Source organism: Tepidibacter sp. Z1-5, from assembly GCF_037844525.1.
Classification (GTDB): Bacteria; Bacillota; Clostridia; order Peptostreptococcales; family Peptostreptococcaceae; genus Tepidibacter_A.
The window spans coordinates 1-48,366 of the sequence record NZ_JBBMMD010000026.1 but is presented as its reverse complement, the minus strand read 5'-3'; the positions used below and the strand labels follow the sequence as shown (position 1 = coordinate 48,366).

The 48,366-nt window shown below is 28.8% G+C and carries 43 protein-coding genes, 1 pseudogene and 1 riboswitch; of the genes and pseudogenes, 7 read left to right on the top strand and 37 right to left on the bottom strand.

What is annotated here, in order from left to right:
• Positions 1-176, top strand: a pseudogene (locus tag WJW32_RS06760) (IS982 family transposase); the annotation flags it as partial.
• 76 nt (positions 177-252) lie between these two features.
• Here WJW32_RS06760 and WJW32_RS06755 read toward each other — a convergent pair.
• The 12 genes from WJW32_RS06755 to WJW32_RS06700 form a co-directional block, all read right to left on the bottom strand.
• Positions 253-1,266 carry a hypothetical protein gene (locus WJW32_RS06755; RefSeq protein WP_340256724.1) on the bottom strand — a complete coding sequence of 338 codons (1,014 nt, stop codon included), beginning with the start codon at positions 1,264-1,266 and terminating at the stop codon, positions 253-255.
• A gap of 106 nt (positions 1,267-1,372) precedes the next feature.
• Complete coding sequence (locus WJW32_RS06750) at positions 1,373-1,594, bottom strand: YdbC family protein (RefSeq protein WP_340256723.1); 222 nt, start codon at positions 1,592-1,594, stop codon at positions 1,373-1,375.
• Between the two features lie 27 nt (positions 1,595-1,621).
• A complete protein-coding gene (locus WJW32_RS06745) occupies positions 1,622-4,882 on the bottom strand; it encodes a type I restriction endonuclease subunit R (protein WP_340256721.1) in 3,261 nt (1,086 codons plus the stop codon).
• Positions 4,883-4,986: 104 nt separating this feature from the next.
• Positions 4,987-6,372: a restriction endonuclease subunit S gene (locus tag WJW32_RS06740; protein ID WP_340256720.1), complete on the bottom strand. Its 1,386-nt coding sequence runs from the start codon at positions 6,370-6,372 to the stop codon at positions 4,987-4,989.
• Positions 6,362-7,879 (bottom strand): type I restriction-modification system subunit M, encoded by a 1,518-nt coding sequence (locus WJW32_RS06735; RefSeq protein WP_340256718.1) that lies wholly within the window; start codon positions 7,877-7,879, stop codon positions 6,362-6,364. Before WJW32_RS06735 ends, WJW32_RS06740 begins: the two co-directional genes overlap by 11 nt.
• A 19-nt stretch (positions 7,880-7,898) precedes the next feature.
• Positions 7,899-8,492: a hypothetical protein gene (locus tag WJW32_RS06730; protein WP_340256716.1), complete on the bottom strand. Its 594-nt coding sequence runs from the start codon at positions 8,490-8,492 to the stop codon at positions 7,899-7,901.
• 289 nt (positions 8,493-8,781) lie between these two features.
• Positions 8,782-9,516, bottom strand: a complete 735-nt coding sequence (locus WJW32_RS06725) for a Fic family protein (RefSeq protein WP_340256714.1) — start codon at positions 9,514-9,516, stop codon at positions 8,782-8,784.
• Between the two features lie 1,021 nt (positions 9,517-10,537).
• The gene (gene rlmD / locus WJW32_RS06720; RefSeq protein ID WP_340256713.1) at positions 10,538-11,896 is read right to left on the bottom strand and encodes a 23S rRNA (uracil(1939)-C(5))-methyltransferase RlmD; all 1,359 of its coding nucleotides are present in this window, start codon (positions 11,894-11,896) and stop codon (positions 10,538-10,540) included.
• A 385-nt stretch (positions 11,897-12,281) separates the two neighbouring features.
• Positions 12,282-13,028, bottom strand: coding sequence for a phosphatase (locus tag WJW32_RS06715; RefSeq protein WP_340256711.1), 747 nt, complete (start codon positions 13,026-13,028; stop codon positions 12,282-12,284).
• A gap of 12 nt (positions 13,029-13,040) precedes the next feature.
• Positions 13,041-13,763, bottom strand: coding sequence for a pseudouridine synthase (locus tag WJW32_RS06710; RefSeq protein ID WP_340256710.1), 723 nt, complete (start codon positions 13,761-13,763; stop codon positions 13,041-13,043).
• A 9-nt stretch (positions 13,764-13,772) separates the two neighbouring features.
• The gene (locus WJW32_RS06705; protein WP_340256708.1) at positions 13,773-15,098 is read right to left on the bottom strand and encodes an RsmF rRNA methyltransferase first C-terminal domain-containing protein; all 1,326 of its coding nucleotides are present in this window, start codon (positions 15,096-15,098) and stop codon (positions 13,773-13,775) included.
• Between the two features lie 14 nt (positions 15,099-15,112).
• Positions 15,113-15,442, bottom strand: coding sequence for a DUF1904 domain-containing protein (locus WJW32_RS06700; protein ID WP_340256706.1), 330 nt, complete (start codon positions 15,440-15,442; stop codon positions 15,113-15,115).
• Between the two features lie 268 nt (positions 15,443-15,710).
• On the opposite strand from WJW32_RS06700, the gene fba (WJW32_RS06695) reads away from it, so the two are divergent.
• On the top strand, positions 15,711-16,574 hold the full coding sequence (gene fba, locus WJW32_RS06695) for a class II fructose-1,6-bisphosphate aldolase (RefSeq protein ID WP_340256704.1): 864 nt from the start codon (positions 15,711-15,713) through the stop codon (positions 16,572-16,574).
• Positions 16,575-16,931: 357 nt separating this feature from the next.
• On the top strand, positions 16,932-17,873 hold the full coding sequence (fba, locus tag WJW32_RS06690) for a class II fructose-1,6-bisphosphate aldolase (protein ID WP_340256703.1): 942 nt from the start codon (positions 16,932-16,934) through the stop codon (positions 17,871-17,873).
• Between the two features lie 44 nt (positions 17,874-17,917).
• Here the strand turns inward: fba (WJW32_RS06690) and WJW32_RS06685 are convergent, their stop codons facing one another.
• From WJW32_RS06685 to WJW32_RS06660, 6 genes are all read right to left on the bottom strand, one after another.
• Positions 17,918-18,895, bottom strand: coding sequence for an ABC transporter substrate-binding protein (locus tag WJW32_RS06685; protein WP_340256701.1), 978 nt, complete (start codon positions 18,893-18,895; stop codon positions 17,918-17,920).
• Positions 18,896-18,927: 32 nt separating this feature from the next.
• Positions 18,928-19,683, bottom strand: a complete 756-nt coding sequence (locus WJW32_RS06680; protein WP_340256700.1) for an ABC transporter ATP-binding protein — start codon at positions 19,681-19,683, stop codon at positions 18,928-18,930.
• Positions 19,670-20,551, bottom strand: coding sequence for an ABC transporter permease (locus WJW32_RS06675; protein ID WP_340256699.1), 882 nt, complete (start codon positions 20,549-20,551; stop codon positions 19,670-19,672). Before WJW32_RS06675 ends, WJW32_RS06680 begins: the two co-directional genes overlap by 14 nt.
• Positions 20,552-20,982: 431 nt before the next feature.
• Complete coding sequence (locus tag WJW32_RS06670; RefSeq protein ID WP_340256697.1) at positions 20,983-21,468, bottom strand: hypothetical protein; 486 nt, start codon at positions 21,466-21,468, stop codon at positions 20,983-20,985.
• Between the two features lie 43 nt (positions 21,469-21,511).
• Positions 21,512-22,075 (bottom strand): 5' nucleotidase, NT5C type, encoded by a 564-nt coding sequence (locus tag WJW32_RS06665; protein ID WP_340256696.1) that lies wholly within the window; start codon positions 22,073-22,075, stop codon positions 21,512-21,514.
• An 89-nt stretch (positions 22,076-22,164) separates the two neighbouring features.
• On the bottom strand, positions 22,165-23,037 hold the full coding sequence (locus tag WJW32_RS06660; RefSeq protein WP_340256694.1) for a hypothetical protein: 873 nt from the start codon (positions 23,035-23,037) through the stop codon (positions 22,165-22,167).
• An 85-nt stretch (positions 23,038-23,122) separates the two neighbouring features.
• Between WJW32_RS06660 and WJW32_RS06655 the strand changes: the two genes are divergently transcribed.
• Positions 23,123-23,284: a hypothetical protein gene (locus WJW32_RS06655; protein ID WP_340256693.1), complete on the top strand. Its 162-nt coding sequence runs from the start codon at positions 23,123-23,125 to the stop codon at positions 23,282-23,284.
• Between the two features lie 95 nt (positions 23,285-23,379).
• Positions 23,380-24,306, top strand: coding sequence for a DMT family transporter (locus WJW32_RS06650; protein ID WP_340256691.1), 927 nt, complete (start codon positions 23,380-23,382; stop codon positions 24,304-24,306).
• A gap of 695 nt (positions 24,307-25,001) precedes the next feature.
• Here WJW32_RS06650 and WJW32_RS06645 read toward each other — a convergent pair.
• From WJW32_RS06645 to WJW32_RS06590, 12 genes are all read right to left on the bottom strand, one after another.
• Positions 25,002-25,148: a hypothetical protein gene (locus WJW32_RS06645; RefSeq protein ID WP_340256689.1), complete on the bottom strand. Its 147-nt coding sequence runs from the start codon at positions 25,146-25,148 to the stop codon at positions 25,002-25,004.
• A 190-nt stretch (positions 25,149-25,338) separates the two neighbouring features.
• On the bottom strand, positions 25,339-25,560 hold the full coding sequence (locus tag WJW32_RS06640; RefSeq protein ID WP_340256687.1) for a hypothetical protein: 222 nt from the start codon (positions 25,558-25,560) through the stop codon (positions 25,339-25,341).
• Between the two features lie 689 nt (positions 25,561-26,249).
• A complete protein-coding gene (locus tag WJW32_RS06635) occupies positions 26,250-26,690 on the bottom strand; it encodes an S-ribosylhomocysteine lyase (protein ID WP_340256685.1) in 441 nt (146 codons plus the stop codon).
• A 13-nt stretch (positions 26,691-26,703) separates the two neighbouring features.
• Positions 26,704-27,375, bottom strand: a complete 672-nt coding sequence (locus tag WJW32_RS06630) for a hypothetical protein (RefSeq protein ID WP_340256684.1) — start codon at positions 27,373-27,375, stop codon at positions 26,704-26,706.
• Between the two features lie 16 nt (positions 27,376-27,391).
• Positions 27,392-29,764: a homocysteine S-methyltransferase family protein gene (locus WJW32_RS06625; protein ID WP_340256683.1), complete on the bottom strand. Its 2,373-nt coding sequence runs from the start codon at positions 29,762-29,764 to the stop codon at positions 27,392-27,394.
• 5 nt (positions 29,765-29,769) lie between these two features.
• Positions 29,770-30,627 (bottom strand): methylenetetrahydrofolate reductase, encoded by an 858-nt coding sequence (locus tag WJW32_RS06620; RefSeq protein ID WP_340256681.1) that lies wholly within the window; start codon positions 30,625-30,627, stop codon positions 29,770-29,772.
• 90 nt (positions 30,628-30,717) lie between these two features.
• A riboswitch (SAM riboswitch) is annotated at positions 30,718-30,822 on the bottom strand.
• Between the two features lie 73 nt (positions 30,823-30,895).
• Positions 30,896-32,623 carry an ABC transporter ATP-binding protein gene (locus WJW32_RS06615; protein WP_340256679.1) on the bottom strand — a complete coding sequence of 576 codons (1,728 nt, stop codon included), beginning with the start codon at positions 32,621-32,623 and terminating at the stop codon, positions 30,896-30,898.
• Positions 32,624-33,029: 406 nt separating this feature from the next.
• Complete coding sequence (locus WJW32_RS06610) at positions 33,030-33,881, bottom strand: ABC transporter permease subunit (protein ID WP_340256678.1); 852 nt, start codon at positions 33,879-33,881, stop codon at positions 33,030-33,032.
• Complete coding sequence (locus WJW32_RS06605) at positions 33,878-34,777, bottom strand: ABC transporter ATP-binding protein (RefSeq protein ID WP_340256676.1); 900 nt, start codon at positions 34,775-34,777, stop codon at positions 33,878-33,880. Before WJW32_RS06605 ends, WJW32_RS06610 begins: the two co-directional genes overlap by 4 nt.
• A 2-nt stretch (positions 34,778-34,779) precedes the next feature.
• Positions 34,780-35,883 carry a hypothetical protein gene (locus tag WJW32_RS06600; protein ID WP_340256674.1) on the bottom strand — a complete coding sequence of 368 codons (1,104 nt, stop codon included), beginning with the start codon at positions 35,881-35,883 and terminating at the stop codon, positions 34,780-34,782.
• On the bottom strand, positions 35,873-36,409 hold the full coding sequence (locus WJW32_RS06595) for a sigma-70 family RNA polymerase sigma factor (protein WP_340256672.1): 537 nt from the start codon (positions 36,407-36,409) through the stop codon (positions 35,873-35,875). Before WJW32_RS06595 ends, WJW32_RS06600 begins: the two co-directional genes overlap by 11 nt.
• A 118-nt stretch (positions 36,410-36,527) precedes the next feature.
• Positions 36,528-36,899 (bottom strand): hypothetical protein, encoded by a 372-nt coding sequence (locus WJW32_RS06590; protein WP_340256670.1) that lies wholly within the window; start codon positions 36,897-36,899, stop codon positions 36,528-36,530.
• 402 nt (positions 36,900-37,301) lie between these two features.
• Here WJW32_RS06590 and add point away from each other — a divergent pair, with 402 nt between their 5' ends.
• The gene (add, locus tag WJW32_RS06585) at positions 37,302-38,297 is read left to right on the top strand and encodes an adenosine deaminase (protein WP_340256669.1); all 996 of its coding nucleotides are present in this window, start codon (positions 37,302-37,304) and stop codon (positions 38,295-38,297) included.
• Between the two features lie 122 nt (positions 38,298-38,419).
• The gene (locus WJW32_RS06580; RefSeq protein ID WP_340256667.1) at positions 38,420-38,635 is read left to right on the top strand and encodes a hypothetical protein; all 216 of its coding nucleotides are present in this window, start codon (positions 38,420-38,422) and stop codon (positions 38,633-38,635) included.
• 394 nt (positions 38,636-39,029) lie between these two features.
• On the opposite strand, the gene WJW32_RS06575 is transcribed toward WJW32_RS06580, so the two are convergent.
• The 7 genes from WJW32_RS06575 to WJW32_RS06545 form a co-directional block, all read right to left on the bottom strand.
• Positions 39,030-40,688: a glycoside hydrolase family 13 protein gene (locus WJW32_RS06575; RefSeq protein ID WP_340256665.1), complete on the bottom strand. Its 1,659-nt coding sequence runs from the start codon at positions 40,686-40,688 to the stop codon at positions 39,030-39,032.
• An 11-nt stretch (positions 40,689-40,699) separates the two neighbouring features.
• Positions 40,700-41,512: a carbohydrate ABC transporter permease gene (locus WJW32_RS06570; protein ID WP_340256664.1), complete on the bottom strand. Its 813-nt coding sequence runs from the start codon at positions 41,510-41,512 to the stop codon at positions 40,700-40,702.
• Positions 41,512-42,375 (bottom strand): carbohydrate ABC transporter permease, encoded by an 864-nt coding sequence (locus WJW32_RS06565; protein WP_340256662.1) that lies wholly within the window; start codon positions 42,373-42,375, stop codon positions 41,512-41,514. The genes WJW32_RS06570 and WJW32_RS06565 overlap by 1 nt, the downstream gene beginning before the upstream one ends.
• Positions 42,376-42,469: 94 nt before the next feature.
• Positions 42,470-43,768 (bottom strand): ABC transporter substrate-binding protein, encoded by a 1,299-nt coding sequence (locus WJW32_RS06560; protein WP_340256726.1) that lies wholly within the window; start codon positions 43,766-43,768, stop codon positions 42,470-42,472.
• A gap of 232 nt (positions 43,769-44,000) precedes the next feature.
• Positions 44,001-45,020 carry a LacI family DNA-binding transcriptional regulator gene (locus tag WJW32_RS06555; RefSeq protein ID WP_340256660.1) on the bottom strand — a complete coding sequence of 340 codons (1,020 nt, stop codon included), beginning with the start codon at positions 45,018-45,020 and terminating at the stop codon, positions 44,001-44,003.
• 130 nt (positions 45,021-45,150) lie between these two features.
• A complete protein-coding gene (locus WJW32_RS06550) occupies positions 45,151-46,263 on the bottom strand; it encodes an ABC transporter ATP-binding protein (protein ID WP_340256658.1) in 1,113 nt (370 codons plus the stop codon).
• Between the two features lie 19 nt (positions 46,264-46,282).
• Complete coding sequence (locus WJW32_RS06545) at positions 46,283-47,950, bottom strand: glycoside hydrolase family 13 protein (RefSeq protein ID WP_340256657.1); 1,668 nt, start codon at positions 47,948-47,950, stop codon at positions 46,283-46,285.
• Positions 47,951-48,366 lie beyond the last annotated feature (416 nt).

Below are 48,366 nucleotides of genomic sequence, written 5' to 3'. Positions count from 1 at the left end.
GCTTTTCCCAATTGTCAGAGCAATTAAATATGAATAGGGTGAAAACTAAGTCATATTGGGGTTTTATTACTAGAACTAAGATAAAAATTCTTTCTCATAATATATTATTTTTTATAAATAAACTTCTTGGGAATGATAAGGATATGGCAAAAATCAAGTCTTTAATATTTGGATAAAATATCCATGATTTTAAATTTGAGAGGATGATTTTTTGTTGAAATCAATTTACCATATTAAGTAAATTGATTTCAACTAGCACAATAGATTAATTATTCTTTTTTCTAATTTTTTATTTAAATTTATTTCTTTGGTTACTGCTACTTCTTCTAATATTTCTTTTTTATTATTTATATTTTTTTTCGATTCATCATTATTAGCAAAACTTGATGCATAGGATATAATCAAACCTAAAAGAACAACATGAATTATATTCCCTAGAATAAACTGAATAAAATATGATAGTCTATAAGAAAATTCAGGAGGAGATGTAATATACATGTATCCAAAATGAATAGTTCTTATAATAAACTTCCAGCTCGAATTAGGATCTATATAATTTTGTAATTTAGGATCTGCGCTTAAATTATATATACCAAATAATAAAGCTATATAAAGTTCAAATACATAAAAAGATATAACCCCTACAATAATATCAATTAAATTTTTATTCGAGTACTCTAGGAAATGTTTTACAAAAGAAATGGCACATGGTAGCATCATTCCTATAAAAACTAAAATCACTATAAAATTTATTTCTGATTCAACAATATCTTGTAGCAGATTTCCTACTATAGTCATTCCTAAAATAAGAAATAACACGATTACTACAAATAAGTTATATATTCTTTCAAAGCCTTTTACTCCTACAAGTAGACTTTTAATAACTGTCAACAGAAAATAAACAATTGAAAACAATACTAAACTTAAATATACTATATGAATACTTTCAGGAAATATTTTCAATAAATATTCTCCTTTTAAAGTAGTCATAAGAATTGATATAAATATTATTTGTAATAGTTTTTTATTTGTGTTTTCTGAAAAATAATCTTTGCATTTTATTAATAAACCTCTACAAGTAATTTTTTGTTTTTTTAATTGTTTATTATTTTCCTGATTTTCTTTAATTCTTTGAATTAAAATTTTAAACTTCTTTATTATTTCTTTACATTTTTTTAATGTATTTATAGAGTTATATACAATTAAAGCAATTACACTTACTATTATGAGCATTATTGATATTGGCCATAATATATCCTTTAACATCTATTCTGTTCTCCCTTTTAATATTCAAATTAATTGTTGTTTATATATTAATGTTTTAGGCTGTTAAAATATATCAACAGCCTAAATAATGATTCATTATTTTTGATTATAAATCCATTTCATTAAGCATATCTCTTAATACTTTTAATTCTTCTTTACTTAAAGTAATTCCTTTTCCCATTTTTTCTTTTTCACAATCCCAGTCTCTTAAATCATATTTTGGATCTCTATTATTCCAGCTAATTAAATTTAGCTCTTTTGTCCAACCTTTTGATGATTCTGATAGAGTTCCTATATTTTCTTTAATCTCATATTTTATATTTGCCATTTTTTTCTCCTTTAGTCATTGTGTAAATTATTTATAAGGTACATTTTCTTCAGCAGCTATTTCACTATAACTATTTTCTTCTTCAATACAATACTCAACTTCATTTGAGCACATTAGCTCTGCTTGTCTCATAACAACATCTAAAGCAATTTTTGCTTGTTTTGGTGGGTAATCATATTTCTTTAAAAGTCTCTTAACAATTCTTCTCATTCCCGCTTGAGCACTTTTTCTTATACTCCAATCAATTGTAGTATTTTTTTTAATAGCTATAGTTAGTTCATGTGCGATTTTCTTTAATGTCTCATCATCAATAAACTCTTTTACTGCATCATCTGATGTTAGTGCATCATAAAAAGCTATTTCATCTTCATTTAATCCTAAATCTTTTTCTTTATCTTTCATGTCTTTTATATCTTTAGCCATTTTTATTAATTCTTCAATTACTTCTGCATTAGTAATTGCTTGATTTCTATATTTATTAAGAGCTTTTTTTAGTTTTTCTGAGAATTTTTCAGACTTAACTAAATTTCTCTTCTCTATTGATTTTATATTTCCTTCTAACAGCTTTCTTAACATTTCAACAGCTAGGTTTTTATGTTTTAGTTCCCTAACTTCTTCTAAAAACTCCTCTGATAAAATAGAAATATCCGGTCTTTTCATACCCATAACATCAAATACATCTATAACTTCTTCTGATATTATTGATCTCTCTAACATCTGATTTAATCTTGCTTCTATTTCTTTTTTAGATTTCTTTTGTACTCCTTTAGCTTCAAGTTTTGCTAAACTTGCTTTAACTGCTTTAAAGTAACTTACTTCAAAAGCTAAATTTTTACCTTCATTTGTAGCTGCACATAGTGAATGAGCTTTAGCAAGTTCTGTTGCTATTTGTTTGAAATCCTTTTGTTCTTTTTCTTTTTTCCCTAATATAAAGTTCATACCACCTGTAATTGCTCTTATCCTTGCTGATTGAGATTTCCCCATATAATCTGAGTAATCAAAACCATGCATCATATCTCTTAATATTTCTATTTTTTCAATCATCACAGCAATAGCTGCTGATGTATCTATCCCTGTATTTTCCTTATCACTATCTGTATATTGTTTTAATGCTTTTTTAAGACTTTCAAGAATTCCTAAGTAATCAACAACTACTCCTCCTGATTTATCCTTGAATACTCTATTTACTCTTGCTATTGCCTGCATAAGATTATGACCTTTCATAGGTTTATCTATATACATTGTGTGCATTGATGGAACATCAAATCCAGTAAGCCACATATCACGAACAATAACTATTTTAAGTTCATCACTATTATCTTTCATTCTTGTAGCTAGGGTATCTCTTCTTTGTTTTCCACCTATATGTTTTTGAAGTTTTTCTTTATCTCCTGCACTTCCAGTCATTACAACTTTAATCTTCCCTTTATCAACATCATCACTATGCCAATCAGGTCTTAACTTTACTATCTCATCATATAAATCAACACATATTCTTCTGCTCATACATACTATCATGGCTTTTCCATCAATAGTTTTAGATTTTTCTTCATAGTGTTCAACTATGTCTTTAGCAAGTTTTTTTATTCTATTTGGTGAACCTACAACAGCTTCAAGTCTTGACCATTTACTTTTGTTTTTTTCTCTTTCATTGTCCTCTTGTCCTTCTGTAAGTTCTTCAAATTCTTCATCTATTTTCTTTAACTCTTCTTCATCAGTTTCAAGTTTAATTATTCTATTTTCATAATAAATTTTAACAGTAGATTTATCTTCAACAGCTCTTGTCATATCATATACATCTATGTAATCTCCAAATACTGCTGGTGTTGATTTGTCTTCCATTTCAATAGGTGTACCAGTAAATCCAATAAATGAAGCATTAGGAAGAGCATCTCTTAAATATTTTGCATATCCAAACTTTACTTCTCCTGTTTTAGTATTTGTTTTAGCTTCTAATCCATATTGACTTCTATGTGCTTCATCTGCAATAATAATTACATTTCTTCTATCTGTTAAAACTGGCATTTCACCGTCTTCAGGCTTAAACTTTTGAATAGTAGTAAATATAATTCCTCCAGATTCTCTATCATTTAATAAATCATAAAGTCCATTGATTTCTTTTGAATTTTCTTTTGATTGCTGCTTCTTTTGTTCATCAGTTAGTTTTCTTACATTAGCTTGTTTTGGAGATTGTCTTAAAATATCCTCTGACTTTGAAAAAGTATTAAATAATTGCTCATCTAAATCATTTCTATCCGTTATTACTACAATGGTTGGATTATTTAATTGTTTAACCAACTGTGCAGTATAGAAAACCATAAAAAAACTTTTACCAGATCCTTGAGTATGCCAGATCACACCTATTTTTCTATCCCCATTTTCACTAGTAGCTTCTTTTGCTTTTTCAACAGCTTTTTTTACTGCAAAATACTGATGATAAGCTGAAAGTATTTTTATAATTGTTTTTTTATCACCTATTTTATTTCCTTCTTCATCTTTTTCATCTTCCTTTGATTCTTGGAATAATAAAAAGTTTTGAATTATATCAAGAAGTCTTTCTTTGCCAAGCATTCCTCTAAATAAAACTTCATATTGAGGAACTTCAAGTGATTCAATATTTTTACCATCTATAGTTCTCCAGTTCATAAATCTTTCTTCATTAGAAGTAATCGTACCTGCTTTAGCATTTATTCCATCTGATAATATACAAAAAGCATTATAGTTAAATAATGATGATATGTCTTTTTTGTAAGTTTGAATTTGATAATATGCATTATCAATACCAACATTTTCATCAGTAGCTGATTTTAGTTCAACTACAACTAAAGGAATTCCATTAATAAATATAACTAAATCAGGTCTTCTTTCTTCTTTTTCAATAATAGTGAATTGATTTACTACTAAAAAATCATTTCTTTCTGTTTTATCAAAGTCAACAATATGAGCTTTTTTTGTTCTAATTTCTCCGTTCTCTTTAAAAGAAACCTCTATTCCTTCTACTAATAGTTTATGAAAACTTCTATTGTTTTCTTCTAATACAGGGCTATTGAATGTTATTATTTTTCTATATGCTTCTTCTAATGCTTCTTCTGGTAAATCTCTATTTAATTTAAATAAAGCATCCTTTACTCTCTGCTCAAGTATTACTTCTTTATAATCTTTTCTTTCTGGACACTCTCCCTCAGGTCCTATATCTGGTCCAAATAAATACTCATATTCCATTTCTTCAAGTATTTCTATTGCAGCTTCTTCAAGTCTATCTTCTGTAAAATTCTCTAACAGACTCATATTATCTCCCCCTTAGATGTTAGTATTTAATATTCTTCATCTACAAATTACTCTCCCTGATGTCCCAATATCCCTTGTAAGCTATAGTAATTTCATATTTTTTATTAATCTTGATTTGTATCTACAGGTACTCTAATTTCACCTGACATTAGTTTTGGTAGAAGAGCATCTCTAAGTAATAATAAGTTTCTATTTTGTTTTCCAAAGCATAAATACTGTTTGTCTAAACTAGATGCAAGTTTATTAAACATCTCAATTCTATAGTTATCTGGTTTAACTATAGATATATTACTCAACGTACCTTTGTTAATAGCTCCAAACACAGTCCCCTCATTATTATATATATTTAATTTTTCTTTAAGATTCATCATTAAATGAAAGATATAAGAACTATGTTCATCTTTACTTCTTATTGAACACAATCCTCTACCAATACAACAATCTTCATAAGCAATATTAATATCACCTACGGGTGCTCTAACACTCAATAAAACATCTCCTAATTTCGCCATTTTCTTAGGCTCAGTAGTGAATAATCTTCTAACTGGAAACCTATCTGAAAAATCAGTTCTTCCTTGATAAAATACTTCTCCAATCCCATCTTCATTATAAGAGCTTCCCTTAGGCGATTGTCCCATTGTAATATCTGCAACTTCACTAAGTCTCGATGCTTGCCAGCCCTTAGGAATCATACCTAATTCACTTTCTTCCATTTCTCCACCACTTGATTTATAAGGTTCTCCATTCTCATTTGGAAACTCAAAATCTACAAACCAATGTTTGAAAATAGATTGAGCCATGGCTTCTAGTTTTTTATTTATTTGATTGTTAACTTTTATTTTTTCATCTAAATTTGAAAGTACTTTTGCAATCTTATCTTGCTCTAAAAGTGGAGCTAAAGGCAAGGGAACTCTTTTTAAATCTGTAACTTTTAAGTTTGGTTGAGTTGATCCCAGCGTATGTTCATACATAAATCTATCAAAATGATGACTCAATAAGACATAATAAATGTATTTTGGATTTACTATTAATGGTTGCCACCTGACAAAATAATGAGCAAAAACTACATCTTCTTTATCTTTCTTAACAATATACCTTTTGCCTAATTTATTACCTGTAAAAGAAATATATATATCATTCTTTTTTATAGTCTTTTCACAATCTTTATCTTTAAATCTTTTGCAATAAGGTAAATTCTCAAAATTTGGTTCTTCGTTATCTTTCAAATCAGTTATTCTTAACATTTTTTTATTAATTCCTAATTCATCCATAGTTGAAGTAGGTGAATGTACACCATTAGTAATAAAAGTTGAAATATCATTACTAATTACCCATCCCCATAAATTTGGTAATTCAGGTAAATTAGACAGTTCATATTCTGATAGTGGCTTGACTTTTAAATCTTTTTTTATATTATTCATGCTACAATATTCATCAATCTTATTTAAAATTTCTTGCACTTCTTTACTTTTTATCAGATTACAACTCATACCCAATCCCCCCTAGATTTTTTCTAATCTCATCCTCTAGGTTTCTAGATTTTGCAAAAAGTTCACTTAGTTCACTAGTTAAATTCTCCATTTTCTCTTCAAAAGAAACTCCATCATCTTCTACATCTTCAATCCCAACGTATCTACCTGGAGTTAAAACATACTCATGTTCTTTTACTTCTTCTAGTTTGGCTGATTTACAAAGACCTTTTACATCTTCATATTCACCCTTATCATCTCTCCAGTTATGATAGATTTCAGCTATTTTTTTAACATCATCAGTTTTTAGCTCTCTATGCTTTCTATCTATCATTTCTCCTAGATTTCTAGCATCTACAAATAATATTTCTTTTTCTCTATTTCTAAATTTAGGGTTATCTTTTTTATTTCTATTTAATATCCATAAACATACTGGTATACCTGTTGAGTAAAACAACTTATCAGGTAGTGCTACTATTGCATCAACTAAATCTGATTCTATTAAATTCTTTCTTATTTCACCTTCATTTGAAGTATTAGAGCTTAAAGATCCATTTGCAAGTACAATACCTGCACATCCATTAGGTGAAAGGTGATATACCATATGTTGAAGCCATGCATAGTTTGCATTTCCTGCTGGTGGTGTTCCGTATTTCCATCTAACATCATCAGTTAAACTTCCTCCACCCCAGTCACTAATATTAAAAGGTGGGTTAGCTATTATATAATCCGCTTTTAATGTTTTATGAACGTCATTATGAAAAGTGTCTGCGTTGTGTTCTCCTATATTTCCATCTAGTCCTCTTATAGCAAGATTCATTTTACAAAGCTTCCATGTTGTTGGATTTATTTCTTGACCATATATTGAAAGATCACTTATTTTTCCTTGATGCTCTTCAACAAATTTTTCACTTTGAACAAACATACCTCCACTACCACAGCATGGGTCATATATTCTTCCTTTGTATGGCTCTATCATTTCAACCAATGTTTTAACTATGCTTGTAGGTGTATAGAATTCTCCTCCACCTTTACCTTCTGCTCCTGCGAATTGTCCTAAGAAATATTCATATACTCTACCAAGTAAATCTTTTTCTCCGTTCTTATGAAGTTTTATTGTAGATATTAAGTCTATAAGTTCTCCCAGTCTTCTTTTGTCAAGCTCTGGTCTTGCATATCTTTTATCTAAAACTCCTTTTAAAGTAGGATTTTCTTTTTCTATTAAAATCATTGCATCATCAATTAATTGTCCTATTTTAGTATCTTTTGCATTGTCTTTTATAAATCCCCATCTGGCTTCTTTTGGAACCCAGAATATATTTTCACATGTATATTCATCTCTATCTTCCTCAAATCCATCTCCTTCTTCAATAAGTTCATTATATTTTTGTTCAAATTTATCCGAAATATATTTTAAAAATATAAGTCCTAATACTACATACTTGTATTCCCCTGCATCCATACTACTTCTTAATTTATCAGCTGATTTCCATAGTGTTTCCTCAAATCCAATATTTCCTGTTGACATTTATACTCCTCCTCTTATTTTAAAAATTATTATCATCAAATACTTCAAATATTTCACTTTCATATTCATCTTGTTCTGGACCTGTTGATACCCAATCTGGTAAAACATCGTAATAATGAGCTAGTGCTTCAATTGTTTTATGAAGTACAACTTCATGTTGAGATTTTTCTAGTAACTCAATAATTAATTTATAAGTATCTATGTAAGGTGTATTATCTACAGCCTCTATAGCATTTTTAAACCTAGATACAAGTTTTGCTTTTTCAATGCTTCTTTCTATTGAGTTAATTTCTTCTTTATCATATATAGGTATTTCTACTAAATCATTAACTTCTCCAATCATAAATTGCTGTTCATGTTCTTTTATAACTGGTTTTAAGTCTTTCTTTAATTTTTCCTTTTGTATCTCTAGTTTTTCTATTTCATTTAATTCTTTTGTGAAGTAATCTTCTTCTATTTTAAATAGTTCTTTTAATATAGGGAGATATTTTTTAGGAATTTTTTGTTTCCCTTTTATCCATAAGTTTATATTTTGTTTTTTTATTCCTAGTTTTTCTGCAAGTTCTATATGCTGCATGTTATATAAACTAAGTATATACTCCAACCCAATCAATAAATCACCTCCCTATTATTGTCTCAGTCAATATATTTATATTATAGATCCATTTATTGTCTTAGTCAATTGTTTTTTCCTATAATTTGAATTTATCCGAAAGCTAAAAGTTCTAAGACTCCACCCTCTTAAGGCTGAAGATAAGAACTTAACAGTTTCTGGATTAGTTCAACTAAAAATTCAGTTGGAGTAAAAACTCCATCTGAATTAAGTTTCACTTTATGTTAATATTAAATACCTGAACACAAAAATAACCTAAAGAATTTTACTTCTCTAGGTTACTTCCATATTATCCAACAATATAAAGATACATATCTAAACTGCTATATACTGCTTTTTCTATAATTTCTATAAAATTAGTATAATCATCATTTACACTTGCTTTTTCTAACGCATTCATATATTCATCTCTATCTTCCATTCTAATTACACAGATAGGGTATCCACTTCTCATTAATATTAAATTAGTAAGAAGTCTTGCACTTCTTCCATTACCATCTATAAAAGGATGTATATAAGTATATTTATGATGAAATACTGCTGCAAGTTCTACTGGATGAAGCTTTGTTTTATTCTCATTATACCAAGAAATTAATTCTCTCATCTGATCTTCTACTAAAAAATGTTCGGGTGGTCTATGTTTACTACCACTTATTAAAACATTTACACTTCTATATATTCCTGCATTCTCATTGTTTATGCTTTTTAAAATAATATAATGAAGGTTTTTAATAACATTTTCACTAATATCTATATCTTTACTTACTATATCTTCTATATAATCTATTGCTTCTTTATGGTTTATAACTTCTAAATGTTCCTTTAATGATTTTCCTTTTCCTATTGTAATTCCATCTTCAAGTATAAGCTTTGTTTGTATTCTAGTTAGTGTATTCCCTTCTATTGCATTAGAGTTATATGTCAATTCTACATCATAATATTTTTTTAAAGTATCTATTGTAGTTTTTAAGAAAGGTCTTTTACTATCTAATAGTTTTTTCTTTTTATCTATTTTTTCAAACATAAATCTACCTCATTAGTTTTGTTATTTTAAATATAATTTTATCATACCTATAGTTATTTTACCCTCTAATATTAATCTCAGGTATCCAATTTTTTATAATGAGTAGGAAATTATATTCCTATTTAAATTTTAGATAAAAATAATTTTTGTTACGAATTTCAAAAAAGTCTACATTTAAAATCTTCAAAAGAAGACTTTTTTATAAATTTAAATTCCATGCCCTCCATCATACTAGCCTTAGCTGATGAATCTAGATACAAGAGGTTTTGTTTTAACTCTGTAGCTTAACCTTTGAAGTGTGTCATAATCTTTGATGTCCCTAGTTAGTTTTACTCAAATATTTGATCCTAAAAATGATTATGTATTCTTTCAAAAATATAACTAACATAAATATATTAATCAAAAAATCATAACAATCTAAAGTCTATACATATACTTATGACCTAGTAATTCTAAAGATTAGATAACTATCAAAATATTAAAACAGTACAAATTTCTGTGTATAACTAATAAAACGAGACAAAATTATTTGATAAAATTAATATTGAGACGAGCTTATGTTAATAACCTAAATACAGATACACAATGATGTTGATATTCTGTTTATATATAATTTTTTGAGACAGGTTCCGTGGATTATTTTTTACAATAAAAAACAAATCAATAAACCTCCAAATACTTATCTTCAATTTCCCTCAATAAAATACTCACTACTATCTTCATTTATTTTCTTATCTTGATTGGCTGATACTTTTTCAAAAAATATTTAACCTCCTTTATTTAAAAACAACAACACAAAATGACGCTTATTAAAATGTTAGCTACTGATTTTTAATATTTTTCAATAAAACTTAGATCGTGACGTTGTAATATTCGTTAAGAAACTTCTTTTGTCTGAGCAGAGCGAGTTTAAGAAGTTTTAGGATATTGCATAAGACACAATCTTTAAGTTTTATAAAAATATTATTACAGTAGCGGTATTTTAATAAGCGTCATTTTGGCTTAACCACTATACTATTTTCTAATTCTTTTTACGAAGAAGTACAACTGTCTCCATATGAGGCGTGTTAGGGAACATATCCATTCCTTGAACCTTAACTATCTCATATCCCCCATCTTCAAATCCAACTAAATCCTTAACCAAAGTCTTAGGATTACAAGATATATAAAGAATTTCCTTTGAGTTAAATCCTACTATATCCTTTAAAGCATTCTTATGAATACCTGGTCTTGGTGGATCAACTATAATTAAATCTGGCTTTGCCTTTATAGACTTAACCTTTTGAGCAACGTCTCCTGCTATAAACTCACAATTAGTTATATTGTTTATTCTAGCATTTTCCTTAGCAGCCTCTACAGCTTCTTCAACTATCTCAATACCTATAACCTTTTTAGCACTCTTTGATACCATCTGAGCTATAGTTCCAGTTCCACTGTATAAGTCAAATACAACCTTATCTTTTTGCTCTCCTATAAATTCAGAAGCTATTTGATAAAGTCTTTCTGCACCCTTAGTATTAGTTTGGAAGAATGAGAATGGAGATATCTTAAACTTAAGTCCAAGTAACTCTTCATATATGTAGTCTCTTCCATGAAGTACATTCAACTTATCACATTGAACTGCATCTGCAAGTCCATCATTTTCTGTATGAAGAATACTTACCATCTCACCATCAGTACCAAGATTTAATAACATATCCTTGTACTCAGTCATATCAAAATCAACCTGTGTAGAAGTAACTATATTAACCATTATCTCGTTAGTATTAAGTCCTTTTCTAACAACTAAATTTCTAAGATATCCAGTATGAGGCATAGTCTTATAGAAAGGTAGTCCTTTACTTTCAAAGTATTCAACAGTACTCTTAAGTATCTTTCTGTAATCCTCATCTATTAACATACAAGTATCAACAGTTATTATATCCATGGCTCTTCCCTTTTTATGAAAACCAAGTGTTAAAGGACCATCCTTTTGCTCATCACCAAAAGTATACTCCATCTTATTTCTGTACTCACGATTTTGAGGACTTCCCTCAACTCCTAAAAACTTAAACCCAACAAAATTTTCTTCAGAGAATAAATCAAGTATCTGACCTTCCTTTATCTCTAATTGCTCATCATAAGGAACAGAAAGCATTGAACATCCACCACAAAGACCAAAATGATCACAAGTATCACAAGTCTCCATATCAGACTTTTCAATTAACCCAAGTAACTTTCCATCTACCTTATTCTTTCTAACCTTCTTTATTAAAACCTTAAGAGTCTGTCCAGTAATACCACCCTTAACATCAACCCTCTCACCTTCAACATAACCATATGAATTTCCACCAAAATCCATCCCATCTATCTTAAGCTCCACTACATCTCTTTTCTTCACACTTAACCTCCACAATATATGATTTTAAATATCTTTTTAAATAAGCATTTAATAAAAATCTAAGTTATACATATAATACATAACTTAGAAACTAGGAATTATTCAATTTAAAAACCACAATAATCATACATCTAAAAATATTCATATCAAAATATAAGAGAATGGTTTTATATATTTTGCCATAAAACTTAGACTTTGACGTTTAATAATCCGTTAAAAAGTTTCGTTGTCTGACCGTAGGGAGTTTAGAAACTTTAGGATTGTTAATAAGTAAAAGGCTTTAGTTTTATCAAAATATATTTACATGAACGTTATTTTGGTATGAATATTTTTGCCCATACAAACTATTGAAAATTTAATAATTTTTAGTTTCTATTCAAGCACTCTACTTCATTAATTCTTTAAAATCCTTAATATTTTTCTTTCCTTTAGACTCCAAATACTCTATAAAACTCTCCATAGAGTTATTAACTACAAGCTCATCAGGAATTCCAACCTCTTCAAAAACTTTCTCAACATGCTCAAAGTTTCCTATTTGGAATGATATATGAGTATCTGTTCCTGCAACTAATTTAACATTCATCTCCTTAGCCATCTTAACTATTTCAATACAGTTCTCTTTACTTCCAACTCTACTCTTTCCAAATGAACTGTTATTTATCTCTATTAATACATTATTATCCTTTGCAGCTTGTAATACTTTCTTTGCATCTATATCAAATGCTGGATTTCCAGGATGTCCTATTATATCTACATACTTATTTTCCATAGCTTTAATAAGTGCATTAGTGTTCTCTTCCTTAGTTCCAGGCTTTATACAAACATCATGAAGACTTGCAAGTACTAAATCAAGCTCTGGTAAAAACTCATCATCCATATCCAACTTTCCATCATAGTCGATAATATTTGCTTCAACTCCTCTTAAAACAAATACACCATCTATAACTCTAGGTATTACCTTTTGATTACCTATATGATATATATGTGGTCCACCTGGCATTGCTGGTGCATGATCCGTTAAAGCAAACATCTTAAGACCTACATTCTTAGCCTCTCTTACTAAATCATGAACAGTACTATATGCATGTCCACTAGCAATCGTATGACAATGTGTATCAAATTCGAATTTCATAATTATCAGCTCCTATTTTGTCTCTAATAACTCTAGTTCTTCCTTAGTTAACTCTCTATATTCTCCAAGTTCTAAGCTCTCATCTAATTTTAATTTACCCATTTGTATTCTCTTTAAATATACTACTTTTTTGTCTACACTCTCAAACATTCTCTTAACTTGATGAAACTTACCTTCATGTATAGTTAAGTTTATCTCAGATATATCATCACTTTTTAATATTTCAAGTTCTCCTGGTAAAGTCTTATATCCATCATCTAAAACTACACCTTCTTTAAAAGCTTCAATATCTTCATTTGTTACTACTCCATCAACTTTTGCAAAATATGTTTTTGGAACATGTTTTTTAGGAGACAATAATCTATGAGATAACTTACCATCATTAGTAATTACCAAAAGTCCTTCTGTATCCTTATCAAGTCTTCCAACTGGAAAAGGATCGAATGCTATATGCTCCATATCTAGTAAATCAATAACAGTTTGATCATATTTATCAGTTGTTGCTGAAATACAACCTGCTGGCTTGTTCATAATTAAGTATATAAATTCTCTATAATTGATTTTTTCTCCATCAAATAATATCTCATCATTTTCTGGATCTACTTGAGTAGAACTCTTTTTAACAATATCTCCATTAACAACAACCAAACCTCGTTTGCAAGATATATTAACTTCTGTTCTGCTTCCATATCCGATATTAGATAATACCTTGTCTATTCTCATTTTTTTAGCCATAATATCCTCCTAAATCCATCTCCAGGATTTCTCATATCCGTTCTTTAAAGTACCTTTATTTAATTTTCCAAATCCAAGCGGGTGTCCATTTACACATACCAAGTTTAATCCATTTTCACCCTCTGTAAATATTGTTTCTCCTTTTAGATACTTTATAACGTTTGTATCATTTGAATCTAAATCTATTACTCTTTTGAAATCTTCTTTTTTAATTGCCATACAAAGTGCCTGCGATGGCTTAAATCTATTTTTAACTACTTTTCCAAGTAAAAGACCCGTTCTAACAGCTTTTAAGTTCTTAGTCTCTATCATATCCTTTGGAGCTAGATATAAATTATCATTTATAGTTATAAAGTTCCCTTCTAAGCTTATATTCATGTTCTCTTTTTCAAATTCTTCAAAGCACTCTGGCTTTTTCTTATTCTTTAAACTCTTATACTCTTTTGTTTCACCATCCGTCTTTTGTAAAAGAGCTAAAAAGTGTCCTTCTCCATTTAACTTATGAGGCCATAATCTTCCAACCTCTTTAAGTCCTACTCCTTCAGAAATTCCACCAATCTTCTCTATATTAAGTAACTCAAAATTATCGTTATTATGTAAGAACTCTTGTATCATATTTTCATTTTCATCTTTATTAAATGTACAAGTAGAGTATACTAATTTTCCTCCAACCTTTAACATCTTAGCTGCTTCATCTAGTATTTCTCTTTGCATCTTAGGATATATACTTATATCGTCCTTTTCCCAACTTTTTATGAGTTTTTCATCTTTTCTAAACATACCCTCACCAGAACAAGGTGCATCTACTAAAACTCTATCAAAAAATTCTTCAAAGTTATTACAAAGTCTATTTGGAGAATCGTTAACAACTAACACATTAGATACTCCATACATCTCTATATTCTTAACAAGAGGTTTTACTCTATTGGAATTTATATCATTAGTTACAAGCATTCCCTCTCCTTGAAGTCTTGATGCTATTTGAATACTCTTTCCACCAGGAGCTGCACATAAATCTAGTACCTTATGTCCTCTTTTAACATCTAAAAATTCAACAGGAGACATAGCAGATGGTTCTTGTATATAGTAAAGTCCTGCATTGTAAAAAGGTGATTTGGCAGGTCTTACATCTTCTTCATAGTAAAATCCATCACTACTCCAAGGAATTTTATCTAAATTAAAAGGAGAAATCTTCAAAAATTCCTCCACTGAAATTTTAAGCGTATTTATCCTAAATCCGTAATATCTTTTTTCATCATAACTTTTAAAAAAAGTATCGAATTCATCATTTAATATTTCTTTCATATTGTCTAAAAATTTAACTGGTAGTTTCATATTAATCGTCTCTCCTAGAAATGCTCACCATTTTCATAGTATTTTTCTTTCTCAAATGTAGTAAAAGCTAAGTCCAAGCTCTCAACTTTAAGGCCTTCTCTTATACTATCAGTTATAATCGTTGCTACCTTATCTTGAGTTTCTTGTCCTCTATCAAACCAAGCTACCTCTATAAATGGATACACCTCTTCTATTTGTCCATTTCTTATAGCTACTGATTGAATACATTCTATTTCAAAATAATCTCTTGGGCACTTAACAACCGCAACTAATTCATCTATCATTTTTTCACTTATTTTACAAACCTCATTAGCCTCAATTCCTCTTATCTTAATCTGTGGCATATTTTTTCCTCCTCTACTCTCTCTATCATTATTGTCAAATATTATTATACTTTTTATTCCCGATGATTACAATATAACCGACCTTTATCTGGATTTAAAATACTTTTTTCAAGTATATTTTCTATTTTCTCATTTTAAAATAAAAAAATAAAAATTTTTATATTTCATATTTTATAATTTTAGATTATAATATTGGGTATAAAGAGAATAATACATATATATTGTTTTGTATTAAATTTATTTAAATTCAAAATTATGGAGGTATTCTATGTTAGTTTCAGCAAAAGAAATGTTAGTTAAAGCTAGAGAAGGTAAATATGCAGTAGGTCAATTCAATATCAACAATTTAGAGTGGACTAAAGCAGTTTTATTAACTGCTCAAGAGAACAACTCACCAGTTATACTTGGTGTATCTGAAGGTGCAGGAAAATACATGGGCGGATTTAAAACTATAGTTGGAATGACTAATGGTTTAATCGAAGAATTAAACATCACTGTTCCTGTTGCTCTTCACTTAGACCACGGTAGCTATGATGGAGCTTTAAAAGCTATGGAAGCTGGTTTTTCTTCAGTAATGTTTGATGGTTCTCACTATGATATAAAAGAAAACATAACTAAAACTAAAGCAATAATAGATATAGCTCACAATAGAAATCTTTCAGTAGAAGCTGAAGTTGGTTCTATAGGTGGAGAAGAAGATGGTGTTGTAGGTGCTGGTGAAATAGCTGATGCATCTGAGTGTAAGTCAATAGCTGAATTAGGTGTTGATATGTTAGCAGCTGGTATTGGTAATATTCACGGTCAGTACCCAGAAAACTGGACTGGACTTAACTTTGAAGCTTTAGCTAATATTCAAGATGCTACAGGAAACATGCCACTTGTACTTCACGGTGGAACTGGTATCCCTGAAAATATGATAAAGGAAGCTATCTCTTTAGGAGTTGCTAAAATCAACGTTAATACTGAATGTCAATTAACATTCGCAGCAGCTACTCGTAAATACTTCGAAGCTGGTAAAGACTTAGAAGGTAAAGGATTTGATCCTCGTAAAATATTAGCTCCTGGATTTGAGGCTATAAAAAATACTGTTAAAGAAAAGATGGAATTATTCGGATCTATAAACAAAGCTTAATTAACATATAACAAGCATATAAGAATTTCATAATTATCTTAAGAGCATAGAATTTATTTTCTATGCTCTTTTACTTTTCCTAATTTAGGTGTATAATATTTAGTTGTAATTGAAATTCCGTATAAAATGAGTTTAGAATATAAATTCATTCTTTATAATGCGAATTAAAATTACATATACCAGAAAATTATAAAACTTTAATTTTCTAGATATCTTTATTAAAATAACTGCATTTTTAACTATTTTTAAGCAATAAAGTCGTAAGACTTGTTGGCTCCCATGAGTCAATGCGTAGCATTAGACGAATTTTATTATCGGTTATTATTTTAATTACATATATTAAAGGAGGAATTTTTTATGCCATTAGTTACTACTAAGGAAATGTTCAAACTTGCTTATGAGGGAAATTTCGCTATAGGTGCATTCAATGTTAACAACATGGAAATAGTTCAAGGAATAATTGCTGCTGCAAAAGAGGAAAACGCTCCCGTAATTCTTCAAGCTTCTGCTGGAGCTAGAAAATATGCTAACTCTATATACTTAAAGAAGTTAGTTGAAGCTGCTATTGAAGAAAGTGAACTTCCAATTGCTCTTCATCTTGATCATGGTGACAGCTTTGAAGTATGTAAACAATGTATAGATGATGGATTCTCATCTGTTATGATAGATGGATCTCACCTTCCATTTGAAGAAAATGTAGCACTTGTTAAAAAAGTTGTAGATTACGCTCATGAAAGAGGAGTTGTAGTTGAAGCTGAGCTTGGAAAATTAGCTGGTGTTGAAGATGCTGTTAATGTAAGTGCTGAAGATGCTACTTATACAGATCCTGCTCAAGCTGTTGAATTTGTCGAAAGAACAGGTGTTGATTCACTTGCTATAGCAATTGGTACTAGTCACGGTGCTTATAAATTCAAAGGTGATGCTAAACTTGACTTTGCAAGACTTGAAAAAATAACAAACTTACTTCCTAACTTCCCATTAGTTCTTCATGGAGCTTCTTCTGTTCCTCAAGAATACGTTGAAATGTGTAATGAATTCGGAGGAAATATACCAGGAGCTAAAGGTGTTCCAGAAGAAATGTTAAGAGAAGCTGCTAAATACGGTGTATGTAAAATAAACGTAGATACAGATCTTAGACTTGCTCTTACTTCAGCTGTTAGAAAAGTATTAACTGAAAAACCTGCTGAGTTTGACCCAAGAAAATACTTAGCACCAGGTAGAGAAGCTATTCAAAAGATAGTACAACATAAAATAAAAGACGTATTCGGTGCTTCTGGCGCTGCTTCAAAATTAAAATAAATATAATAAAAGGGTGTCTTTAGACACCCTTTTATTATATTTGACTATTTTGTTTTTATATAAACAATTCTTTCATCATCTGGTTTTTTTATAGAAAGATTTTTTAAAGAATCTTCATTTATAATTATTTCCATTTTTTCTCCTTCTTTTATAGGCATTTTAGAAATATCTTCTCCTTTTAAAACTTCAACTGCCATTTTTCCTGATGTATATCCTAATTCATAATAGTTGATACCACAAGTTGCTAGAGCTCCTGATTCTACTGAACCTTTTTCAGATGCAATAATCGGTATATTCTTTTCTTGAGTTTTTTGAACTATAATCGGCATTGAAGATACTACTAATTGATCTGTTGGTGCATATAATACATCTACTTTATTAACTAAACTACTTACAGCTGCATTTACTTCATTTGTGCTAGTTACCCCTGCTTCAACAACAGAGTAGCCGTACTCTTTACAGTATTTTTTTAATTCATTTACTTGTACCTCAGAATTTACTTCACTTGTATTATATATAACTCCTATTTTTTTAGCATTTGGAACAAGAGTTTTTATCAATTCTAATTGTTTACTTACAGGTACATAATCACAAGTTCCAGATACATTTGTATTTGGTTCTTCTAAAGACTTTACAAGTTCCGCTGAAACGGGGTCTGTTACAGCACTAATTACTATCGGTATATCTTTAGTTGAATTATAAGCTGCTTGTGCTGAAGGTGTTGATATAGCATAAATTAAATTTTTATTTTGAGACACAAAATTCTTAGCAATAGTCTGCGTTGTAGCTATATCCCCTTGAGCATTTTGGAAATCTATATCTATATTTTCTCCATCTTTATATCCATTATCTTCAAGAGCTTTAATAAATCCCTCTCTATTTTCATCAAGTGCACTATACTCTACTATTTGAGTAATACCTATTTTTATCTTTTCATCATCTTTTGTACCACATCCAGTTAAAACACTAACTCCTACTAATCCCATTAAAATCATACTTTTTATTAATTTTGTTGTTTTCATAAATATTTCCTCCCTAATATAATTGGTATTAACTACACTGCATACTCAAATTTTTTGAGTATGTCTTCGATAGTTAATTTCTTTTTCATTTCTTCATTTGCGTCTAATATAATCTCACCTTTATGTAGCATAATTAATCTATTTCCATATTTAAGTGCATGACTTAGGTTATGTGTTACCATTAATGTTGTTATATTCTTTTCTTTTACAATCTTATTTGTTAATTCCATAATCTCATTAGATGTCTTAGGATCTAAGGCTGCAGTATGTTCATCTAAAAGAAGAAGCTTTGGATCATTTACACAAGACATAATAAGAGAAAGTGATTGTCTTTGTCCTCCTGATAAGTATCTAGCTTGTATATCTAAATATCTTTTTAAATCAAGTGATATATCCTTTAACAGATATTCTAATTTTTCATTATCATGTCTAAGACATTTTTTGAAGTTTAATAAATCCCCCTTGTTTAAGGCAAGAGATAAATTTTCTCTAACTGTCATTGAAGGACAAGTTCCCGTTGATGGATTTTGAAAAACCCTACTTATAATTTTAGTTTTTTCATGTTCTGGTAGCGATGTTAAATTTGTATCTTCTAATAAAATTTCTCCTGAAGTTTCTTTTAAAACTCCTGAGATAATATTTAATAAAGTAGATTTTCCTGTTCCATTACTACCTATAATACTTACAAAATCTCCTTTATTTACTTCTAGCGAAAGATCTTCAAATAATTTATTATCTTGCCCATATGGATTTGGAAAACTTTTCGATAATTTTTTAATTCTTAACATATGCTCCCCTCCTTAAAATAGATATTTTTTGTTTAAATACAGGTTTTTTTAAATCACCCAATGATAAAAATAAAATTATTATAAAAGAAGTAATAAGTTTTAAATCTGTTGAAGTTAGTCCTGCATTTAAAGCTATATATATAACTAGCTGATACAAAATAGTTCCTAAAATAATTATGCTAGTTTCTTTAGTCTTAAATATTTTGCTTATAAATGATTCACCTATAATAACACAAGCAATCCCTAATACAAGTGTTCCCATTCCCATAGATACGTCTGAAAACCCTTGATACTGAGCCATAATGCATCCTGAAAAACTAACTAATCCATTAGATATCATAAGTCCTAGAATCTTAATTTTTCCAACTTCTATACCAAGTGATTGAACCATTTGAGAATTATCTCCAACAGCCTTTAAAGTATATCCAAGTCCTGTTTTTAAAAATAAGTCTAATAAAATTTTACATACAGCTATAATTGCTAAAGATATTATTATCGAAGAAGATCCTGATTTAAATATATGATTCGTATTAAATAAAGCAATATTTGCCTTTCCCATAATTCTTAAATTAACTGAATACAAAATCCCCATTACTAATATTCCTGAAAGTAAATTTGAAATTCTTAATTTAACATTTAAAATACCAGTTAAAAGTCCTGCTACTAAACCTCCTGCAATTGCCAATAAACATCCTGTAATAGGAGATAAACCACTTTTTAAAGATACAGCTATAATTGCTCCTCCTAACGAAAAACTTCCATCTACAGACATGTCTGGAAAATCTAATATTTTATAACTGATATACACCCCCAATACCATAACTCCTAAAATCAAACTTTGTGTAATTACTCCAACCAATGCATCCATATACATTCTCCTTCCTTCAATTTCTTTATATGTAAAAAAGCCGCATGGACTTTTCCATGCGGCTTTATATAATAATAGATATAAAAAAGCCACATAGATTACCTATGCGGCTTTTATTCATATATTAAAGAATGAATAATTTTTCAAATTTAATAGCCAACATAGATACAAACCCTAAATGTTTAATCGATTTCGTTTTCGTACGAATTCGGGGCTTGCATCTATGTTTTTATTTCAAACTAGACACAAACCCTATCTAAATTTACTATTAAAAAAGAAGCTATTTTTTATATTTAATAAATTATTCATTCTTCATCTCTCCTCAAATATTTTTTTCAAATTTATTTAACATTAATTTTATATTCAAATAGATTATTTGTCAAGGTTTTTTTTAAATAAAAAATAGGCACCTCTAAAGAGATACCTATTTTCTAGTTGAAATACTTTGAAGAACCTTTTAATTGTCTTTTTGAAACTATCCTAGCTAGATCTACTAGCTTTCCAGTTTCTATATTTTTAAATGAAATACAAATTACAAACTTAACGTCTGTAAAAGTTTCATCTAAATCGTAAATTTCATATTTGCATTTTATATCTTCATACTTGTATTCTTCTTGAAGATCATCTGCTACATCATCACATATTTCTTTTAAATACATCTTTATATCTTCAAATAAAACTTGTAGATATTCTTCTTGATCTACATCATATTGTTCATACTCTTGTTCCTCTAGGAATTCAAATTTAAAAACAGATTTATCTAATTTACAATCAAACACCATAATATCTTTCTGATTTATAGAATCTGATATATCCTTTACATATCCAAAATCGGCCTTTACAGTCAATATTTCTTCTACTGATTTACTTTTAACTGTTGTTGAGCCTTCTTTATTTTCAAAAGTTATCTCTATCAAAATTTCCCCTCCTATAAAGTGCAACTTAATCCATATGGCTTTTTTACTCCATATGGTTATCTATTATATTTTTTATTTCATTCCAGCTAATAACCCTTGTCACATTCTCTAAATCTATATACTTGTTATAATTTGCGTCCATTAAAAGTACTTTTATTCCAGAGTTTGCTAAATCTTTAGTGTTTTGAGGGTTATCTTCTATGAATAAATCACAGTCTAGCTCTCTAGCCTTGTCGACCTTGTAATATCCTCCTAGATAATATACCTCTATTTTAGGGAAATTATTAACTTTCATCCATTCCTCTGTTACATCCTTTAATCCTTCATTTCTAGCAGTTACAAAATACAAATTATGCTTTTCATTAAGCTCGTGTAGAATATCACTCGCCGAATCTAGTGGATTTGCACTAAGATGTATATCATAACCTTTATGAGTATAAAATTCAAGTATTTCTTCAATAGTAGTGTCATATAAATCTTCTAATTTACATGTATTCATATCTTCTTCTTTTAAATCTTTATTAAAATGATCGTTAAAATATTCAATAAAATAATATGGATCAGTAACGGTTCCGTCTATATCTATACAAATGTTTAATTTCTTCATCTGCTACCTCCGCAAAGTTAACCTTTAAATAAAACTACTTATTATATTATTGTCTATTTTTATATAAAAATCAAGTAAAACAAAGACTCTTATTCTTTTTTCAAATTATACTTGACCTTATTCATCTTATCTTGGCAACTATGAACTAATTTATCCGATAATTTCAAATTATCTTTTATTTTAATAATATATTTTGGGTTCTTATTATCTACAAACTCTATACCGTAATCCATTGCCTTCTTTCTTATATAAAAAGCCTTTTGTATATCTAGTTTTGCATCTTCTAAAAGCTTCGTATTTTCTTCATCTTTAAACTCAGGTACCTTCAAATCTCTATACATTAATTCTACTTGCTCACATTTTTGTCTGCTATTTTGAGCTTCTTTCAATAAATCATCCATATTTGCCTTGCCCTTTTGCATTTTCTTTAAAACTCCATAACATTTTCTAAGTGGAACAAGGCCTGTTTTCTCTATACTCTGTATTTCTTTTTTGAAATCATTAAACATCTCCAACTCATCGACTTCCTCTTTACTTTCTTCATACTTCTGATTATTTGAGATATCAACAATATCTACTTTATCTCTATTCAAATTCTTATTATATGTTTTATCTATATTCATAACTTGTACTTGTGAATTATCATTTTGAGTTTCGTTCTCTAAATTCTGTTCATTAAAATTTATGTCATTATCTATTTTTTCCTTGTATGCAACCTTTTGTTCTTTATTTTTTTCATAATCTATTTTTTTATTTATGTTATCTATACTCATCATATTTATCATATCATAATTTTTGTATTCAATAGCTTGTATACTATCGTCTATATCGCTATTCATAGTAAAAATAGACGAAATAGTCAGTATGTATATTAGTGTAAATATGTATTTATTTTTATTTTTATATGTTAAAATTATAATTATAGGAAATAAATATATTATAACTAATAAAATTTTATTCATAAAATTTCACCTCTTAATGTTTTGTAAGTATTACTATATTATTGTTTGATAGATGAAATTTTATACACTTTCAGGAGGTCTTATTATGAATGTTTCCCCTATATATCAAATATTAAGTATGATTCTTTTAATATATATTATCTACTTCTTTACAACTAAAATATTTAAACTACCTACAAAGGTATATAATTATTTAGATAATATGGATAAAATAGAAAATGATGTAGACTATTCACGAAAAAAATAAATATTTCAAATAATTGCTTAACTTGTATTTATATGTATTTTTAGATATAATATTTTAGTTTTCATATATCTATACATTACAAGGGAGGTTTTTAGTTGAATAATAACAACAAACTGGGGTATTTAGCAGTTATTTTAAGTAATATAATTATAGGGCTTTCTTTTTTATTTACAAAAAAAGCTGTAACTGCTACTGATCCTATAACTACTTTATTTTTAAGATTTTTTATATCTTTTGTAGTAATATCATTTGCTATTTTCTTTAAAATAGTTAAAGTTAATTTCAAAGGAAAAAACTTAAAAAAACTCGTTTTTATGTCTATATTTTTTCCAAGTGGATTTTTCTTATTCCAAAGCTTTGGACTTAAATACGGATCATCATCTGAAGCTGGAATTATAAGTGCTTTAACACCGGCTATCGTATTAATTTTTAGTATTATATTTTTGAAAGAAAAAACAAATATAAAACAAATAATGTCTATAATACTTTCAATATTTGGAGTTATATATATTTTTTCAATGAAAGGTATCTCTTTAAGCTTAGATAATTATTTAGGTATATTCCTTATTTTTATTTCTTGTATATGCTTTTCGGTATACAGTATTCTATCGAGAAAATTCTCAAATGAGTTTAATCCAGTTGAGATATGCTTTTTCATGCAGTTGTTTGGATTCATAGTATTCTTAATTATGTTTATTTTTAAGGGAAACGATTTCAGTGATACAGTTTCATTATTTAAAGACATATCATTTATAGGTCCAATATTATATCTATCAGTTTTATCAACACTTATGACTTCTATTTTAAATAACTACGCTTTTTCTAAAATAGAGGCTTCAAAAGCAGGAGTGTTTTTCAATATCTCTACAATAGTATCAATAGTAGCTGGTGCATTAATACTTCATGAACAAATACTTTATTATCATATAATCGGATGTATACTTATAATAATAGGAATATTTGGAGCGAATTACTTTTCTCCTAAGATAGAGACTAAAAATATATCTAGTAAATCAGTATAAAATCATTTTTTACATAGTGGTTAAAACCAAAATAGTACTTATTAAAATACCGTGAATGTATTAAATATTTCTATAAAACTATATATTACATCTTATTAAATATACTAAAAGTTCTAAACTCCCGTTGGTCAAACAACGAACTTTTTTAACGTATATTTAAACGATGTAATGCAAGTTTTATAGAGAAATATTTAAATCACTCCCTAACATTTTAAGTAAGTACTATTTTTTAGTATTATTCTCTATTACAGGTTTTTGATAAACAAAATATTCATCTTTTTAATTCCAAATGCTTAAAAAATATATTCTTAAGCATTACATATTATGATACTTGTTGACTATATCCTTTCTACTGTCACATCTTTTTAAATTCATGTAATCTCTAGCACTAAACCTAAAAAAGAGGGTTATTGAAATGTTAGCTACCTAAATTTCGTACAAATGTAATTATTTATTCACTATAAAATACCAATTGATCAAATCTCTAATTTGGAAAAATTATAGCTCTTAATCCCAAAACAAATGACATTAAAATACCGCTAATGTTGTAATGCCATTTGTTTTTTAATATGTTTCTTAGATATGAAATGGATTTAAATATATGTTGTTTTCAAAAAAGACAAAAAGAAGCAAAGGTAATTAATTCATTACCATTATTTGTAATGAATATTCTGTTTTATTTCTTACCTAAATTATCATAAATTAAAACTCAACTGCTCATACGAAGGATTACACATTGCGTTAGCAATAAGGTTTGCAAGTTTAGTTACGGTCGGAATATCTACAATTATTTCATTGAAAGTACGCTTTACAAATCCTTTTACATTTCCTACTTTTTTCACTAAGTCTCCTATACCTATATTTTTCAGTTGGGTATCTTTTAATAATGTTTCTTTAAATAATACAATAAGATTATTAGTTATAAAAACCATCCACAGAAAAGCATATATTCCATAAAACTTAGTAGTTCTAAGGTTTCTAATGTGATAAGGTGAGAGTATTTGAACTATTATAATCCTATTCCTAACAGTTTTATCTGCTTGAGCATAATCTGATATGTCTATAGTTTTCCAAAGAAGATTTTAGAAGGTCTTTGAATCTATGTGAGCAATGGACATTTCCAGAATCGAGATACATTGCAACTGTTTCAGCATTTTTTCCTGCCAAAGCAGCTGATAACTGATATCCAGATTGATTTTTTTTCTTTGAAAAGTTTACTATGAATATCTTCAAATTGAGATATATTTGTAGCATTCATTCGCCTTAAAAGAATATTAATTTGAGATTGGTCAGGGAAACTATCCATGTTAAATAAATTTGCTGATAGTTTTTCAGTTCCGAGCTTTTCATAAATAATACCACCTTTCTTATTTTAGAGTACTTGTCGAATGATAATTCTTTTATAAGAATATGGTATTATTTTTTTGTCTTTTATTCTATGGTAAAAATAGGGGATGAAGTTTTAATTTATAATAGAGTTGCTAATATTAAAACTGTCTATACAAATGTTAGTGAATACTTTTAGATATTTTGACTAATATAACTTAGGTTTTATCGTTTAATATTCTGTTGAAAAATTTGAGTGTTTGACCGTAGGGAGTTTCTCAAATTTTAGGAATATTAATAAGATAAAATCTTAGTTATATTCAAAATATCGTTGTATTCGCGGTATTTGTATAGATAGTTTTTAATAACCCACAGACCCTAAAAAAATAACCCAGATTTCGTTTGTACGAAATCTAGGTAGCTACTTTTGGGTTAATATTTTTCCATACAACTTAGATTTCGCATACTGAATATACGTTAAGAAACTTTTTTGTCTGACCATAGGGAGTTTAAAAGTTTTAGTATGTTTAGTATGCGTAATCTTTAGTTGTATAAAAATATTGACTAAGTAGCGGTATTTCAGTAATCCTCTTTTTTCGCTTAAATCCATAAATTATTTACTTAATCTTCTCTAAAACCCCCTTAGCATATTCCTTAGCCCCAAAGAGTGACATATCTCTATAGTTTCCACACTGTATTTCATTAACTGCTGGAATTTCATCAGCTTCTACTACTTTTTCAAGACTATTTATAAGTGCTTTTAAAACAGCTTCTTCATCTATATCCCCAACTAGTATAAGATAAAATCCTGTTCTACATCCCATAGGAGATAAATCTACAACATCATCTAATTCCTCTCTTATAAATCCAGCCATAAGGTGTTCTATAGCATGAATTGATGCTGTTGGAATAGCCTCTTTATTAGGCTGAGTAAATCTTAAATCAAATTTACTTATTATATCACCTTTAGGAGTTTGAATTCTTCCACACTTTCTTACAAATGGAGCTGTAACTTTAGTGTGATCCATTGTAAAACTTTCAACTACGATATTTTTCATCTTAAATCCCCCTTTATTTTTTACATGCCCATGTTCTACAATTTGAGCATGAGTTTATCCCTTTACATATTTCTTTTTTATATCCATTTGGATAATTTCTTTCTCTTATTTGATATGACCACCCTATAATTGCTGTTACTGATTTTACAGGCTGTAATAAAAAGTTTGAGCTTACATTTATATCTTTATGCGTTTTTAATAAATCTAGTATATTTTTTTGATATCTTAAATCCCAATCTCCATATCCTGGGCTATATCTTAAAGATGAATGAACTCCTCTTAAAATATTTTTGTTTATCAAATAATTATGAAATTTATCTATTAATATCTCAACTGCATGTGAACCTAAGATATCAGCTATTGAACTTTTTTTTAACTCTGAACTAAGATATTTTTCTTGAGAGTATTTATTAAGATAATCTCCTATACTAAGAGCTATTAATGTTACCTTATGACATCCTAATAGCCCTTTTGCTAAATAAGCGCTGTCTATCTCTATTTCATCTAATGTTACCTTATCCTTTTCTATGCTTTTTATATTTATATCCTTATAGTAAATACACGGCTTTATATATTTTTTAATTTCTAAAACCTCATCTTCTAATCCTCTTAGTTCCTCTATATTCTCGCATATACTGTCTATCTCTTTATCTATATTAAAATTATATAAAACATTTACATCCATAAAATATCTCCATATATCATATTAATGAATCTACAAGCTTAACAGCACCAACTGCATCCTCACTGTATCCATTTGCTCCAGATTTTATTGCGAATTCTTCTGTAACTACTGCACCTCCAGCTATTATTTTAATATCGGGAAGTTCCTTTCTTATATAATCTATAGTTGTAGTTATTTCACTCATAGTAGTTGTCATAAGAGCACTTAAAGATATTACATCTGCCTTTTCTTCTTTAGCTGCATTTAAAAACTTATCAGCAGGCACATTCTTTCCTAAATCAATTACCTTATATCCATGTGATTTTAACATAACACTTACCATGTTTTTTCCTATATCGTGTACATCTCCTTTAACAGTTCCTATCACTATAGTTCCCTTAGTTTTAAGGTCAAAATTCAAGGTATTCTTTATGATATCAAATATCTTTTCAACTATTTCTGCACTAAGCATTAATTGTGGAAGGAAATACTCTTTGTTTTCAAATTTATTACCTACTATATTAAGTGCCTCTATAAGTCCTTCATCTATTATCTCTGATTTATCTATATTTTCATCTAAAAGTTTTTTAGTTATATCTAATGCCTTATATGATCCATTTACTATACATTTTTTAAGTTGATCTATTGATATAATGTCATTTGATTCATCTATTTCACTTTTTAAAATACTTTTTTTGCTGTTTAAATTTATATAGTTAGTTACATTCTCATCTCTATTTGATAAAACAGATGCTGCTTGATAAGAATTCATAATATTTTCATCTAATGGATTGAGTATTGCAAGGTCTAATCCATTTGAAATAGCCATAGACAAGAATGAGCTATTTAACTTGCTTCTACTTGGAAGTCCAAAAGATATATTACTAACACCTAAAACTATGTTTACATCTAATTCTTCCTTTATAATTTTTATACTCTTTAAAGTCTCAATAGCTGCTTTATTATCTGTAGATACACTTATGCACAATGGATCTATGTATATGTCTTTTTTAGGTATATTATAGTCAATGCATCTATTAACTATTTTCTTAGCTATTTCAAGCCTTTCTTTTGCACTATTTGGTATGCCATTTTCATCAAGAGTAAGACCTATAACCCCAGCTCCATATCTTTTGACTAGAGGAAGTATAGATTCAAGACTTTTTTCTTCTCCATTAACAGAGTTTACTATAGCTTTTCCATGATAATTTTTTAAAGCTTCCTCTAAAACATCTTTATCTGTGGAATCTATAGATAAAGGTGCATTTACATTCTTTTGAATCAAATTTATGAGATTTTTCATAACATATGCTTCATCTATTCCATCAACACCAACATTTACATCTATCACATGTGCTTTATTTTCGACTTGAATTTGAGCTTCTTCTTGAGCTATTAAAAAATCTCCATCTTTTATTTTTTGAGCTAGTTTTTTGTTTGCTGTAGGATTTATTCTCTCTCCTATTATTTTTGGAATATAGTTTTTACCTATCTTTACTATCTCTTCTCTACTTGAAAGTATTGATACTTGTTCTAAGTTCCTTTTTGTAGGTTTGAAATCTTTAATTCTTTTTTTTATAAATTTAGTATGCTCAGGAGTTGATCCACAGCATGAACCAAATATGTTAACTCCTATTTCAAAATATGGCTCAATTTTTTGTATAAAAGCTTTCCCATTCAGTGGATAATATATGCTGCCATCTTTTATAACAGGAAGACCTGCATTTGGTTGAACTATAACAGGTAAGGAAGTAGTTTTACATATCTTCTTAGTAACTTCTATTAATTCCTCTGGTCCTCCCGAGCAGTTTACCCCAACAGCACTAGCACCTAAAGATTCTAATACTATAGCTGCTGATTCTGGGCTAACCCCTGTTAATGTTCTATCTCCTTCATAAGTTAGTGTACATATAACCGGTATATCACATACATCCTTTGCTGCTAAAAGAGCTGCTCTTATCTCTCCTAAATCATTGAATGTTTCAAGAAGTATAAAGTCTGGATTTTTACTTGCCAAAGCATTTATTTGTTCTTTAAATATTTCATATATATCATCAAAACTATTGTTTCCTATAGGTTCTACAAATTTTCCAGTAGGTCCAACAGATGCAGCTACATATTTATTATATTTGTCAGCTATTTTTCTAGCTATTTCTACTGCTTTTGAGTTAATCTCATACACCCTATCTTCAAGGTTATACTCTTTAAGTTTTACACTGCTTCCTCCAAATGTATTAGTAGTTATAACATCTGCCCCTGCCTTTAAATATTTTTCATGTATTTTAATTACCTTGTCCGGATAATCTACATTCATAAGTTCAGGACAATGCCCAGGCTTTAATCCATCTTCCTGTAGCATAGTTCCCATAGCACCATCAAACACCAACAATTCTTCTAATATCTTAGTCATATCTATCACCCCTGTAATAATTCTAAAGTCAAATCATAATCCTTCATAGGAAATATATGAATCCCTTTTGACATGCCCTTTATATTTAAGTATGTCTCTTTTAATATATTTAAAGTCTCTTTTTTCCCACCTTTATCAAGTCTATCTATAAGTTTATTAGGAACATCAATCCCAGTAACATTGTTGTTTAGATATCTTGCAAACTTGATAGACTTTAAAGGCATAAGTCCATATAATATTGGAATGTCTATATGTTCAATTTTTTTTGTGAATTTCTCTAGTTTTTCAATATCAAATACAGGCTGAGTTTGAAAAAAGTTTACTCCACTTTCTATCTTTTGATGAAACTTATCTATCTCTTTTTCTAAATCATCACTGCACGGATTCACCACTCCTCCAATGAAAAAATCAGTTTTTTCTTCTAATTTATTTCCACTAAAATCAAATCCACCGTTTAGTTTAGATACAACTTGAGTAAGACCTATAGAGTCAGTATCAAATACCCCAGTTGCATTTTTATGATCTCCAACCTCTGGTTTATCTCCTGTTAATGTTAATATATTTTTAACCCCTAAAGCATTGGCTCCAAGTAATTCTGATTGAATAGATAGAATGTTTCTATCCCTACATGCAAAGTGAAATATAGCTTCAATGTCAAGCTTACTTTGTACTATGCTTCCTAAAGCTATAGGACTCATCCTCATGTTAGCCATAGGATTATCTGGTATATTAACTCCATCTATTAAATGTGCTAGCTTTTGTATCCTATTTATTTCAGATTCTGAACTACCAGACTTTGGTGGTTCTATCTCTATAGTGGTTACAAATTCTTTTCGTTTAATTTTTTCCCTTAATTTTTTCATATTAATCCTCCCTCTCTTATTAAGTTTAAAGAGATAAGAATCCTAAATAAAAAAACCTCTTTCGACTGAAAGAGGTTACAATTCATAGAAAGCTTATCTTTCAGCTAATTAGCTGCTGGATTTAGCACCGATGCACATTCGTGCCGGTTGCCGAGACTTCACTGGGCCAGATCCCTTAGTCTCTCTTGATAAGAGTTTATTTTGTTTTTTTACATACTATATCATCTTGAAATATATGTCAAGCTTTTTTCTGAATATTTAATGCTTTTTAATATTCATATATATCCTCAAACTGTAACTTATAAAGATCACTATAAATTCCTTCTCGATCTATAAGTTCATCATGACTTCCACATTCCGTTATTCCATCATTAGTAAGAACTATTATCTTATCTGCATTCTTGATAGTAGTAAGTCTATGAGCTATAACTAATGTCGTTCTATTTCTAGATAAATCATATAAAGATTTTTGGATAATTCTTTCTGTTTGAGTATCAAGTGCAGATGTAGCCTCATCTAGTATTAAGATAGGTGGATTTTTAAGGAATATCCTAGTTATAGCAATTCTCTGTTTTTGACCTCCAGATAGTCTAACTCCTCTTTGACCAATATAGGTATCGTATCCATTTTCAAGATTTATTATAAACTCATGTGCATTAGCTTTTTTAGAAGCTTCTATTATTTCTTCATCTGTTGCATCATACTTTCCATAAAGTATATTTTCTTTTATAGTACCTGAAAATAAGAATACATCCTGCTCTACAACTCCTATATTTTTTCTTAAATCCCTTATCTTCATATCCTTTATATTTACTGAATCTATCTTTATAACTCCATTACTTACCTCATAAAATCTAGGTATTAATCTTAAAAGTGTAGTCTTTCCTGCACCAGAAGGCCCTACTATTGCTATAGTTTCTCCAGACTTAACACTCATATTTATTCCTGTAAGTATACTTTTGTTGTTATTGTATCCAAATCCTACATCTTCAAATTCTATATTACCTTTTAATTTATCAATATTTATTGCATCTTGCTTTTCTTGAATTTCAGTCTTTATTTCCATAACCTCCATAAATCTTGCAAAACCTGCCATACCTCTTTGATAATTTTCGATTAATGTAGTTATCTTTCGTATAGGCTGTAAAAACATAGATACATATAATAAAAATCCTATTAAATCACCTATTGTAAATTCATTATTGTATATAAGATATGATCCATACATTAGTACGACAAGATTTATAATGTTTGAAAAAAATGTTATTCCGCTAAAAAATTGTCCTAATACCTTATATGATTTTTGTTTTGTTTCTTTAAAGCTTTTATTTCCTAAATCAAATTTATATTCTTCATATTCTTCATTGTTAAAAGCTTTTACAACTCTTATACCAGATATAGAATCCTCAGCTTGAGCGTTTATCTCTCCGATCTTAACTCTTAAATCTCTAAATGATTTTTTTAACTCTCTGTTTTTAATAATTGTGAATGTAAGCATTATAGGCATTATAGAGAATATTACTAAAGTCATTTTCACATTTAGTGTAATCATTATACAGAATGATCCTGCTAGCGTAACGAATGCTATAAATAAATCCTCTGGTCCATGATGGGCAAGTTCTGATATTTGATTTAAATCGTTTACAAGTCTTGACATTATCTGTCCAGTCTTTACGTTATCAAAGTAAGAAAATGAAAGCTTGTTTATATGTTTAAAAAGTTTTCTTCTCATGTCGTACTCTATTCTAACTCCTAAAGTATGCCCCCAATAATCTACTATGAACTGAAGTATAGCTCTTACTATATATAGCGTTAAAAGCAATATTCCAAAGTATATAATTCTTTGTATATTCCCACTTGGTAATAAATCATCTATTATTTTTTTCGTTAATACGGGGAATACAAGGTTCATTAAAGACATTATAAATGCACACGTAAAATCAAGTGTAAATAAAGCACGATGAGGTTTGTAGTACTTGATAAATTCTCTTATCATCCAATCACTTCTTTCTTAAGTTTCACTTTATTCTATTATAGTTTATTTTTCTAAATCTTCACTATATTTATTCAAGATTTTTCCTTTGAAATTTTTTTATATTATCGTAAAAGAAGTCTATACTAAGAAAGTAAAGGATATTATTTATTTAAATCCATTTTAAATTTAAGAACTGTACTTACAAAAATGAAGGGTATTAAAATGTTAGAGAATGATTTAAATGTTTTTATATAAAACTTGAGTTACAGCGTTTGAATATCCGTTAAGAAAGTTCGTTGTCTAACCGTTAGGGAGTTTAGAACTTTTAGGATATTCAATAAGATGTAACTCTTAGTTTTATTAAGAACTTTAATACATTCACGTTATTTTAATACCCTTCATTTTGGCATTAAGATGTATATTTCCCTTATAAATCTCTTCTTTGAAATTTTCTAACAGCTAATATCAGCATAACTAATATATACACTAAAATATAAATCATCATAGCAACACTTGGTTGAGTTTTGGCACCCACAAAACTGCTTATACTCAGATTCAATCCAGATGATGTTGTAAATAAGAGAGAAGAAGCTTTTTTCTGAATTATATCAGACGGTATTATGAGACTAGTTATAATACCTGTGTTGCTTAAGGCTTGTTTTGTATTTTCAATAGTAATAACTCCAGAGATTTGCTCTAAAAAACCACCTATCATACCGAAAAAATACATTATAAGTAATGTAATTCCAGATGCCATTGTTGACATAGAGCAGCTAAAGAATATTCCTATTGATGTAAGCAAAATTGGTAAAAGATACAGTGCTAACAATGATTTTAATATAGATTCAAATGCTAGATTAACTATAAATCCTTTTCCAAAAAATATATTAAGTTCTATTATCCCCAAATAAAAAAAGGTAACATAAGGTATTAGTACTAATAATATTCCTATATATTTTCCTAAAACTATTTCATATCTTTTTATGGGCTTTGCTAGTATAGCATCGTATGTTCCATTGTCTATCTCAGATGAAATAGCTCCAACACTTGAGAATATGGATAAAAATGATACTATAAATACCATAGCATAAATTCCCATAGATATAAGCTGACTAGATAAAGTAGCTCTCATAAAAGGCTCTTGTAATTCTAATGAATCATATGCAAAATAAAGTGCAGTCCCATATAATATCAGGAAAATAGCTGTAAGTCCAAGAGTTAAATACAGTATTTTTTTCTTTCTTATTTCAATAAATGTAAGCCTTATTATTGTACTCATCTTTCGTCCACCTCTCCAACTGTATTTATAAATAATTCTTCAAGTGCATTCTCTTTTCTCTTTATCATATATAACAATCCGTTATTTTTAACTATTGTATTTACAATCTTTGGAATAGTTTCATTATCAATATGTATTTCTATCTGATTATTTACAATATTAATCATAGGATCAAACTTTTTTAAATCACTTATCATATTATCATTTATATTTTCTACAAAAGCCATTACTGGTGAATATATTAGTTCATCCATTGTTCCTACTTTTTTAATCTGACCTTTATCTAATATAGCAATTCTATCTGATATCAGTTCAACTTCACTTAATAAGTGAGTATTTAGAAATATTGTCTTCCCTTGATTTTTTAAATCAATTATAATATCACGAACCTGCTTTCTTCCAACAGGATCTAGTGCACTTGTAGGTTCATCTAGGAACAATATTTTAGGATTTGAAATAATAGCACATCCAAGACCTATTCTTTGCTTCATACCCTTACTGTACTCTTTTAACTTCTTATTTTCATGACCTTTAAGTCCTATAGTTAAGAGAACTTCTTCTATTCTCTTTTTTATAGCTTGCTTATCCATCTTGTATAAAAGCCCATGATTGAATAAAAGCTCATATCCTGTAAGCCAATTTTGATATTGAAAAAGCTCAGGTAAATATCCTATTTCCTTTCTAACTTCTACATTACCTATGCTTTTTCCTAGAATCATGCCTTCTCCAGATGTTGGATGGAGTATTCCTAGAAGTGTTCTTACGAATGTACTTTTCCCAGCACCATTTTTTCCAAGAAAACTAAAAACTTCCCCCTCTCTTATAGAGAGGGAGATATTATTAAAACCACCTTTTCCATTAAATTGTTTAGTTAAATTGTTAGTTTGTATAACCATAATTAAAACATCTCCTCAATTGCCTGTAATACTTCTTTTTCTTCGCAATCACTATTTATTATATACGTATTTCCTTCGTAGTTAAAAAATATACCTATATGAGAGTAAGATTCATCTTTATTTTTTATTAATACAGCTTTTTGTCCATTAACAGTTATATCCTTTTTTATTTGAGATTCTGGGTTATAAGGTATTACAAGTGTAGATTCTAACTTATCTATAGATGCAAATTGTCTCTTTAAATCTTCTGGTAATATTTTCATAGTAATCACTGTTTTTATTAAATCTTTTTCATCTACATCTTTTGGAATTTTAATCTCAGGTGTTTTCATTTGTATAACCTGTATATAATCCTCTCTTGAGTTTTTATCCCCTTGTTCTTTTTTATTCATTGTATATGACATAGAGTCTTCAAAACTAATACCGAAGTTCTTATTATCTAAAGATTTTGGAAGCTTAGTATCCTCTCCCAAATAAGCTAATAAATCGTTAGCTTTATCTACATCTAGTTTCATATTTAGATTTGTTGCTGGGATTTTATTTACATATTCGTATTTAAAGTTTTCAGGTAATTTAATTGTGTTATCTATTTTTAATTCTTTTTTTATTATGTCTGCTGTTGGGTTCTCTAAAGGTGGAAGTGCTTTTTCCTTTGAATTCACGCTTAGATTTCCTATTTCTCCTATTTCAAGTTCACCTGTACCTTTATCAAATAATTCCTGAATTTCTCTCAAGTCTTTCTCATTAATAGCAACACTTTTCACTTCTTGAACTCTAAAAATCTTTAAAAAATCTTCTGCCATTGCTCTAACAGGCTCTGCAAATACTAATCCAGTACAAACGACTAATCCTGCCGCTACTGCTGTCCATCTTCTCATATTTTTATTCATATTTATACCTCTCCTTTTTTGTACCTTTATATTCGTTCTTAATGGTATTTCTATATCTTTGTTTAATAAATTTTGTATTGATTTATCTTGGTAATTTAACATGTCGTATTTTTGCTTACATTTTGGACAATAGTTTATATGTCTTAATGCTTCATCTACATCTCCTTCATAGCTATTATCTATTATTTGTTGAAGTACCTTTTCTTCATAGCACATTTAAATCACCTTCTCCTTCATATAGTTTTAAAAACTTTTTCTTTCCTCTTGCTATAATCTGACCTATATTATTTTTAGGAATATTGGTCGCATTGTGTATTTCATCATAAGAGTATCCAGAAAATTTTAAGATAAGACATGTACTTTGTTCATTTGAAAGACTAGATAATATATTTCTAACTGATTTTATCTCTTCTTTTCTAAATATTTGATCCTCTATACTAAATATATTGTTTATATCCTCCAACATATTTTCTTCTCTTTTTAACCTTCTTTTTTCGCCTCTTATGTAATTAAGTGCTAAATTAGTAGCAACTTTAGATAACCAGGCTCCTACAAACTCTATATCCTCTTTTGTGTTATAGTACTTTATAAATACTTCTTGAGTTATATCTTCTGCTAATTCATTACTTCCTAATAAATAATATAATTGTTTGTATACTACGGGATAATATTTTTCATAGTTTGTTTGAAATTCTTCTTCTTTTAATTTTTTTCTTCTTAGGATCCTAAAAATCTCGATCACCTCCTGCTCTCATATATATAAACACCACTGTATTAAAAAAAATGACACTTTTATTTTAATTTTTTTATTCATAATAAATGCCATGGCTTTAGTCAAAACCATGGCATCCAATCTAATATTATTCCTCAGGTTCAAATTCCCAATCAACTTCATAATACCCTTTGGTATTTTCCCCTGTTGCAATAAGTCTATATATAGTATTTTTCTTAATAGGTACACTTATACTAGATTTTTCATTTGTATTAAAGGTTTTAACTACATCTCCATTATATTTATAAAGTCCCATTCTTAAAGAACCTTTTTTAACCTTAGATTTATAATTTATCTTTAGATTTCCATCCTTAGGATATCTTATTTCAGTTTCTTCACTCGAGTTAAAATCTGAATAAGTACTTTTAAATGTATTATCTGTACTAGTTACTTCACCATTGATACTTCTTTCATAATTATTAATTTCATTACTATATGTTTTACTTGAAGATGCTGTCATATCTATATCATTTCTTTTATAATTGTTGGTTCCCTGTGGTTAAAGTCCACAGCAAAGTATCTAGTCCTCTATTCTTGCTGTCTTTATATACATAAACAACTGTAAATATCCAAAATAAAATTTTACATATACTAATTATAATACTTACCCCAGCTAATAAAGACATATTACTAATAATGTGTATAAATATATTATCAATAAAATTAGTATTCTCATACATGCTATTCATTAAAATCACTCTCTCTTTATTTATATTATAATGAATATTATACACCATTTGTATATTTATGGTAATCAATGCAGTCAATTTAATTTCTTTTCATAATTTTCTTTCAAAAATTTATAGTATGAAACCGATTCCTGTGGTACAATATCCTATAATACAGTTAAGGGGTGATTTTGATGGATTTAAGTAAAATACCTAAAATAGAACTACATTGTCATCTTGATGGAAGTGTTAGACCTGGTACAATATTAGATATAGCTAACAAAGATAATATAGATATTCCAACTTATGATATAAATGAACTAAAAAAATATATAACAGCTCCTGAAGAGTGCCACTCTTTAGATGAATATTTAGCTACATTTGATATAGCTAATAAGGTTATGCAGACAAAGGAAAACATCAAAAGGATTGCATACGAGCTTCTTGAAGATGTTTCAAAATATAATGTAAAGTATATAGAGATGAGATTTGCTCCTTTATTTCACATGGCAAAAGGACTTAAATTTGATGAAATAATTCAAAGTGTTTTAGATGGAATTAAACAAGCTGAAAGTAAGTTTGATGTAAGAGCAAACGTAATACTATGCTGTATGAGACATATGAGTGCTGATGATGCTGTATTTGTAATAGAAGAAGGTAGAAAGTTTTTAGGTAAAGGTGTTGTTGCAGTTGATCTTGCAGGTAGTGAAAGCTTAAATTTTCCCGAAAAGTTTAAAAAAGCATTCGACCTTGCTAAAAGTTATGGATACAATATAACAATTCACGCAGGAGAAACTGGAATTGGTGAGAATGTATTTAAATCTATTGAGATGCTTCATGCTCAGAGGATTGGCCATGGCGTATTTGCCAAAGACTGTACTAAATCATATCAAATGCTAAAGGATATGGGTGTTACACTTGAAATGTGCCCAACTAGCAACGTTCAAACAAAGGCTGTTAATGCATACGAAGAACATCCTTTAAAAAATTTCTTAGATGATGATATAAGAATTAGTATAAATACAGACAATATGACTGTATCAGATATAGATTTAAATAGAGAGTTCAAAATATTAAGTGAAGTTAAAAACTTAACTGAAGAAGATTTTAAAAGAATCTATCTGTACGGAGTAGATGCATCTTTTGCATCTGATGAGGTTAAAGAAGAATTAAGAAAGTATGTACATTAAAAATGACGCTTATTGAAATTTTAATTACTTCAATAAGCGTCATTTTTTCTATCTATCTCACTTTACAGAATTAATGATATTATGTTATTATTTGGCAAATATAGTTATAAAAGGAGAGTTAAATGAATAAGAATTCCAAATCTAGTGATCTATTCATTAGAATTCTAACAAGTATTATAATAGTTCTGAATTTTTTAGTAGCAAAAAATTCAAACTACCATAATGACAATCTTATGATCGAACTTATAATAGTTGGTTTAATCAACTTCATTATTTTTAAAGCACTTGAAAAAATCAAAACCCATTTCACAAGACAATACAATGACACTGATCTTTAAAATCATAATATATTTAATAAAATGAGGTCAGGTTAAATTTTTCAATATAGTAAGATTCCCATTAAAACTTTCTATGAAAATGTTAGCGAATACGTTTAGATATTTTGACTAATATAACTTAGGTTTTATCGTTTAATAATCAGTTTAAAAATTTATGTGTCCGACCGGAGGGAGTTCGTAAATTTTAGGAGTATTAATAAGATAAAACCTTAGTTATATTCAAAATATAGTTGTATTAACGGTATTTTTATAGGAAGTTTTTGATAACCCACCGAACCAAAAAATAACCCAGATTTCATTTGTACGAAATCTAGGTTATTAAGTATAATTATTTCAGTGCGTGCCATTTTTCGCTTAATCACTAATATATTTATAAAATTACAATTTTAATATATTAACTAATCTTATAAACTCTAGCCTCATAAGGCTTTAACTTTATAACATCTGAATTTATCTCATCTACCTCATAATTACTAATACCTACCTCAAATCTTTTACCCTTATACTCATCAGGAATCTTAAACTCAACTTCCTTATCAAAGAAATTAAGTATAACTAAAATAACCTCATCATCTAATCTTCTAACATATGAGAATATATTCTCATCGTCTTTATATATAAGCTCTAAATCCCCATATACTATAACAGGATTTTCTTTTCTAAATTTGATTAACTTTTGATAATAGTAAAATACTGAATTCTTATCTTCTAATGATTTTTTAACATTTATCTCTTTGTAATTAGGATTAACATCAATCCAAGGTGTTACATCACTAAATCCTGCATTTTCACTATCATCCCATTGAATAGGAGTTCTAGCATTATCTCTTGATGTTGGCTTTATTCTCTTTAGAAGCTCATCATGTGATACTCCCTCATCTATTTTCTCTTTATAGTAATTTAGAGTTTCAACATCTCTATAGTCCTTCATATCATCAAAATAAACATTAGTCATACCTATTTCTTCACCTTGATATATATATGGTGTTCCTTGGAATGTATGAATTAAAGTAGCCAGCATCTTAGCCGATTCTACTCTATATTCTTTGTCATTTCCAAATCTAGATACCATTCTAGGTTGATCATGATTATTCATAAATAGTGAGTTCCAACCTCTATCCTTTAAATCATCATACCATCTCATGAATATATCTTTTACATCCTTTAGCTTCCAATCAGAATCTAAGAATTTATCACTTGGATGATTAGGCATATCCATAAGGTCGAAATGGAATATCATATTAAGCTCATCTCTATTTTCATCTACGTATAAGTGTCCCATAGAAGAAGGTACACAAGGAGCTTCTCCTACTGTCATCATATCATATTTGCTAAATACTTCTTTGTTCATCTCTTTTACATAATCATGTATCTTCGGTCCATTTATATATATTCCATCAGGACTATCTACTACATCTGGAAATCCTTCTTTCTTAGAATACATGTTGAATACATCCATTCTAAATCCATCTATACCTTTATCAAGCCAATATCTCATCATCTTGTATATATCATTTCTCATATCTTCATTTTCCCAGTTTAAATCTGGTTGTTTTTTAGTGAATAGATGTAAATAGTATTGTCCTGTTTCTTCATGATACTGCCAAGCACTTCCTCCGAAGAATGAGTTCCAGTTATTTGGGCAACTTCCATCTTCTTGTGGGTCTCTCCATATATAGTAGTCTCTATATGGATTGTCTTTTGAAGAACAAGACTCGACAAACCACTTGTGTTCATCCGAGCAGTGGTTTACCACTAAGTCCATAAGTATCTTTATTCCTCTATCATGAGCTTCCTTTAATAACCTATCGAAGTCCTCCATAGATCCAAACTCATCCATTATATCTTGATAATCACTTATATCATATCCATTATCATCATTTGGAGATTTATATACAGGGGATAGCCATATAACATCTATCCCCAATAATTTTAAATAATCTAGTTTTTCTATTATTCCGTTTAAGTCACCTATTCCATCTTTGTTTGAATCTTTAAAACTTCGTGGATATATTTGATATACTACTGCTTCTTTCCACCATGTTCTTTTCATATATATCTCTCCTATTTAATACTTCCAGCTGTAACACTCTTTATAATGTGCTTTTGAGCTATAAAGTAGAATATTATAACCGGTATTATAGTTAATGTAAGTCCTGCTAGAGCTAAATGCCACTGCTTAGTATACTCTCCGAAGAAGAAGAACGTTCTAAGTGGTATAGTGTGAGTTTCTGGTTTGTTTATAATTAAAGATGGAAGTAGGAAGTCATTCCATATCCAAACAGTATTAAGTATTGATACTGTTATAGTTATAGGTTTTAATATAGGGAATATAATGTACCAGAAAGTCTGCCATTTGCTGCATCCATCTATAGTAGCTGCCTCATCTAATTCTTTAGGTATTCCTTTTACAAATCCGTGGTATAAGAATATAGAAAGACTGCATCCAAATCCTAAATATGTGAACATAAGTCCTGGTATGTTTAATAAATTAAGTTTTCCCATCATACGTATAAGTGGTAGCATTACAGCTTGGAATGGTATTAGCATTGATGCTATAAATGCGAAAAATATAAATCCACTCATCTTTGTTTTTGTTCTTTCAAGCATCCATGCTGCCATTGCGGAAGATATAACTATAAGTATTATACTTCCAACAGTTATCATAAGTGAATTTAAGAATACATGCAAGAAATCTAATCTATTAAATGCCTCTATAAAGTTCTCAAAATTTAATGATTCTGGTAATCCTAATGTATTTTGGAATAATTCCTTCTTAGTTTTAAAAGCATTGACAATTATAATATAAAAAGGTGAAAGATATATTAATCCAACAATAGCACCTATTATTCCTAAAAGTAATTTTTTAGTCTTCATTACATTTCCACCTCGCCTTTTTTCGTGATATATACTTGGCTTAATGTTATTCCCCCTATAACTAAGAAGAATATAACCGCTTTAGCTTGTGCTACACCCATATTGTTAAATTTAAAAGCTGTATTGTAAATATTCATAGCAAGCATTTGAGTAGAGTTTGCTGGTCCTCCTCCTGTTAAAGACAAGTTTTGATCGTATAACTTGAATGAGTTTGAAAGAGTTAAAAATAAACTAACTGTAAATGCTGGTCTTACAAGTGGAAATACTATATGCTTTACTCTTTGCCAAGCATTAGCTCCATCTATTCTAGAAGCCTCTATTAATTCTTGAGGTATATTCTGAAGTGCTGCTATATATATAATCATTAAATAACCTGACATTTGCCAAGACATAAGTATTACAAGTCCCCAAAATCCTGTTTCAGTATTAGATAACCATCCTAAAAGCCAAGTAGCTCCAGTAGCTTCTCCTAATGCTGCAAAAGCTTTTGTAAATATAAATTGCCATATAAATCCTAATATAAGCCCACCAATTAAGTTTGGCATAAAGAATACTGTTCTAAGAATATTGCTCATCTTAAGCTCTCTAGTAACTAAAAGTGCTAAAGAAAAACCTATTATATTTATAGTAATCACAGAAGCTATAGTGAATTTAGTTGTAAATATAAACGATTTTAAAAATCCTTTATCCTTAAAAACTTCCATGTAATTTTCAAATCCAATTAATGTAATATTTGAACTTATCCCATTCCAATCTGTAAATGAATAATATATTCCGAATAAAAGTGGTATTACAACTATTAATGTAAACGCAAATACTGCTGGCCCTACGAAGCCCCAAAATGCTAGTCTATTCTTTTTCATAAAATTCTCTCCTTTACTATGAACTTCAAGCCACCTATTTTTTTTTATAAAATAGGAAAGTCTAATTAGACTTTCCTATTCATTATTTTATTATCTATTTTCTTGCTTTAGCCCAAGTAGCTTTAGCATCTTCAACTAATTGATCCCAAGTCATATCTCCTGCAACATATTGTTGTATATCTGCTCCAAGATTATCCATTCCCCAAGCTGATGGATATCCCATGAATACCCACGGCATAGTCTTTCCTTCATTAGAATATCTTATTATTTCCTTAGCTAATGTATCTTGTGGTTGTAAATTATCTGCATCATATCCTTTTAATGCTGGTATAAATTTAAACTTGTTTATTATTAAATCTTTTCCTTCATCAGAAGTATATAACCAATTTAAGAAATCTTTTGAAGCTTTTTTAACTTCTTCATCTTTACCATTATTTATTGACCAATACATTGGAACTCCAACTGGTATAGAATCTTCTTTTACTCCTTCAAGAGGCATAGGAAGCATTGCTATATTAGCTGCTAACTCTTCATCAACACCTGCTACACTTCCATAAGCCCAGTTACCTTGTTGAATTATAGCAACTTGACCTAAAGAGAATAACTCTTCAACTTGAGTTGAGTAGTCAACACTGTTTAAAGAAGCTTTTTTACCATCTGGCATATATGCATAATCAGCTTGTAAGTCTACAAGTTTTTTCAATGAATCAGCATATTTAAATTCTAATTCCTTTGCATTAAATGCATTAGTTACATTTCCAAACTCATTTGAGAAAGCAACATTTGATAAATGAAGTCCAGTTACCCAAGTTTCTTTTGCTGGGAATGCAAATACAGATTTAAGTCCTAATTCTTCTTTTTTAGAATCAAGTAATTTAACTGCATTTTCTAAATCAGCAAATGTCTTTATAGATTCTGGATCTATTCCAGCTTTTTTAAATAACTCTTTGTTATATATAAATCCGTATCCTTCTTGATTGAATGGCATACCGTATATTTTTTCATCTTTAGTTACAGGCTCTAAAGTTCCATCGTAAGCCTGAGATACCCAAGATTCAGTAGATAAATCTTCTAGCTTTTCACTCCAGTCGATCATATCTTGCGGTCCACCTATATTGAATATTGCAGGTTCTTCTCCAGACGCAAACTTAGATTTTAAAGCCGCACCGTAGTCATCTCCTCCACCTACTGTTTGAATGTTGATTTTTACATTAGGATTTTTCTCCATATAGATATTAGCTGCTTCTTCTAGAGCATCTTTAGCTTCTACTTTAAATTGGAAAATATCTACATTAACCTTACCACTTGCACTATCTTTAGAAGATCCACAAGCAGTTAATGATAGCATTAATGCTAAAACACATGCAAATACCGAAAATACTTTTTTCTTCATTTTCACCTTTCACCACTCCCTTTGTAAAATTTAGTTGAATCTTTGTGCAATCGTTTGCACTAAATAATAAAAAAATATAGGCTATAGACTTATTAATCCATAGTAATCTATCTAAATCGAATAGAGTGAAACTTAATTCAGGTGGAGTTTTTACTCCAACTGAATTTTTAGTTAAACTAATCCAGAAGCTTTAGCTTTCGGATAAAATCTTTTCACCTTACTCAATTTAAAACTAAATTGACTTTGTAGAATCTCTTTCTATTATCTTGTGAGATATAATCTCTTTTTTAAACTCATTTTCATTACCTTCCAATATGCTAAATAGTTTTTCACAAGCCCTCTTTCCAAGTTCAGTAGAATTAATATCTATTGAAGTTATAGATGGATTTGAATACTTTGCCAAAATACTGTTATTAAAGCTGGCAAGCATTATATCCTCTGGAACCTTGTAGTTTTTCTCTTTTATCTTTTTCATAGATCCAAGACTCATAAGATCATCCGCAACTATAATAGCATCTGGAATATCATCTAAATTTAAAAGTTTATCAGTAAGCTTATATCCACTTTCTTCTAAGAATTTATCAAATATCAAATATTCATCTCTAAATTCTATATTATTATCTTTTAATGCCTTTTTATATCCTTCAAATCTGTTTTTAATAACTACTGAGTTTAGTTCTCCTCCTATAAAAGCTATTTTTTTTCTTCCCTTTTCTATTAAAAAAGAAGTTAATTCATAGGATGCTTTCTCATTGTCATTATCAACACTAGTTATATCATCATATTCAAGGCAAGAACCTATTAATACAAATGGGAACTTATTATCTCTTAAATATTTTATAGCTTCATCATGTTCATTAGATCGAGTAAGTATTAATCCATCAACCTTATTTCCTTTTATCAAGCACCTTAGCACATCTATTTCATCTTCATTTTTATGACTTGTGCAAATTAATATATCGTAGCACTTATCAGATGAAACAATACTTATCCCTCTTAATGATTCTTGAAAAAATGGATTCATTAATATATCTTCTGTTCCATATGGCATTACAACACCTATAGTATCAGTTTTTTTGTTTGCAAGTCTTCTAGCTATAGAGTTTGGATAATAGTTAAGCTCCTCCATAACCTTTAAAACTTTTTTCTTTGTGTTTTCACTTATTCTTGTATCTTTAGATATGACTCTCGAAACCGTAGAAGGAGATACCCCTGATTTTTGAGCTACATCCTTTATAGTAATACTTTTCATTCTACTACTCCTAATAAACTATTTTTAATTGTGCAATCGTTTGCACTAGTCTTTGTAATGTAATTTTATCACTTATATTTTTTAAAATCAAGAATAAATTTTTAATTTTTCAGTTTCTTTCGACAAAATTCTACAAAAGTATATTTGCTTCAGTTTCAACATCAAATAAGTGTATTTTATTTCCATCCATAGCTAAAACTACTTCTTCATCATCCTTTAACTTATATCTGGCATTTAGTCTAGCAGTTACATTTTCTCCACCTACATTTAAATATGCATAGATTTCTGCTCCCATATTCTCCTGTATTTCAACCTTGGCATTAAAAGATGTCTCCTTAGACGCTTCTATAAATACATTTTCCATATGAATATCCTCTGGTCTAATTCCTAAAACTACCTTTTTGCCTACATATCCTTTTTTCTTTAATATTTTACCTTTACCCAAAGGTATGTTTATTTTAACATCATTAAATGAAGCTACTATATTTTCATTTTCTTCATTAATATTAACTTCTACTAAATTCATTTGAGGTGCTCCAATAAATCCTGCTACGAACATATTCTTAGGATTTTCATAAAGTTCTTGCGGTGTAGCTATTTGCTGAACAAATCCATCCTTCATTACTACTATTCTGTCTCCCATAGTCATAGCCTCAACTTGATCATGAGTTACATATATAAATGTAGTTCCAAGCTTTTTATGAAGCTTACTTATCTCAGTTCTCATCTGAGTCCTAAGCTTAGCATCTAAGTTAGATAAAGGCTCATCCATTAAAAATACCTTCGGTTCTCTAACTATAGATCTACCTAATGCTACCCTTTGTCTTTGTCCTCCTGATAATGCCTTTGGCTTTCTAGTTAATACACTTTCTAACCCAAGTATTTTAGCAGCTTCTTTTACCTTTTCATCTATTTGATTTTTAGGAACCTTTCTAAGCTTTAAAGCAAAGGCCATATTATCATAAACACTCATATGAGGATATAGAGCATAATTTTGGAAAACCATAGCTATATCTCTATCCTTAGGTGGAAGATCATTAACAACTTTATCCCCAATCTTAAGTTCTCCTGAAGTTATATCTTCAAGCCCTGCTATCATTCTTAAAGTAGTAGATTTACCACATCCAGAAGGCCCTACAAGTACAACAAACTCCTTGTCTTTTATGTCTATATTTACGTTTTTAACCGCCTTATATCCATTGTCGTATTCTTTACATATATTACTTAATGTTACATTCGACATAAAACCATCTCCCTTAAGTTTATTTATCAACCTTATATAATCTCGCCTCATATGGCTTTAACGTTATATTAGATGTATCATCATGATGCTTCACATCGTAATTAGATAATAAAAGTTTATCATGACTTAAATCAAAATCGCTATATTCATATAAAGCATCAGTACCTTTTAGATTACATATGACAACTACTTTTTCATCTCCTAAAGTACGAGTATATGCATATATTTTATCATGATTTGATAAAATAAGGTTATATTTTCCATATGTGAATATTTCATTTTCTTTCTTTATCTTTATCATGTTTTTATAAAAGTTTAATACTGATTTTGGATCATCTAACTGCTTCTCTACATTTATATCCTTATAATTAGGATTAACACCTATCCAAGGTTTTCCAGTTGTGAATCCTGCATTTTCTGTATCATCCCACTGCATAGGAGTACGAGAATTGTCTCTTGAAGTCGCCCATACAAGCTTCATTATTTCATCGTGAGCTATACCTTCACTTCTTTTTATGTTATACATATTCCTAGTTCTAACATCGTCATATTCATCTATATTCTTAAAAGCTACATTAGTTATACCGATTTCTTGACCTTGATAAATAAATGGTGTACCCTGCATCATAAAATACATAAGTGCTAATGACGTTGCAGATTCTCTTAGATATTCTCTGTCATTTCCCCAAGTAGATACAACACGTGGTATATCATGATTTTCAATATATAATGCATTCCATCCCTTATTTTCAAGACCTTTTTGCCACTTAGTTAGTATCTTTTTAAGCTCTACTATATCTAGTTCTTTATTAGTTTGGGCATCCCATAAGTCTAAGTGTTCAAATTGGAATACCATATTAAATTTACCTTGTTTTTCACCAACCCAAAGATCTGCATCTTCAGTTTTAACTCCATTTGCCTCTCCAACAGTCATAATATCGTATTTTGCAAATGTGTTATCTCTTAGCATTTCAAGATATTTATGAATTCCATCTACATTCATATGCTTATCAAATGAAGGTACATATCTAAGATTTTTTGGATTAGGCATATCTATTAATCCCTTTTCCTTATTAATATGACTAATAGCATCTACTCTAAATCCATCAATTCCCTTATCCAGCCACCAATTTATCATATCGTATACTGCTTTTCTTACATCTTCATTCTCCCAATTTAGATCTGGTTGTTTTTTAGAGAATAGATGTAGGAAGTATTCATCTGTTTTTTCATCATGCTCCCAAGCTGATCCTCCAAAAATACTTTCCCAGTTGTTTGGTTCTTTTCCATCTTTGCCTTCACGCCATATATACCAATCACGCTTTGGACTTTCTTTTGAAGATTTTGATTCTACAAACCAAGGGTGTTCATCACTTGTATGATTTACAACCAAGTCTATTATAAGCTTCATATTTCTTTTATGAACCTCACTTAATAGATTATCAAAATCATCCATAGTTCCAAATTCATCCATTATATCTTGATAATCACTTATGTCATATCCATTATCATCATTAGGGGATTTATACATTGGACATATCCAAATTACATCTATTCCTAAATCTTTTAAATAATCTAATTTAGAAATTATACCGTTTAAATCACCTATTCCATCTTTATTTGAATCCATAAAACTTCTTGGATATATTTCATAAGCTACAGCTTCTTTCCACCATGCTTTTTTCATGTATAACCCCCCTCAATATAGTTTTATGCAAACGCTTGCATAAACATTTAAAAAAATATATTTGCTTACTAAGGTTATTGTTAATCCTCAGTGCAAACGGTTGCATTGATGTGTAAAAAAATATATCGAATTTTGTACTTATTTGTAATTAATTTTCTTATTATAAGAATATTATAAATTCATAAATTAGTCAAGCGTTTTCCTATGATTTTATAATATTTTTTTAATTTTCATTCAATTTTTAGTTATTTTTAATGCTTCTTAAATTTATTCAAAGTTTAAGAACTACACTTATAAAATAAAGCTTATTAAAATGTTAGCTACCTAAATTTCGTACAAATGTAATTATTTATTCACTATAAAATACCAATTGATCAAATCTCTAATTTGGAAAAATTATAGCTCTTAATCCCAAA

What these genes read in the sequence shown, in the direction of transcription:
- WJW32_RS06755 (WP_340256724.1), bottom strand. Translation starts at nt 1,266, where the DNA reads ATGTTAAAGGATATATTATGGCCAATATCAATAATGCTCATAATAGTA.
- WJW32_RS06750 (WP_340256723.1), bottom strand. Translation starts at nt 1,594, where the DNA reads ATGGCAAATATAAAATATGAGATTAAAGAAAATATAGGAACTCTATCA.
- WJW32_RS06745 (WP_340256721.1), bottom strand. Translation starts at nt 4,882, where the DNA reads ATGAGTCTGTTAGAGAATTTTACAGAAGATAGACTTGAAGAAGCTGCA.
- WJW32_RS06740 (WP_340256720.1), bottom strand. Translation starts at nt 6,372, where the DNA reads ATGAGTTGTAATCTGATAAAAAGTAAAGAAGTGCAAGAAATTTTAAAT.
- WJW32_RS06735 (WP_340256718.1), bottom strand. Translation starts at nt 7,879, where the DNA reads ATGTCAACAGGAAATATTGGATTTGAGGAAACACTATGGAAATCAGCT.
- WJW32_RS06725 (WP_340256714.1), bottom strand. Translation starts at nt 9,516, where the DNA reads ATGTTTGAAAAAATAGATAAAAAGAAAAAACTATTAGATAGTAAAAGA.
- WJW32_RS06715 (WP_340256711.1), bottom strand. Translation starts at nt 13,028, where the DNA reads ATGAAATTCGAATTTGATACACATTGTCATACGATTGCTAGTGGACAT.
- WJW32_RS06710 (WP_340256710.1), bottom strand. Translation starts at nt 13,763, where the DNA reads ATGGCTAAAAAAATGAGAATAGACAAGGTATTATCTAATATCGGATAT.
- WJW32_RS06705 (WP_340256708.1), bottom strand. Translation starts at nt 15,098, where the DNA reads ATGAAACTACCAGTTAAATTTTTAGACAATATGAAAGAAATATTAAAT.
- WJW32_RS06700 (WP_340256706.1), bottom strand. Translation starts at nt 15,442, where the DNA reads ATGCCACAGATTAAGATAAGAGGAATTGAGGCTAATGAGGTTTGTAAA.
- fba (WP_340256704.1), top strand. Translation starts at nt 15,711, where the DNA reads ATGTTAGTTTCAGCAAAAGAAATGTTAGTTAAAGCTAGAGAAGGTAAA.
- fba (WP_340256703.1), top strand. Translation starts at nt 16,932, where the DNA reads ATGCCATTAGTTACTACTAAGGAAATGTTCAAACTTGCTTATGAGGGA.
- WJW32_RS06685 (WP_340256701.1), bottom strand. Translation starts at nt 18,895, where the DNA reads ATGAAAACAACAAAATTAATAAAAAGTATGATTTTAATGGGATTAGTA.
- WJW32_RS06680 (WP_340256700.1), bottom strand. Translation starts at nt 19,683, where the DNA reads ATGTTAAGAATTAAAAAATTATCGAAAAGTTTTCCAAATCCATATGGG.
- WJW32_RS06675 (WP_340256699.1), bottom strand. Translation starts at nt 20,551, where the DNA reads ATGGATGCATTGGTTGGAGTAATTACACAAAGTTTGATTTTAGGAGTT.
- WJW32_RS06665 (WP_340256696.1), bottom strand. Translation starts at nt 22,075, where the DNA reads ATGAAGAAATTAAACATTTGTATAGATATAGACGGAACCGTTACTGAT.
- WJW32_RS06660 (WP_340256694.1), bottom strand. Translation starts at nt 23,037, where the DNA reads ATGAATAAAATTTTATTAGTTATAATATATTTATTTCCTATAATTATA.
- WJW32_RS06655 (WP_340256693.1), top strand. Translation starts at nt 23,123, where the DNA reads ATGAATGTTTCCCCTATATATCAAATATTAAGTATGATTCTTTTAATA.
- WJW32_RS06640 (WP_340256687.1), bottom strand. Translation starts at nt 25,560, where the DNA reads ATGCTACAAATATATCTCAATTTGAAGATATTCATAGTAAACTTTTCA.
- WJW32_RS06635 (WP_340256685.1), bottom strand. Translation starts at nt 26,690, where the DNA reads ATGAAAAATATCGTAGTTGAAAGTTTTACAATGGATCACACTAAAGTT.
- WJW32_RS06630 (WP_340256684.1), bottom strand. Translation starts at nt 27,375, where the DNA reads ATGGATGTAAATGTTTTATATAATTTTAATATAGATAAAGAGATAGAC.
- WJW32_RS06625 (WP_340256683.1), bottom strand. Translation starts at nt 29,764, where the DNA reads ATGACTAAGATATTAGAAGAATTGTTGGTGTTTGATGGTGCTATGGGA.
- WJW32_RS06620 (WP_340256681.1), bottom strand. Translation starts at nt 30,627, where the DNA reads ATGAAAAAATTAAGGGAAAAAATTAAACGAAAAGAATTTGTAACCACT.
- WJW32_RS06615 (WP_340256679.1), bottom strand. Translation starts at nt 32,623, where the DNA reads ATGATAAGAGAATTTATCAAGTACTACAAACCTCATCGTGCTTTATTT.
- WJW32_RS06610 (WP_340256678.1), bottom strand. Translation starts at nt 33,881, where the DNA reads ATGAGTACAATAATAAGGCTTACATTTATTGAAATAAGAAAGAAAAAA.
- WJW32_RS06605 (WP_340256676.1), bottom strand. Translation starts at nt 34,777, where the DNA reads ATGGTTATACAAACTAACAATTTAACTAAACAATTTAATGGAAAAGGT.
- WJW32_RS06600 (WP_340256674.1), bottom strand. Translation starts at nt 35,883, where the DNA reads ATGTGCTATGAAGAAAAGGTACTTCAACAAATAATAGATAATAGCTAT.
- WJW32_RS06590 (WP_340256670.1), bottom strand. Translation starts at nt 36,899, where the DNA reads ATGACAGCATCTTCAAGTAAAACATATAGTAATGAAATTAATAATTAT.
- add (WP_340256669.1), top strand. Translation starts at nt 37,302, where the DNA reads ATGGATTTAAGTAAAATACCTAAAATAGAACTACATTGTCATCTTGAT.
- WJW32_RS06580 (WP_340256667.1), top strand. Translation starts at nt 38,420, where the DNA reads ATGAATAAGAATTCCAAATCTAGTGATCTATTCATTAGAATTCTAACA.
- WJW32_RS06575 (WP_340256665.1), bottom strand. Translation starts at nt 40,688, where the DNA reads ATGAAAAGAACATGGTGGAAAGAAGCAGTAGTATATCAAATATATCCA.
- WJW32_RS06570 (WP_340256664.1), bottom strand. Translation starts at nt 41,512, where the DNA reads ATGAAGACTAAAAAATTACTTTTAGGAATAATAGGTGCTATTGTTGGA.
- WJW32_RS06565 (WP_340256662.1), bottom strand. Translation starts at nt 42,375, where the DNA reads ATGAAAAAGAATAGACTAGCATTTTGGGGCTTCGTAGGGCCAGCAGTA.
- WJW32_RS06560 (WP_340256726.1), bottom strand. Translation starts at nt 43,768, where the DNA reads ATGAAGAAAAAAGTATTTTCGGTATTTGCATGTGTTTTAGCATTAATG.
- WJW32_RS06555 (WP_340256660.1), bottom strand. Translation starts at nt 45,020, where the DNA reads ATGAAAAGTATTACTATAAAGGATGTAGCTCAAAAATCAGGGGTATCT.
- WJW32_RS06550 (WP_340256658.1), bottom strand. Translation starts at nt 46,263, where the DNA reads ATGTCGAATGTAACATTAAGTAATATATGTAAAGAATACGACAATGGA.
- WJW32_RS06545 (WP_340256657.1), bottom strand. Translation starts at nt 47,950, where the DNA reads ATGAAAAAAGCATGGTGGAAAGAAGCTGTAGCTTATGAAATATATCCA.